Annotated in this window: 55 protein-coding genes and 3 tRNA genes (1 of these 58 only partly in view); 12 read left to right on the top strand and 46 right to left on the bottom strand. The window is 72.0% G+C overall.

Going from position 1 to position 55870, the window contains the following annotated elements:
• From lepB (ACGFMP_RS25680) to proS, 10 genes are all read right to left on the bottom strand, one after another.
• Positions 1 to 456, bottom strand: the 5' portion of a protein-coding gene (gene lepB / locus ACGFMP_RS25680) for a signal peptidase I (RefSeq protein ID WP_393675336.1). The gene continues 441 nt to the left of window position 1, outside the view; 456 of the gene's 897 nt are visible here — the first part of the coding sequence; the start codon lies at positions 454 to 456; its stop codon lies beyond the left edge, outside the window.
• The gene (gene lepB / locus ACGFMP_RS25675; protein ID WP_393675335.1) at positions 386 to 1666 is read right to left on the bottom strand and encodes a signal peptidase I; all 1281 of its coding nucleotides are present in this window, start codon (positions 1664 to 1666) and stop codon (positions 386 to 388) included. Before lepB (ACGFMP_RS25675) ends, lepB (ACGFMP_RS25680) begins: the two co-directional genes overlap by 71 nt.
• Positions 1659 to 2378 carry a signal peptidase I gene (gene lepB / locus ACGFMP_RS25670; protein WP_393675334.1) on the bottom strand — a complete coding sequence of 240 codons (720 nt, stop codon included), beginning with the start codon at positions 2376 to 2378 and terminating at the stop codon, positions 1659 to 1661. The genes lepB (ACGFMP_RS25675) and lepB (ACGFMP_RS25670) overlap by 8 nt, the downstream gene beginning before the upstream one ends.
• A 45-nt stretch (positions 2379 to 2423) precedes the next feature.
• On the bottom strand, positions 2424 to 2774 hold the full coding sequence (gene rplS / locus ACGFMP_RS25665; RefSeq protein WP_393675414.1) for a 50S ribosomal protein L19: 351 nt from the start codon (positions 2772 to 2774) through the stop codon (positions 2424 to 2426).
• Between the two features lie 133 nt (positions 2775 to 2907).
• The gene (gene trmD / locus ACGFMP_RS25660; RefSeq protein ID WP_393675333.1) at positions 2908 to 3729 is read right to left on the bottom strand and encodes a tRNA (guanosine(37)-N1)-methyltransferase TrmD; all 822 of its coding nucleotides are present in this window, start codon (positions 3727 to 3729) and stop codon (positions 2908 to 2910) included.
• 1 nt (position 3730) lies between these two features.
• Positions 3731 to 4366, bottom strand: a complete 636-nt coding sequence (gene rimM / locus ACGFMP_RS25655; RefSeq protein ID WP_393675332.1) for a ribosome maturation factor RimM — start codon at positions 4364 to 4366, stop codon at positions 3731 to 3733.
• Positions 4367 to 4497: 131 nt separating this feature from the next.
• Positions 4498 to 4737: an RNA-binding protein gene (locus ACGFMP_RS25650; RefSeq protein WP_033173065.1), complete on the bottom strand. Its 240-nt coding sequence runs from the start codon at positions 4735 to 4737 to the stop codon at positions 4498 to 4500.
• 2 nt (positions 4738 to 4739) lie between these two features.
• Positions 4740 to 5183 (bottom strand): 30S ribosomal protein S16, encoded by a 444-nt coding sequence (rpsP, locus tag ACGFMP_RS25645; protein ID WP_393675331.1) that lies wholly within the window; start codon positions 5181 to 5183, stop codon positions 4740 to 4742.
• 148 nt (positions 5184 to 5331) lie between these two features.
• Positions 5332 to 5922 carry a hypothetical protein gene (locus tag ACGFMP_RS25640; protein WP_393675330.1) on the bottom strand — a complete coding sequence of 197 codons (591 nt, stop codon included), beginning with the start codon at positions 5920 to 5922 and terminating at the stop codon, positions 5332 to 5334.
• A gap of 220 nt (positions 5923 to 6142) precedes the next feature.
• Positions 6143 to 7555, bottom strand: a complete 1413-nt coding sequence (proS, locus tag ACGFMP_RS25635; protein ID WP_393675329.1) for a proline--tRNA ligase — start codon at positions 7553 to 7555, stop codon at positions 6143 to 6145.
• Positions 7556 to 7750: 195 nt separating this feature from the next.
• Here proS and ACGFMP_RS25630 point away from each other — a divergent pair, with 195 nt between their 5' ends.
• Both ACGFMP_RS25630 and ACGFMP_RS25625 read left to right on the top strand, forming a co-directional pair.
• Positions 7751 to 8593, top strand: coding sequence for an SAM-dependent methyltransferase (locus ACGFMP_RS25630; RefSeq protein ID WP_393675328.1), 843 nt, complete (start codon positions 7751 to 7753; stop codon positions 8591 to 8593).
• A gap of 72 nt (positions 8594 to 8665) precedes the next feature.
• Complete coding sequence (locus ACGFMP_RS25625; RefSeq protein WP_393675327.1) at positions 8666 to 9172, top strand: DUF402 domain-containing protein; 507 nt, start codon at positions 8666 to 8668, stop codon at positions 9170 to 9172.
• Positions 9173 to 9207: 35 nt separating this feature from the next.
• Here ACGFMP_RS25625 and ACGFMP_RS25620 read toward each other — a convergent pair whose 3' ends face one another.
• The 6 genes from ACGFMP_RS25620 to ACGFMP_RS25595 form a co-directional block, all read right to left on the bottom strand.
• Positions 9208 to 9723 (bottom strand): GNAT family N-acetyltransferase, encoded by a 516-nt coding sequence (locus tag ACGFMP_RS25620; RefSeq protein ID WP_393675326.1) that lies wholly within the window; start codon positions 9721 to 9723, stop codon positions 9208 to 9210.
• 45 nt (positions 9724 to 9768) lie between these two features.
• Positions 9769 to 11328, bottom strand: a complete 1560-nt coding sequence (gene ffh / locus ACGFMP_RS25615) for a signal recognition particle protein (RefSeq protein WP_393675325.1) — start codon at positions 11326 to 11328, stop codon at positions 9769 to 9771.
• Between the two features lie 118 nt (positions 11329 to 11446).
• Positions 11447 to 13876 carry a [protein-PII] uridylyltransferase gene (locus ACGFMP_RS25610; protein WP_393675324.1) on the bottom strand — a complete coding sequence of 810 codons (2430 nt, stop codon included), beginning with the start codon at positions 13874 to 13876 and terminating at the stop codon, positions 11447 to 11449.
• A gap of 26 nt (positions 13877 to 13902) precedes the next feature.
• Positions 13903 to 14241 (bottom strand): P-II family nitrogen regulator, encoded by a 339-nt coding sequence (locus tag ACGFMP_RS25605; RefSeq protein ID WP_393675323.1) that lies wholly within the window; start codon positions 14239 to 14241, stop codon positions 13903 to 13905.
• Positions 14238 to 15569, bottom strand: a complete 1332-nt coding sequence (locus tag ACGFMP_RS25600; protein ID WP_393675322.1) for an ammonium transporter — start codon at positions 15567 to 15569, stop codon at positions 14238 to 14240. Before ACGFMP_RS25600 ends, ACGFMP_RS25605 begins: the two co-directional genes overlap by 4 nt.
• A gap of 245 nt (positions 15570 to 15814) precedes the next feature.
• On the bottom strand, positions 15815 to 17269 hold the full coding sequence (locus ACGFMP_RS25595) for a hypothetical protein (protein WP_393675321.1): 1455 nt from the start codon (positions 17267 to 17269) through the stop codon (positions 15815 to 15817).
• Positions 17270 to 17622: 353 nt separating this feature from the next.
• On the opposite strand from ACGFMP_RS25595, the gene ACGFMP_RS25590 reads away from it, so the two are divergent.
• On the top strand, positions 17623 to 18345 hold the full coding sequence (locus tag ACGFMP_RS25590; RefSeq protein WP_393675320.1) for a bifunctional DNA primase/polymerase: 723 nt from the start codon (positions 17623 to 17625) through the stop codon (positions 18343 to 18345).
• A gap of 77 nt (positions 18346 to 18422) precedes the next feature.
• Here ACGFMP_RS25590 and ftsY read toward each other — a convergent pair whose 3' ends face one another.
• The 5 genes from ftsY to ACGFMP_RS25565 form a co-directional block, all read right to left on the bottom strand.
• Entirely contained in the window at positions 18423 to 19634 is a 1212-nt protein-coding gene (gene ftsY / locus ACGFMP_RS25585) for a signal recognition particle-docking protein FtsY (protein ID WP_393675319.1), read from the bottom strand.
• Between the two features lie 78 nt (positions 19635 to 19712).
• Positions 19713 to 21128: a sugar porter family MFS transporter gene (locus ACGFMP_RS25580; protein ID WP_393675318.1), complete on the bottom strand. Its 1416-nt coding sequence runs from the start codon at positions 21126 to 21128 to the stop codon at positions 19713 to 19715.
• Positions 21129 to 21222: 94 nt separating this feature from the next.
• Positions 21223 to 24819, bottom strand: coding sequence for a chromosome segregation protein SMC (gene smc / locus ACGFMP_RS25575; protein WP_393675317.1), 3597 nt, complete (start codon positions 24817 to 24819; stop codon positions 21223 to 21225).
• A gap of 219 nt (positions 24820 to 25038) precedes the next feature.
• Positions 25039 to 25239: a hypothetical protein gene (locus ACGFMP_RS25570; RefSeq protein ID WP_393675316.1), complete on the bottom strand. Its 201-nt coding sequence runs from the start codon at positions 25237 to 25239 to the stop codon at positions 25039 to 25041.
• A 369-nt stretch (positions 25240 to 25608) separates the two neighbouring features.
• The gene (locus ACGFMP_RS25565; RefSeq protein ID WP_393675315.1) at positions 25609 to 25890 is read right to left on the bottom strand and encodes an acylphosphatase; all 282 of its coding nucleotides are present in this window, start codon (positions 25888 to 25890) and stop codon (positions 25609 to 25611) included.
• Positions 25891 to 26027: 137 nt separating this feature from the next.
• Between ACGFMP_RS25565 and ACGFMP_RS25560 the strand changes: the two genes are divergently transcribed.
• Both ACGFMP_RS25560 and ACGFMP_RS25555 read left to right on the top strand, forming a co-directional pair.
• Positions 26028 to 26891 carry a CAP domain-containing protein gene (locus tag ACGFMP_RS25560; RefSeq protein WP_393675314.1) on the top strand — a complete coding sequence of 288 codons (864 nt, stop codon included), beginning with the start codon at positions 26028 to 26030 and terminating at the stop codon, positions 26889 to 26891.
• A gap of 384 nt (positions 26892 to 27275) precedes the next feature.
• Positions 27276 to 27686 carry a winged helix-turn-helix transcriptional regulator gene (locus ACGFMP_RS25555; protein WP_393675313.1) on the top strand — a complete coding sequence of 137 codons (411 nt, stop codon included), beginning with the start codon at positions 27276 to 27278 and terminating at the stop codon, positions 27684 to 27686.
• Here the strand turns inward: ACGFMP_RS25555 and mutM are convergent.
• From mutM to ACGFMP_RS25510, 9 genes are all read right to left on the bottom strand, one after another.
• A complete protein-coding gene (mutM, locus tag ACGFMP_RS25550; RefSeq protein WP_393675312.1) occupies positions 27659 to 28525 on the bottom strand; it encodes a bifunctional DNA-formamidopyrimidine glycosylase/DNA-(apurinic or apyrimidinic site) lyase in 867 nt (288 codons plus the stop codon). The genes ACGFMP_RS25555 and mutM overlap by 28 nt on opposite strands.
• Before the next feature lie 181 nt (positions 28526 to 28706).
• Positions 28707 to 29459, bottom strand: a complete 753-nt coding sequence (rnc, locus tag ACGFMP_RS25545) for a ribonuclease III (RefSeq protein ID WP_393675311.1) — start codon at positions 29457 to 29459, stop codon at positions 28707 to 28709.
• Positions 29460 to 29478: 19 nt separating this feature from the next.
• Positions 29479 to 29652: a 50S ribosomal protein L32 gene (gene rpmF, locus ACGFMP_RS25540; RefSeq protein WP_073500419.1), complete on the bottom strand. Its 174-nt coding sequence runs from the start codon at positions 29650 to 29652 to the stop codon at positions 29479 to 29481.
• 2 nt (positions 29653 to 29654) lie between these two features.
• Positions 29655 to 30278, bottom strand: a complete 624-nt coding sequence (locus ACGFMP_RS25535; RefSeq protein WP_393675413.1) for a YceD family protein — start codon at positions 30276 to 30278, stop codon at positions 29655 to 29657.
• A 137-nt stretch (positions 30279 to 30415) separates the two neighbouring features.
• Positions 30416 to 31621 carry a cell division initiation protein gene (locus ACGFMP_RS25530; RefSeq protein ID WP_393675310.1) on the bottom strand — a complete coding sequence of 402 codons (1206 nt, stop codon included), beginning with the start codon at positions 31619 to 31621 and terminating at the stop codon, positions 30416 to 30418.
• A 10-nt stretch (positions 31622 to 31631) separates the two neighbouring features.
• On the bottom strand, positions 31632 to 32111 hold the full coding sequence (coaD, locus tag ACGFMP_RS25525) for a pantetheine-phosphate adenylyltransferase (protein ID WP_033173086.1): 480 nt from the start codon (positions 32109 to 32111) through the stop codon (positions 31632 to 31634).
• Positions 32112 to 32194: 83 nt separating this feature from the next.
• A complete protein-coding gene (rsmD, locus tag ACGFMP_RS25520) occupies positions 32195 to 32776 on the bottom strand; it encodes a 16S rRNA (guanine(966)-N(2))-methyltransferase RsmD (RefSeq protein WP_393675309.1) in 582 nt (193 codons plus the stop codon).
• Between the two features lie 62 nt (positions 32777 to 32838).
• Entirely contained in the window at positions 32839 to 35034 is a 2196-nt protein-coding gene (recG, locus tag ACGFMP_RS25515) for an ATP-dependent DNA helicase RecG (protein WP_393675308.1), read from the bottom strand.
• 60 nt (positions 35035 to 35094) lie between these two features.
• Positions 35095 to 36825, bottom strand: a complete 1731-nt coding sequence (locus ACGFMP_RS25510) for a DAK2 domain-containing protein (RefSeq protein WP_393675307.1) — start codon at positions 36823 to 36825, stop codon at positions 35095 to 35097.
• Between the two features lie 302 nt (positions 36826 to 37127).
• On the opposite strand from ACGFMP_RS25510, the gene rpmB reads away from it, so the two are divergent.
• Positions 37128 to 37313 (top strand): 50S ribosomal protein L28, encoded by a 186-nt coding sequence (gene rpmB, locus ACGFMP_RS25505; protein ID WP_033173090.1) that lies wholly within the window; start codon positions 37128 to 37130, stop codon positions 37311 to 37313.
• 90 nt (positions 37314 to 37403) lie between these two features.
• On the opposite strand, the gene thiD is transcribed toward rpmB, so the two are convergent.
• Positions 37404 to 38228, bottom strand: coding sequence for a bifunctional hydroxymethylpyrimidine kinase/phosphomethylpyrimidine kinase (gene thiD, locus ACGFMP_RS25500; protein ID WP_393675306.1), 825 nt, complete (start codon positions 38226 to 38228; stop codon positions 37404 to 37406).
• Complete coding sequence (locus tag ACGFMP_RS25495; protein ID WP_393675305.1) at positions 38225 to 39190, bottom strand: thiamine-phosphate kinase; 966 nt, start codon at positions 39188 to 39190, stop codon at positions 38225 to 38227. The genes thiD and ACGFMP_RS25495 overlap by 4 nt, the downstream gene beginning before the upstream one ends.
• Positions 39191 to 39348: 158 nt before the next feature.
• On the opposite strand from ACGFMP_RS25495, the gene ACGFMP_RS25490 reads away from it, so the two are divergent.
• Both ACGFMP_RS25490 and ACGFMP_RS25485 read left to right on the top strand, forming a co-directional pair.
• On the top strand, positions 39349 to 39582 hold the full coding sequence (locus tag ACGFMP_RS25490; RefSeq protein ID WP_033173093.1) for an Lrp/AsnC family transcriptional regulator: 234 nt from the start codon (positions 39349 to 39351) through the stop codon (positions 39580 to 39582).
• Between the two features lie 19 nt (positions 39583 to 39601).
• Positions 39602 to 40084 (top strand): DUF3515 domain-containing protein, encoded by a 483-nt coding sequence (locus ACGFMP_RS25485; protein WP_393675304.1) that lies wholly within the window; start codon positions 39602 to 39604, stop codon positions 40082 to 40084.
• A 33-nt stretch (positions 40085 to 40117) separates the two neighbouring features.
• Here ACGFMP_RS25485 and ACGFMP_RS25480 read toward each other — a convergent pair whose 3' ends face one another.
• From ACGFMP_RS25480 to ACGFMP_RS25470, 3 genes are read right to left on the bottom strand one after another with little or no spacing between them, the layout of a single operon-like run.
• A complete protein-coding gene (locus ACGFMP_RS25480; RefSeq protein WP_393675303.1) occupies positions 40118 to 41305 on the bottom strand; it encodes a D-alanine--D-alanine ligase family protein in 1188 nt (395 codons plus the stop codon).
• Positions 41306 to 41317: 12 nt separating this feature from the next.
• A complete protein-coding gene (locus tag ACGFMP_RS25475; protein ID WP_393675302.1) occupies positions 41318 to 42319 on the bottom strand; it encodes an NAD(P)H-dependent glycerol-3-phosphate dehydrogenase in 1002 nt (333 codons plus the stop codon).
• Positions 42316 to 43038 carry a lysophospholipid acyltransferase family protein gene (locus ACGFMP_RS25470; RefSeq protein WP_393675301.1) on the bottom strand — a complete coding sequence of 241 codons (723 nt, stop codon included), beginning with the start codon at positions 43036 to 43038 and terminating at the stop codon, positions 42316 to 42318. Before ACGFMP_RS25470 ends, ACGFMP_RS25475 begins: the two co-directional genes overlap by 4 nt.
• 128 nt (positions 43039 to 43166) lie before the next feature.
• Here ACGFMP_RS25470 and cofC point away from each other — a divergent pair, with 128 nt between their 5' ends.
• Both cofC and ACGFMP_RS25460 read left to right on the top strand, forming a co-directional pair.
• A complete protein-coding gene (cofC, locus tag ACGFMP_RS25465; RefSeq protein ID WP_393675412.1) occupies positions 43167 to 43793 on the top strand; it encodes a 2-phospho-L-lactate guanylyltransferase in 627 nt (208 codons plus the stop codon).
• 104 nt (positions 43794 to 43897) lie between these two features.
• Positions 43898 to 44116: a hypothetical protein gene (locus ACGFMP_RS25460; protein WP_393675300.1), complete on the top strand. Its 219-nt coding sequence runs from the start codon at positions 43898 to 43900 to the stop codon at positions 44114 to 44116.
• A 104-nt stretch (positions 44117 to 44220) separates the two neighbouring features.
• Here ACGFMP_RS25460 and ACGFMP_RS25455 read toward each other — a convergent pair whose 3' ends face one another.
• The 4 genes from ACGFMP_RS25455 to leuC form a co-directional block, all read right to left on the bottom strand.
• Positions 44221 to 44826, bottom strand: coding sequence for an HU family DNA-binding protein (locus ACGFMP_RS25455; protein ID WP_393675299.1), 606 nt, complete (start codon positions 44824 to 44826; stop codon positions 44221 to 44223).
• A 132-nt stretch (positions 44827 to 44958) separates the two neighbouring features.
• A complete protein-coding gene (locus ACGFMP_RS25450; protein ID WP_393675298.1) occupies positions 44959 to 45183 on the bottom strand; it encodes a hypothetical protein in 225 nt (74 codons plus the stop codon).
• A 178-nt stretch (positions 45184 to 45361) separates the two neighbouring features.
• The gene (leuD, locus tag ACGFMP_RS25445) at positions 45362 to 45955 is read right to left on the bottom strand and encodes a 3-isopropylmalate dehydratase small subunit (protein ID WP_393675297.1); all 594 of its coding nucleotides are present in this window, start codon (positions 45953 to 45955) and stop codon (positions 45362 to 45364) included.
• 5 nt (positions 45956 to 45960) lie between these two features.
• The gene (gene leuC, locus ACGFMP_RS25440) at positions 45961 to 47385 is read right to left on the bottom strand and encodes a 3-isopropylmalate dehydratase large subunit (RefSeq protein WP_393675296.1); all 1425 of its coding nucleotides are present in this window, start codon (positions 47383 to 47385) and stop codon (positions 45961 to 45963) included.
• A 132-nt stretch (positions 47386 to 47517) separates the two neighbouring features.
• On the opposite strand from leuC, the gene ndgR reads away from it, so the two are divergent.
• Positions 47518 to 48234: an IclR family transcriptional regulator NdgR gene (gene ndgR / locus ACGFMP_RS25435; protein WP_393675295.1), complete on the top strand. Its 717-nt coding sequence runs from the start codon at positions 47518 to 47520 to the stop codon at positions 48232 to 48234.
• 177 nt (positions 48235 to 48411) lie between these two features.
• On the opposite strand, the gene ACGFMP_RS25430 is transcribed toward ndgR, so the two are convergent.
• The 7 genes from ACGFMP_RS25430 to ACGFMP_RS25400 all read right to left on the bottom strand — a co-directional run bounded on the left by ACGFMP_RS25430 (position 48412) and on the right by ACGFMP_RS25400 (position 52117).
• A tRNA-Glu gene (locus ACGFMP_RS25430) sits at positions 48412 to 48484 on the bottom strand.
• Positions 48485 to 48551: 67 nt separating this feature from the next.
• Positions 48552 to 48624 (bottom strand) — tRNA-Glu (locus ACGFMP_RS25425).
• Positions 48625 to 48639: 15 nt separating this feature from the next.
• Positions 48640 to 48711, bottom strand: a tRNA-Gln gene (locus ACGFMP_RS25420).
• A gap of 83 nt (positions 48712 to 48794) precedes the next feature.
• Entirely contained in the window at positions 48795 to 49514 is a 720-nt protein-coding gene (locus ACGFMP_RS25415; protein ID WP_393675294.1) for an HAD family hydrolase, read from the bottom strand.
• 41 nt (positions 49515 to 49555) lie between these two features.
• Positions 49556 to 51040, bottom strand: coding sequence for a glutamate--tRNA ligase (gene gltX / locus ACGFMP_RS25410; protein WP_393675293.1), 1485 nt, complete (start codon positions 51038 to 51040; stop codon positions 49556 to 49558).
• Positions 51033 to 51842: a fumarylacetoacetate hydrolase family protein gene (locus ACGFMP_RS25405; RefSeq protein WP_393675292.1), complete on the bottom strand. Its 810-nt coding sequence runs from the start codon at positions 51840 to 51842 to the stop codon at positions 51033 to 51035. The genes gltX and ACGFMP_RS25405 overlap by 8 nt, the downstream gene beginning before the upstream one ends.
• Before the next feature lie 74 nt (positions 51843 to 51916).
• Positions 51917 to 52117: a hypothetical protein gene (locus tag ACGFMP_RS25400; protein ID WP_393675291.1), complete on the bottom strand. Its 201-nt coding sequence runs from the start codon at positions 52115 to 52117 to the stop codon at positions 51917 to 51919.
• Positions 52118 to 52912: 795 nt separating this feature from the next.
• Here ACGFMP_RS25400 and ACGFMP_RS25395 point away from each other — a divergent pair.
• Positions 52913 to 55870, top strand: a 2958-nt coding sequence (locus tag ACGFMP_RS25395) for a nitrate- and nitrite sensing domain-containing protein (RefSeq protein ID WP_393675290.1), incomplete at its 3' end; no start/stop codon positions are given.

Below are 55870 nucleotides of genomic sequence, written 5' to 3'. Positions count from 1 at the left end.
TCCGATCACCCGCTTGATCAGGTCCTTCTCGTCGGCCGACGGCATCAGGCCGATGAAGCTCAGGCCCTTTTGCAGGCCCCTGACCACGACATTGCCGCTGGGCGACGGGTTCTCCGGCAGCCAGCCGCCCGGGTCGTGGAAGACGACGACCTCACCGCGGCTCGGCGTGGAGCCGAACCAGGGGGTGAGCTTGTCGACCAGCACCCGGTCGCCCTTGAGCAGGGTGTTGTTCATCGAGTCCGAGGGGATGGAGAACGCCTGCACCAGGAACGTCTTGATCAGCAGCGCCAGGACCAAGGCGATGCCGATCAGCAGCGGCAGCTCCTTCCAGAACGACCGCGGCCTGCGGTCGCCTGCGTGGGAGTGCCGCCCGGCGTCCTCGCCGTCATCCGGGTCCCGCTCCGGCTCCGCGGGACCGACCGGGCCCACCGGGTCGCCGGGTGCGCCGCCGGCCATCGCCGGGATGCCGGTCCCCGGCAGTGCCGCACCGGGCGCCGCCGAGTCCTCGTCCGCCGGCGTCATGCCCGCGGCACCGTCGTACGACGGTGCGGCCGAGGGCCGTCCGGGGACCGCGGCGTCCGCCGCCGAATCGTCGGCCGGTGGCACCTCGGAATCCCGCTTCTCGGGCTCTCCGGGTCCAGACCGTGCGCCGACCACCAGGTCCCCCACATCCACTCCTCACTCCAGAAGACCGCCGCCCACGCCCCATGAGGCGCAGGCCCGCCACTCCCATAACGAGCGGGAGTTCCGCAGGAACCGGTGGCAGGTTCGTCCTTTGACCGTTGTTGACCGAGCCCACCCTAGTGGTCTCGGCTGTGGCCGCCGTGGCGGCCGACCCCGGGGCGGGCACCGCGCCGAAGGTCGCCGGCTCCTTGAGCCGCTGCCAGTGGCCGATCGGCCAGCCGATCACGAAAGCCCTTCCGACCACCAGGCTCTCCGGGACGGTGCCGCCGCCCTCCTGGTCGGTGTGGAAGCGCGAGTCTGCCGAGTCCGAGCGGTGGTCACCCATCACCCACAGTCGCCCCGGTGGCACGTGGTCGACGAATTTCATCAGGGAGGGTGGGTTGCCCGGGTACAGATAGGGCTCGTCGAGCGGCTTGCCGTTGACGAGCAGCCGCCCCTGGGCGTCGCAGCACTCCACCGTGTCGCCGCCCACCCCGATCACCCGCTTGATCAGGTCCTGCTCACCGGTGGCGGGCAGCAGCCCGATGAAGGTGAAGAACTCCTTCACCTGCTTGACGACCACCGGGTCGGGCTTGGGTGCCGGCTCGCCCCGCAACCAGCCGCCCGGGTCCTTGAAGACGACCACGTCACCGCGGTGCGGCTGGGAGCCGAACCAGGGGGTGAGCTTGTCGACCAGCACCCGGTCGCCGATCTTGATGGTCTGCTCCATCGACCCCGAGGGGATCACGAACGCCTGGAGCAGGAAGGTCTTGAGCACCAGGGCGATCAGCAGCGCCACCATGATCAGCAGCGGCACCTCCCTGGCCAGCGAACGCCGCCGCTTCCTGCGGACCTTCCGGGCGAGCCTGCGCCGCTCGATCCTGGTGTTGCCCGGCAGTCTCGGCGGCTGCGAGGCGTCGTCACCACCGGGCTGCCCGTCCGCGGGGCCGACATCCGAGGGCGTACGGCCGCCGGCCGGACGCGCCCTTCCGCGGTTACCCATGCGCGCCGGCCGGGGCGGGGACACCGGCGAAGGTCGCGGGGCGGCGCAGCCGGGTCCAGTGGCCGACCGGCCAGCCGATCCAGTCGGCGCGGCCGATCACCCGGCCGACCGGGACGGTGCCGCCGCCGGGATCGCCGAGGTGGTCGCGCGAGTCACGCGAGTCGTCGCGATGGTCGCCCATCACCCAGAGTCTTCCGTCCGGTACCACGATGTCGAACGGTACCCGGGATGGCGTGTCCCCCGGGTAAAGGTAGGTCTCGTCCAGCGGATGGCCGTTGACGAGCAGCCGGCCCTGCGCGTCGCAGCAGGTGATCCGGTCGCCGCCGACCCCGATCACCCGTTTCACGAAGTCCGTGCCGCTTTCCTGCGTGAGTGAGCCGTCGCCGTCGAACACGATCACGTCCCCCCGCCGCGGAGTGCCGCCGAAGCGGTACGCCAGCTTGTCCACCAGCACCCGGTCACCGACCCGCAGCGTGCCCTCCATCGAGCCGCTCGGCACCTGGAAGGGCTCCAGTACGAAGGTGCTGACCAGCATCATCGCGGCCACACCGGCCAGCGCGAGCAGGATCGTACGCCGCCACTGCGCCCACCACACCGGCAGCCGCGGCGCGAGCCACCCGCCGAGCACAGCGAAACGCGACCGCTCCCCCGGTTCCGCCTCGTCGGCGGCGGGGGAACGGTCGCGTTCCGGTACGGCTGCTTCGGTGTCCATCGAGGCCAGAGCTTATCCGGCCGCCCCGTGGATCCCGCTACGCGATCAGTTGTCGCGCTTCTCCTTGATCTTCGCGGCCTTGCCGCGCAGCTCACGGAGGTAGTACAGCTTGGCGCGGCGGACGTCGCCGCGGGTGACGACCTCGATCTTCTCGACGATCGGGGTGTGCACGGGGAAGGTGCGCTCGACACCGACGGAGAAGCTGACCTTGCGGACCGTGAAGGTCTCGCTGACGCCCGCGCCCTGGCGGCGGATGACGACGCCCTTGAACTGCTGCACACGGGAGCGGTTGCCCTCGATGACGCGCACGTGGACGTTGACGGTGTCGCCGGGGCGGAAGGCCGGGACGTCGGTGCGCAGCGAGGCGCTGTTGAGGCCCGCGATCAGGTTGGTCATGGTGGTGTCTGCTTCCTCGCCGATGCCACAGGTCATCGGCGGAACATGGTGTCTCGTCATGGGGTGGGCCACCGCTTCCGGCGGACGTCGTTCCCCCTGTGGCAGGGGCGCGCGCCGGACGGGCAGCAGCCGCTCATTCTTCCACGGCGTAGGGGCTCGGCCCAAATCGTCCGTCCGGGCCCTGCTGCCAGCCCAGGATGCTGAGCATCTCCCGGTCCCGCCGGTCGAAGGCGGAGGGGTCGCAACGCCGCACCAGGTCGGGCCGGTTGGCGACGGTGCGCCGCAGTGCCTCGTCGCGCCGCCAGCGGGCGATCCTGCCGTGGTGGCCGCTGAGCAGCACCTCGGGGATGCCGCGGCCGCGCCACTGCGGCGGCTTGGTGAAGACCGGCCCCTCCAGCAGGTCGGCCATCGCGCCGGGGGCGAAGGAGTCGTCGCGGTGGGACTGCGCGTTGCCGAGCACTCCGGGCAGCAGCCGTGCCACCGCCTCGGTGATGACGAGCACCGCGGCCTCGCCGCCGGCCAGCACGTAGTCGCCGATGGAGACCTCGTACACCGGCATCCTGGTGCGGTATTCGGCGGTGACCCGGCTGTCGATGCCCTCGTAGCGGGCGGGCGCGAAGATCAGCCAGGGCTGCGCGGACAGTTCCGCGGCGAGCGACTGGGTGAACGGCCGGCCGCTGGGGGTGGGGACGACCAGCGCGGGGCGGCCGGCTCCCGCCTCGTACCCGGCGGCCAGGGTGTCGTCCAGCGCCTCGCCCCATGGGCCGGTCATCATGACCATGCCGGGGCCGCCGCCGTACGGGGTGTCGTCGACGGTGTTGTGCCGGTCGTGGGCCCAGGACCGCAGGTCGTGCACCCGTACGTCGAGCCGCCCGGCGGCTCGGGCCTTGCCGACCAGCGAGACCTTCAGCGGCTCCAGGTAGTCGGGGAAGATCGTGACGACGTCGATCCGCATGTCAGCCGCCGTCCACCGTGCCGCGGGGAGCGCCCGCCGTGCCCTCGGCAGCCTGTTCTTCGGGGGCCGATCCACCGGAAGCCGGCTCGGCCGCACCGGGATCGTCCGCAGCCGGCTCGTCGGCGGGCGCCTCGTCCAGCAGTCCCGGCGGCGGGTCGATCACCGCGCGCTGCTCCTCCAGGTCGATCTCGGGCACGAACTCGGTGACGAAGGGGATCAGCACCTCGCTGTCGTCCGGGCGCCTGACCACCAGCAGGTCCTGGTAGGGAAGATGGCTGATCTCGGCGATCCTGCCGACCTCGCGGCCGTCGACGGTGACCACGTCCAGGTCGATCAGCTGGTGGTCGTAGAACTCCTCGGGGTCCTCGGGGGTCTCCGCCGGGTCCACCTCGGCGATCAGCAGCGTGTTGCGCAGCGCCTCGGCACCGGTGCGGTCGCTGACGCCCTCGAAGCGCAGCATGAGCCGCCCGCTGTGCACCCGTCCGGTCGCGATGGTCAGCGGCCCGGTGGCGGCGGGGTCCGTGGCCAGGACGGCGCCGGGCGCGAGCCGCAGCTCCGGCTCGTCGGTGCGCACCTCGATGCTCACCTCGCCCTTGATGCCGTGGGCGCGGCCGATCCTGCCGACTACCAGCTGCATGGAGCGCTTCACCTCTCGTACGTCATGCGGTTCGTACACCTCCTGGGAGGGCGTACGTCATACGGCTCGGGCCGGGAGCGGCATTGCCACCCCCGGCCCGAGCCGGTGTTCCGTGCGGTACGGCCGGTGCGTCAGCGCACCTGGTCGACGTCGACCAGGTCGACGCGGATGCCGCGGCCGCCGAGCGCGCCCACCACCGTACGCAGCGCGCGGGCGGTACGGCCGTTGCGGCCGATCACCTTGCCGAGGTCGTCGGGGTGCACCCGGACCTCGAGCACGCTGCCACGGCGCAGGGTGCGCATGTCCACCTGCACATCGTCGGGATTGTCGACGATGCCCTTCACGAGGTGCTCAAGAGCCTCCTCAAGCACGCTCAGGCCTCGGTGGACTCGGCCGCGGCAGGTGCCTCGGCGGTGTCGTCGGCCTTCTTGTCGGCCTTCTTGGCCTTCGGGGTGATCGCCTCACCCTTGGGCTCGTCGGCGCTGTCCTTGGCCGCGGCCTCGAAGAGGGCGCGCTTGTCGGCCTTGGGCTCGGCCACCAGCAGCGGCGCGGGGGCCTCGAGGCCCTTGTGCTTCTGCCAGTCACCGGTGAGCTTGAGGATGGCGAGCACCGGCTCGGTCGGCTGGGCGCCGACGGAGAGCCAGTACTGGGCGCGCTCCGAGTCGACCTCGATGCGCGACGGGTTCTGCACCGGGTGGTACAGGCCGATCTCCTCGATGGCCCGGCCGTCACGGCGGGTACGGGAGTCGGCGACGACGATGCGGTAGTGAGGCGAACGGATCTTGCCCAGACGCTTCAGCTTGATCTTGACTGCCACGGGAGTGGGATCTCCTGGTGTTGACGTGTTTGGGCACGGCGAATTCCCACGTGGGGTTGTGGGAGTCGTGCGCCCGATGGACGCGTCAGCCGAAGGAGAGAGGGTTCCTGCACGGCTGTCGAGTTCTCAGCTGGACATTCTGCCACACTCAGGCGGCACCCACGACCTCCGGGATGCGGAAGGGCTGCCCGCAGGCCCCGCACATGATCGGCGCCTGGGCCAGCACGGACGGTACGACGCGCACATTGCGCCCGCAGTCGCAGACCGCCTTGACCCGCACCCCTCCGCCGGACGAGCCGTGCCTGGCGGCAGGTCCGCGGAAGGAGCTCGCGGTGTCCGCCGTGGTGGCCACGGTGTGGGCCTTGAGGGCGCGCTGGAGCCGGTCGATGGTCACCCGATATCGCTTGCGGGTGTCGGGGCGCATCACCACGAGCGAGAAGCCGCTGCTGGGATGCGGCTCCTCCGCGTGGTCAAGGCCCATCTCGTCGGCAATGGCCAGGAAACGGCGGTTGTGGTAACGGCCGGCGCGTGAGGTGTCACGGATGCCGCGGGCTGCGGCGATCCCGTGCACGGCCTCGTGCAGCAGCCTTTCGAAGGAGAGGGCCGTTCCGCAGGCGGACGACGACTCTCCGATCAGGGACTCGGGGGCGGCCAGATCGGGCAGCTCGGGGTGGTGCCGTTGAATATCGGCCCACGCGACTGCCAGCTCGGCGGCGAGGACAGGTGGTGTCGTGCTCACGCCGTGACAACGAGCCGGGCGCTCCCGGTGTTCCGATTCCGGGCCAGCCCAATTAATTTGCACTGATCGGTCAGTTCCGGATGATGCGCCGTGGATGGGCTTGGATGGGCATGACGCAGGGCGGGTGCGGAGGACAGGGGAGAACCCGCGCACCCGCCCCAACGGCGGACGAACCACGTATTACGTACGGCGGTTTTCGGTCAGCGGACGCCGGCGGGCGTCAGTAGGCCCTGGCGACGATCGCGAGCGTGCCCGGAGCGTCGTCGGAGTCGGGGACCCCGCCGTCCTTGGTGATCAGGCACCGCACGGAGACGCCCTGCTGGGCGAGCTCCTCCTCGCCCGCGGGGCCGAGGTCGGCCCACGGGATGCGCGCCCAGCCGGTGGCCGCGGCCTCGGCCGCCTCCTCGATGGTCGCGACGTCCACAGTGCGGGATTCCCGGCGCTCGCGGGACTCCCGCAGCAGCTGCGCCTGGTCCTCCTCGAGCACGGTCGGCAGCAGCGCGGCGAGGCTGTCGAGCGCGACCGGCGTCTTGCCGCCGGGAATGCGCCGCGCCAGCATCGCGGTGCCGGCCTCCAGGTCGCGCGGGCCGATCTCGATCCGCACCGGCACGCCCTTGAGCTCCCAGTCGACCGCGCGGCGGCCGAACGGGGTGTCGGTGCGGTCGTCCACCACGACCCGCAGCCCGGCGGCGGTCAGCTTCTCGCCGACCTCCCGCACCTTGGCCACGACCTCGTCGTCACCCTTGATCGCCAGCACCACGACCTGGACGTGCGCCAGACGCGGCGGCACCCGGAGCCCGTTGTCGTCGCCGTGCATCATGATCAGCCCGCCGACCATGCGCGTGCTGCTGCCCCACGACGTCTGCCAGACGTGCTCCTGCTCGCCGTCCGCGGACAGGTACTGCGTATGGAAGGCCTTCGCGAAGTTCTGGCCCAGCTCGTGGCTGGTGCCCAGCTGCAGCGCCTTGCCGTCGCCCATCATGCCCTCGAGGGTGAGGGTGTTGATCGCGCCCGCGAAGCGCTCCTTGGCGGTCTTGCGGCCCAGCACCACGTCCATGCCCAGCACCTCGGCCATGAAGTCGGCGTAGACGTCGCGGTGGATCCTCGCCGCGTAATCGCGCGCGTCCTCGTACGTGGCGTGCGCGGTGTGGCCCTCCTGCCAGAGGAATTCGGTGGTGCGCAGGAAGATGCGCGGGCGCATCTCCCACCGCACCACGTTCGCCCACTGGTTGATCAGCAGCGGCAGGTCCCGGTAGCTCTGCACCCACTTCGAGAAGTACTCGTTGATGATCGTCTCGGACGTGGGCCGCACCACGACCGGCTCTTCGAGGTCCTTGCCGCCGCCGTGCGTGACCACCGCCAGCTCCGGCGCGAAGCCCTCGACGTGCTCGGCCTCCCGGGTCAGGAAGGACTGCGGGATGAACAGCGGGAAGTACGCGTTCTGCGCACCGGCCTGCTTGATCCGTACGTCCATCTCCTGCTGCATCCGCTCCCACAGGCCGTAGCCGTACGGTCGGATGACCATGGTGCCGCGGACCGGGCCGTTGTCGGCCAGTTCTGCCTTGTTGATCAGATCCTGGTACCAGCGCGGGAAGTCGTCCGCCTGGGGGGTGAGCACGGGAGCCTTTGCCATGCAGGCGATGGTACGTGGCGAGCCCGCCGCAGTGTGAATCGGTTACGGCCGCGGGACCGGCCGCGGAACGTGTGAAAAACGGCTCCCCCGGACCCTGGACGGCACGCCGAATCAGCAGTTGTCTGGCTCTCGGGGGACGAAAACGGCACACATTCCCACGGGGCACACGGCGAAGCGTGGCTGATTGGGGCTTCGATGGCACCTACCCTCTATCGCGGATCCAGGCCGGAGACGGCGCACCAGGACCGGACACGGGACTGGGCCGAGATCCAGGAACGCATGCTCGTACCGCTCTACGACACCGTCCACGACCGGCTCGACGTCGGCCCCGGCACCCGCCTGCTGGCCCTGAACTGCGGTTCCGGGCTGGCGCTCGTGCTCGCCGCCTCCCGGGGCGCGGCCGTCACCGGATACGACACCGACCCCGGCCGGCTGCGGCTGGCCGCGGAAAGGCTCGCCGAACCCCGGCGGCCCGGCACCCGGCCGCGGGGCGCACGCACTGCGTACGCCGCGGCTTCCCTGCGCACCGGCGCACCCCGACCCGCGGCGCTGCGCGACGGCGGCTTCGGCGTCGTCACCGCCCTCGACCCGGCCGCCCCCGCCGACGAACTGCGGCCCGCACTGGCCGCCGTCGCCGCCACGTCCCGCCCGGGCAGCGCCGTGGTGCTCGCCGGCTGGGGGCCGCCGGAGCGCTGCTCGACGGCCCGGGTGCTGCGGGTCGCCGACCGGCTGGCGGAACCGCGCGGTCCCGCCTCGCCCGCGCCGCGGCTCAGCGGCAGGGACGACCTGGAGGACCTGGCCAGGGGGGCGGGGCTGCGGCCCGACGGCTCGGGCCGTGTGTCCTGCCCGTTCGCCTACCAAAGCCGGCGGAGCGCGGTGCGCGGTCTGCTCTCGACCGGCCTCTTCGACCCGGCCGTGGCCGCCACCGACCAGCAGCAGGTGGAGAAGGAGATCGCCGAGGCCCTGCACCCCTACCGGCGCCCCGACGGCGGGGTCCGGATGGACAACGTCTTCCGCTATCTGATCGCCCGCGTCTGATCCGCTGCGGCCACCGGGCCGCCCGCGGGAAACCCGGTGGCCGCCGGGCGCGGATTCGGTGAGGGTGGGTGCATGCCCACCACACCCCTGCCGCCCGGCGCCCCGGCGTCGGTACGCCTGGTCAAGGCCGGCCGCGAGAAGGTCACTTACCCCGCCACCGTCGTCGCGGACGACGGGATCCGCGTGACCGTGACGGCGCCCTGGTCGCTGCCGGACGTCCGCGACTTCGGCTTCGTGCGCTTCGAGCCGGGCGACGTCTTCACCGAGCACTACTGGCGCGACCGGTGGTACGCGATCAAGGAGGTGCGCGACGCCCGGGGCGTCCGCAAGGGCTGGTACTGCGACATCGCCCGCCCCGTGGTCGTCGCGGGCACCGCGCTGACCTCGGAGGACCTGGACCTCGACCTGTGGGTGTCGGCCGACGGGGCCATGGTGCTGCGGCTGGACGAGGACGAGTTCGCCGCGAGCGGGCTGGCGGCGAGCGACCCGGAGGCGGCGGGGCGGGCGGTACGGGCGCTGGACGAGTTGGAGGCGCTGGCCGGCCGCGACGGCGGGCTGGCACCGCTGCTCGGCGGATAGGCCGGCGGGGGCGCGGGGCGCGGTCCCGTGCCCCGCTACACGCCGGGCCACTCCTCTGCGGTCAGCGCGAAGCGCTCGTGGTCGCGCCAGGCGTCATTGATGAACAGCATCCGCGGCGAGAAGCCCTCGTGCCGGAAGCCGAGCCGCCTGGCCATCGCGGCCGAGCGGACGTTGTCCGGCTGGACGCTGATCTCCAGCCGGTGCAGCCCGAGACCGCCGGGCTCTGCGGCGAAGCAGCGGTCCACCACCAGCCGCAGGCCCTCGGTCATCCGGCCGGTGCCGTTGTAGGGCACGTAACTGTCGTAGCCCAGGGCGGCGTTGCGGAAGCGGGCCATCACGATGTTGGCGACGTTGCACTTGCCGACGATGCCGCCGTCCTCGTCGTTGACGATCAGGAAGGTCCGCAGCCCGGCGCCCTGCCGCCGCAGCAGTTCTGGCAGGCCGTCGGGCTCCACCGGATTCCACGGCGAAAGGTGCTCCACCGACCGCAGCACCGCGTCGCGGTGCGCCTCGGCGTCGCTGGACCTGGGCTCTCTGATCGATACGCGCATGCGCCCATCATCCCGCGACGCCCACCGGCGCCCGCCGTGGCCCCCTCAGCCCATGAACTTCTTGAACTCGTCGGGCAGTTCGAAGTCCTGGCCGCCGCCGGGCAGGCCGAACGGGCTGTCGCCCTGGCCCGGCGCCTGGCCCTGCTGCTCCTCGCGGCGGGCCGCCGCGGCCGCGGCGTCGGCCTTGCGCTTCATCGGGTTGCCGCTCTGCCGCTTGCCCTTGGCCTGCTTCTGCTGCTTCTTCTGCCGGCCCGGGCCGCCGCCCATGCCCGGCATCCCGGGCATGCCCGGCATGCCACCGCCCTGCGCCATCCGCGACATCATCTTGCGCGCCTCGAAGAAGCGCTCCACCAGGCTCTTGACGGCGCTGACCTCGACGCCGGAGCCCTTGGCGATACGGGCCCTGCGGGAGCCGTTGATCAGGTGCGGGTCGGCGCGCTCGCCCGGGGTCATCGACTTGATGATCGCGGCGGTGCGGTCCACGTCCCGCTCGTCGAGGTTGTTGATCTGGTCCTTGATCTGGCCCATGCCCGGCAGCATGCCGAGCAGCTTGGAGATGGAGCCCATCTTGCGGACCTGCTCCATCTGCGCCAGGAAGTCGTCGAGCGTGAACTCCTTGGGGCCCTTCGCCAGCTTGGCCGCCATCTTCTCGGCCTCGGCCTGGCTGAAGGTCTGCTCGGCCTTCTCGATCAGCGACAGCATGTCGCCCATGCCCAGGATGCGGGACGCCATCCGGTCCGGGTGGAACGCGTCGAAGTCGTCCAGCTTCTCGCCGTTCGACGCGAACATGATCTGCTTGCCGGTGACATGGGCGATCGACAGGGCCGCGCCGCCCCGGGCGTCGCCGTCGAGCTTGGAGAGCACCACGCCGTCGAAGCCGACGCCGTCGCGGAAGGCCTCCGCGGTGTTGACCGCGTCCTGGCCGATCATCGCGTCGACGACGAAGAGGATCTCGTCGGGGCGGGTGGCGTCGCGGATGTCCGCGGCCTGCCGCATCAGCTCCTGGTCGACACCGAGCCGGCCCGCGGTGTCGACGATCACGATGTCGTACTGCCGCGAGGTGGCGAACTCGATGGAGTCCTTGGCGACCTTGACCGGGTCGCCGACGCCGTTGCCCGGCTCGGGCGCGTAGACCGCGACGCCGGCGCGCTCGGCGACGACGCTGAGCTGGTTGACGGCGTTCGGCCGCTGGAGGTCGCAGGCGACCAGCAGCGGGGTGTGGCCCTGGCCCTGCAGCCACTTGCCGAGCTTGCCCGCGAGCGTGGTCTTTCCCGCGCCCTGGAGGCCGGCCAGCATGATCACCGTCGGCGGCTGCTTGGCGAACCGCAGCCGGCGGGTCTCGCCGCCGAGGATGGTGATCAGCTCGTCGTTGACGATCTTGATGACCTGCTGCGCGGGATTCAGCGCCTGCGAGACCTCGGCGCCGATGGCGCGCTGCTTGACGTTGGCGATGAACGCCCGCACCGCGGGGAGGGCGACGTCGGCTTCCAGCAGGGCGATCCGGATCTCGCGCGCGGTGGCGTCGATGTCCGCCTCGGAAAGACGGCCTTTGCCCCGGAGGTTTTTGAAGGTTGCTGCAAGGCGGTCTGAGAGCGTATCGAACACGGTGGCTGCAGATCCTCGGGTCGGGGGGCGGACACAATCGCCTTCCAGAGTATCCGGCTCCGGAGGCGAAGCGCCCTCGCCCGCCGGATCAGGGCGGGCGGGGGCGCCTCCTCGCGCACTACCGCAGTGCCGCCTCCACCTGTCGGGCCACGTCCGCCGCCCTCGGCGGGGACAGCGCCTTGCCGTCCTTGCCGACGACATAGAAGGCGTCGACCGCGTTGGAGCCCAGCGTGGAGATGCGGGCGGAGCGCACGGTGACACCGGTCGCCGTCAGGGCCAGGCCGATGCGGTGCAGCAGGCCGGGGGCGTCGTGCGCGCGGACCTCGATCACCGTGGCCGTCTGCGAGGTGTGGCCGGGGGCGACGGTGACCCGGGGCGGCGGCGGGGTGATGCCGCGCCGCCGCGGGTAGGCGGCCTCCCGCTCGGCGAGCCTGGCCTCGATGTCGAGGGTGCCCTCGAAGGCCCGTGCCAGGTCGGCCCGCAGCCTCGCGGTCTCCGGCAGGGCGCCGTACTCCGCCGAGACCCGCCAGCTGAGCAGGGCGACCTGGCCCTCGCCGATCGGGTCGACCGCCCGCAGGTCGGCGGCCCTGACGCCGAGCCGGTGCAGCGCCAGCACACCGGCCGCCTGGGCCAGCAGCGCCGGGCGGTCGGGGACGGCGAGCAGGAGTTCCACGCCGAGGGCCTCGTCCAGGGCCTCGCCCTCGCCGTCGGGCTCGGCGTGGGCGTGCAGGGCCAGCACCGGGCCGCCGGTGCGTGCGGCCTCGATGGCCAGGCGTTCCTCCTCCGCGGTGGAGTCCCGGTCGGCGGCCTCGGGCAGCGCGCCGGTGTCCAGCGCCCCCGCGACCCGGTCGACCAGCTCGGCCAGCAGCGAGGCCCGCCAGGTGCTCCAGGCGGCGGGGCCGGTGGCCAGGGCGTCCGCCTCGGTGAGCGCGGCCAGCAGCTCCAGCGTGGAGGTGTCCCGTACGGTGCCGGCGACCGCGCGTACGGTCTCCGGATCGTCCAGGTCGCGCCGGGTCGCGGTGTCGATCAGCAGCAGGTGGTGGCGGACGAGCAGCGCGAGGGTGTCGGCGTCCGCGCTGTTGAAGCCGATCCTGGTGGCGACGTCGCGGGCGATGACCTCGCCGGCCTCGCTGTGGTCGCCGGGCCAGCCCTTGCCGATGTCGTGCAGCAGGGCCGCGGTCAGCAGCAGGTCGGGGCGGCCCACCCGGCGGGTGAGGCCCGCGGCCTGCACGGCGGTCTCGACCAGGTGCCGGTCGACGGTGAAGCGGTGCACCGCGTTGCGCTGCGGGCGGCAGCGGACCCGCTCCCAGTCCGGCAGCAGCCGGGTGACCAGGCCCTCGGCCTCCAGGGCCTCCCACACCTGGACCGTGGACTCGCCCGCGCCGAGCAGCGTGACCAGCTGCTCGCGGGCCTCCGCGGGCCAGGGCACGGGCAGCGGGCGCGCGGCGGCGGCCAGCCGCCGCACGGCGTGCAGCGACAGCGGCAGGCCCGCCTGGGCGGCCGCGGCGGCGGCCCGCAGCGGCAGGACCGGGTCGCGCTCTGGCTTCGCGGCCAGCGCGAGCACCGCCTCGCCGTCCTGCTCCACGACGCCCTCCGCCAGCGGTACGCGCTCGGGCGCGATGCCGGTGGGGGCGCCCCTGCCCCGGCCGAGCAGCCGTCGGCGCGGCCGGGAGTCGCGGGCGCGCAGCACCCGGCCGACCTCGCGCCAGGTGACGTCGGAGGCGTAGGAGATCCGCCGGGCGGCCTCGTAGACCTGGCGCAGCAGGGTGTCGGCGTCGAGCAGGCCGAGGGCGGCGGCGACCTGGTCCTGCTCCTGGAGCGCCAGCCGGTCGGTGGCCCGCCCGGTGACCAGGTGGAGGGCGTCGCGGGCGTCGAGCAGCCGGGTGCGGGCCTCCTCCAGGCCCTCGCGGGGCGCGTCGGCCAGCCAGGAGGCGGCGACGGCCCGCAGCGCGGTGGCGTCGCGCAGGCCGCCGCGGGCCTCCTTGAGGTCGGGTTCGAGGAGGTAGGACAGCTCGCCCTGGCGTTCCGCCCGCTCCTGGCAGAGTTCCAGCAGCGCAGGCAGCCGCTTGGGCGCCTGGTTGCGCCAGTCGGCCAGGACCGATGTGCGCAGGGCGGAGCTGAGCGAGGGGTCGCCCGCGAGGTGCCGGGCGTCGAGCAGGCCGAGCTGGACCTTGAGGTCGTCGGCGGCGGCCTTGCGGGCCTCGTCGGGGGTGCGGACGGAGTGGTCGAGGGCCAGTCCGAGGTCCCACACCGGATACCAGAGCCGGTCGGCGAGCGCGCCGACGGACTTCTCCGAGTCGTGCAGCAGCACCAGGTCCAGGTCGCTGCGCGGGGACAGCTCGCCGCGGCCGTAGCCGCCGACGGCGAGCAGGGCCCAGCCGCCGGTGCCGGTGTCCTGCGCGGCCGCGGTGGCCATGCCGCTGAGCCATCGGTCGGTGAGTGCGGCGAGTGCCGCGCGGCGCGGCGGCCCGGACCGCGCCTCCTGGTCGAGGAGGCGCAGCCGGGCCGCCGCGTAACTGTCGTCCTGCGCTTCGACGCTGTCGGTCACTCGTTCTCCAGCGCTGGGTTCGGGGGTCAGAGCGCGTCGGGTCCGCGCTCGCCGGTGCGGACCCGCACGGCCGTGTCGACCGGCAGGCTCCAGACCTTGCCGTCTCCGATTTTGCCGGTTCTGGCCGCTTTCACCACGACATCGATGAGCTGGTCGGCGTCGGAGTCCTCGACGAGGACCTCGATCCGGACCTTGGGCACCAGGTCGACGGTGTACTCGGCGCCACGGTAGACCTCGGTGTGTCCCCGCTGTCTGCCGTACCCGCTGGCCTCGGTCACGGTCAGGCCGTGCACTCCGAAGGCCTGGAGTGCTTCCTTGATCTCGTCCAGGCGGTGTGGCTTCACGACCGCGGTGATGAGCTTCACGCGTCCACCTTCTTGCTCGCCGCGGTGCCGACACCGGCCGGTGCCGCCGCGTGTCCTGTGCTGCCGATGCCGGAGAAGTCGTACGCGGTCTCCGCGTGCTCGGCCTGGTCGATGCCGCTGACCTCGATCTCCTCGGGGACCCTGAAGCCCATCACCAGGTCGATGGCCTTGGCGAGGATCGCCGCCACCACCAGGGAGTAGCCGAGGACGGAGAAGACACCGATGGCCTGGATGCCGAACTGGTGCCAGCCGCCGCCGTAGAAGAGGCCCTTGACCTTCAGGCCGTAGCCGCCGGTGGCCAGCAGGCCGATCATCAGCGAGCCGACGATGCCGCCGATCATGTGCACGCCGACCACGTCGAGCGAGTCGTCGTAGTTGAAGCGGTACTTCAGGCCCACCGCGGCGGCGCAGATCACACCGGCGACGACACCCACCGCGATGGCGCCCAGCGGGCTCACCGAGGCGCAGGAGGGGGTGATCGCGACCAGGCCCGCGACGGCTCCGGACGCGGCGCCGAGGGTGGTGAAGGAGCCGTGCCTGATCCGCTCGTAGAGCAGCCAGCCGATCATGGCCGCGGCGGTGGCGATCTGGGTGTTGATGAAGACCGTGGAGGCGACGCCGTCTGCGGTGATCTCGGAGCCCGCGTTGAAGCCGAACCAGCCGAACCACAGCAGGCCGGCGCCGAGCATGACCCACGGCATGCTGTGCGGGCGCATCGGGTCGCGCTTGAAGCCGACCCGCTTGCCGATCACCAGGATCACGCCCAGGGCGGCCGCGCCGGCGTTGATGTGGACCGCGGTACCGCCGGCGAAGTCGATGACGCCCTTCTTCATCAGCCATCCGCCGCCCCACACCCAGTGGGCGACGGGGAAGTAGACCAGGGTGGCCCACAGGGCGATGAAGACCGACCAGGAGACGAACTTGACGCGGTCGGCGAGGGCGCCGCTGATCAGCGCGGGAGTGATGATCGCGAACATCAGCTGGAAGGCGGCGAAGGCGAATATCGGCGTCCCGGTGGCCCCCCACAGGTCATCGGGAGCGATGTCGCGCAGGCCGAGCCAGTCGGTGCCGCCGATGAATCCGCCGTGATCGCCGTCGAAGGCGAAGCTGAATCCGTAGCCGGTCCACAGCAGTGTGATGATCCCCAGGCTGATGAAGCTCATCATCAGCATGTTCAGGGCGCTTTTCACCCGGACCATACCGCCGTAGAAGAACGCCAGCCCCGGTGTCATCAGCATCACCAGCGCGGAGCTCAGAAGCAGAAACGCGGTATTGCCGGAGTCGAGCTTGGGCGCATCTGCGGCCAGTGTGAAGATGGCTGGTGCCATCGGCGTCTCCTCGTCATCCGAACGGCCCGAGCGGGCGAAGCAGGGGTGGGCCGGTTTTCGCCATGAGATTGACTGAGCCGGGTTTCCGCCGATGCCGCAGGGTGTTTCGCCGCCGTGACGAAGAAGTCGTGTGTGTTACGTGGAGATGAACCGTCCCCCGGTTCGGTGAAAGATGTATACGGGTGGGGAAAGAGATCGCCGGGTGCCGCGGCCAGGACGGCCCGCGGCACGGTCCTGCACAGGGCCTAAGCGGTCTCGGCGACCTCGGGCAGTTCGACCGAGAGCCGCTCCGCGAGCCTGACGACCGCGGGGACGTCGCCGAAGTCGCGGACCGCGGTACCGGTGGTTTTCCGGATACGGGTGTTCACCCGTTCCGACCTGACCCGCTTGGCGACCGTCATGGCCTCTTCGGTGAAATGCGCGGCCTGCTCGGGTTCCCGCTGGAGCAGGTGGACGGTGGCCAGGCCGACCAGGTTGAGCGCGTAGGCCCGCTGGTGGATGTTGTCGCTGCTGAAACCCTCGACGGCCTTCTCCATCACCGGGTGGGCGAGCGAGGCGTAGGCGGGGCTGCGGCCGGCGACATAGGCCAGGTCCCGGTAGGAGTGGGCGTTCTCCGCGTGCAGCTCGGCCTCGTTGAAGAAGCTGATCCAGCCGGGGTCCTCGGCCGGGCGGGACTCGGTGAAGGTGTCCTCTGCCGCCCGGACGGCACGGTGGCACTTGTTGACCTGGCCCATGTTGGCGTAGGCCCTGGCTTCGAGGGCGTGCAGCATGGCCTGGGTGGTGGCGCTCGCGGTGTCGCGGCTGCCGTACTGCGCGAGGTGGATGAGCTCCAGGGCGTCGTCGGGCCGGTCGAGGTGGATCATCTGGCGGCTCATCGACGACAGGATGAAGGCGCCGAGCGGACGGTCGCCCGCCTCCTTGGCCGCGTGCAGCGCCAGCACCAGGTACTTCTGGGCGGTGGGCTGGAGCCCCACGTCGTAGCTCATCCAGCCGGCCAGCGCGGCGAGGTCCGCGGTGACGCGGTAGAGGCGGCGGGCGACGGGCTCGGGGTGGGCCTCCTGGAGCAGGTCGGTCACCTCGTGCAGCTGGCCGACCACCGCCTTGCGGCGCAGGCCGCCGCCGCACTGGTTGTCCCACTCGCGGAACATCGTGGTGGTGGACTCCAGCAGCTGGAGCTCCTGCTCGGACAGCCGGGACGGCCGGCTGCCGCCGCGGGGCGCCGCGGGCGGGGCGGTGAAGCCGGCCGGGGAGGTCGGCACCAGCCAGCGCTGCATGGGCTCGATCAGCGCCGGCCCCGCGGACAGGGCCAGGGAGGTGCCGAGGAAGCCGCGGCGGCCGAGCATCAGGTCGCTGCGGGAGAACTCGCTGATCATCTCGACGGTCTGCGGGCCCGCCCACGGCAGGTCCACGTCACCGCCGGCCGGCGTCTGGTGCGCGGAGCGCAGGCCCAGGTCCTCGACGGGGACGACGCAGCCGAACCGCTCGGAGAACAGCTCCGACAGGATGCGTGGTATCGGTTCGCGCGGCTGCTCGCCGTCCAGCCAGCGGCGCACCCGCGAGGTGTCCGTGCTGACGTGGTGTGCGCCGAGCTGGCGCGCCCTGCGGTTGACCTGGCGGGCCAACTCGCCCTTGGACCAGCCGCTGCGCACGAACCACGAGTTCAGCTGCGCGTTGGGCTGCTTGTCTGCTGTGCCGCCCACGGTCAAGCCCCCATCCGGTCTTGCTCGACCCCGACAACCCAGTGACTACCAGGCTTCGTCGGGTCCTGTCCGCCGGTTGCCGAAAGTGTCGGCGGCCGGGCCGGTGGCCACGCACCGCACAGAGGTGCCTGCGGCACATGCGCAGGGGTGCGAACGGCTCACCGCCATGAAATCACGAACTGAAAGTAGTCCTACCCTCACTCATCCGGCGACCCGCCGTCGGGAAACGCCACCATTCGCCACCCCTTCGGGGGAACTCGGTTGCGACTCCAGGCGATTCACTTGACACATGCCGGTCGCACGAGGTCGGACGGGCGCGTAACCATCGGCGGCGGCGATCCGTTGGAGGTGTCATGGTGTTCACGATCGGCAGCATGCGGGAATCGCGGCAGCAGCGGAACGGCGCACGGGAGGTCCCCGGCATGGGGACGCGCTCCGGAGCGCGTACCGGCGTGCGCCGACGGACGCACGCCGGTACGTGCACCACGGTCGGCGAATACGCCGGACGCTGCGGATGGGCGGTGGTGCCGGGGGCGCGGGTCGCCCGCGGCGGCGGGCCCTGCTCGTGCGGGGACACCGGGTGCGAGCAACCGGGGGCGCATCCGCTGCCCTTCGCCGACGAGATCCCCGCGGGCGCGGCGCCCGCCGGCGCCGCCGAGGCGTGGGCACGGGTGCCGGGAGCCGCGGTGCTGCTGCCCGCCGGGCGGACCTTCGACGTGATCGAGGTGGCCGAGGCACCGGGCAGGCGGGCGCTGGTGCGGCTGGAGCGGATGGGGCTGCGGCTCGGACCGGTCCTGCTGACCCCCGCGGGGCGCGCGCAGTTCTTCGTCGCGCCTGGCGCCGCCGCGGAGCTGCCGCATCTGCTGTACCGGATGGGCTGGGACGACGCGGACCTCGACCTGCGCTGCCTCGGCCCCGGCGACCATGTCACGGCTCCCCCGTCGGACCTCGGCGGCCTCGGGCCGGTCCGCTGGCTGCGCGAGCCGCTGCCCGGCGCCGCCCCGCAGCCCCCTGAGGCCCGGCTGCTGCTCGGCACCCTCGCCTTCGTCTGCCACCGCGACCGGGCGTACGCCTGACGGCGCAGGAAGGCCCGTCGCGTGCGTGAGGGGCACCCGCCGGGCGGGTGCCCCTCACGCACGCGACAGTCGGTGGCCTACTCGCCGATCAGCGCGTCCACGAAGGCCTCGGGCTCGAACGGGGCCAGGTCGTCGGCGCCCTCGCCGAGTCCGACCAGCTTGACCGGCACGCCCAGCTCGCGCTGGACGGCGACCACGATGCCGCCCTTTGCGGTGCCGTCGAGCTTGGTCAGCACGATGCCGGTGATGTCCACCACCTCGGCGAAGACCCGCGCCTGGACCAGGCCGTTCTGGCCGGTGGTGGCGTCGAGGACGAGCAGCACCTCGTCGACCGGGCCGTGCTTCTCGACCACCCGCTTGACCTTGCCCAGCTCGTCCATCAGGCCGGTCTTGGTGTGCAGCCGTCCGGCGGTGTCGATCAGGACGGTGTCGGCGCCCTCGGCGATGCCCTCCTTGACGGCGTCGAAGGCGATCGACGCCGGGTCGCCGCCCTCCGGGCCGCGTACCGTACGCGCGCCGACCCGCTCGCCCCAGGTCTGCAGCTGGTCGGCGGCGGCGGCGCGGAAGGTGTCGGCGGCGCCGAGCACGACGCTGCGGCCGTCGGCGACCAGCACCCGGGCGAGCTTGCCGGTGGTGGTGGTCTTGCCGGTGCCGTTGACGCCGACGACCAGGATGACCGCAGGGGACTCCTCGTGGCTCTCGGTGCGCAGGACCCGGTCGAGCTCCGGGTCGACCAGGGTGAGCAGCTCCTCGCGCAGCAGCGCGCGCAGCTCGGCGGGAGTCCTGGTGCCGAGCACCCGCACCCGGGTGCGCAGCCGCTCGACGAGCTCCTGGGTCGGGGCGACGCCGACGTCGGCGGTGATGAGGATGTCCTCGACCTCCTCCCAGGTGTCGTCGTCCAGGCGCTCCCTGGACAGCAGCGTCAGCAGGCCCTTGCCCAGGGTGTTCTGGGAGCGGGACAGCCGCGAGCGCAGCCGGACCAGCCGGCCGGCCGTCGGCTCCGGCTGCTCGATGGGCGGCGCCGGCGGGAGCTGCACCTCCTCCAGTGCCTCGGGCGCGGCGGTCGCCCCCGGCAGGGGGACCTCTTCGATGGTCCTGCGGGGTTCCTCCCGCGGGGCCTCGGCCTCGTCCCCGACATGGGGTTCCGCGGGGGGCGCGGTGATCTTCGGGCTGCTCGGCGGTGCGGTGGGCGGCAGCTGCTTCTTCCTCCGGCGGCTGCCCACCACCAGCCCGCCGGCCCCGAGGATCACGACCAGGGCGATGACTACGACAAGGATGACGATTTCCATAACCCCCCCAGTATCGGGTACGCGGGCCGCACGACCGGCCCGATACCCCGATGACGTCTCCTGCGGCCCTTCGCGGCGCTAACCCATTTCCTCCAGCGTCTTGCCCTTCGTCTCCTTGACGAAGATCAATACGAACGGGATCGAGAGCACCGCGAAGCAGGTGTAGATCACGTAGGTGCCCGACAGATTCCAGTCCGCGAGGGTCGGGAAGCTCGCGGTGATCGCCCAGTTCGCGATCCATTGGGCGGAGGCCGCGACGCCGAGGGCGGCGGCGCGGATCTTGTTCGGGAACATCTCACCGAGGAAGACCCACACCACGACACCCCAGGACAGCGCGAAGAACAGCACGAAGACATGCGCTGCCACCAGGGCGACGGTTCCCTCGGTGTTGGGCAGGGTGTCCCCGCTCTTGGAGGAGAAGGCCCACGCCTCGAGGGCCAGGGCGACGGCCATGCCGGTGGAGCCGATCAGGGCGAGCGGGCGGCGGCCGATCCGGTCGACGAAGATCATCGCGATCGCCGTGCCGATGATGTTCACGATGGAGGTGGTGAAGGAGTAGAAGAAGGAGCTGGACGGGTCGATGCCGACGGACTGCCACAGCGTCGAGGAGTAGTAGAAGGCGACGTTGATGCCGACGAGCTGCTGGAAGACCGACAGGCCGATGCCGATCCAGACGATGGGCAGGAAGTTCACCCGCGACGTGAGCAGGTCGGAGAAGACCGACTTGTGTTCGCGGCGCATCGCGGTCTGGATCTCGGTGACGCGCGCGTCCAGGTCGACCTCCTTGCCCTCCACCTGGGCGAGCACGCCCCTGGCGTCGGAGTCCCGGCCCACCGAGAGCAGGAAGCGCGGCGACTCGGGGATGGTGAAGGACAGCAGCCCGTAGATCACCGCGGGGATGACCATCACCCCGAGCATGACCTGCCAGGCCTCGAGCCCGATGATCTTCCCGCGCTGGTCGCCGTTCGCGCCCTGCAGGATGCCGTAGTTCACCAGCTGCGAGATCGCGATGCCGAGGACGATCGCGGCCTGCTGGAAGGAGGCGAGCCGGCCACGGATGGCGGGCGGCGAGACCTCGGCGATGTAGGCGGGGCCGATGACCGACGCCATACCGATGGCGAAGCCGCCGATGATCCGCCAGAAGGCCAGCTCCCACAGGGCGAAGGGCAGCGCGGACCCGACGGCGCTGATGGTGAAGAGCACCGCGGCGATCCGCATGCACAGGATGCGGCCGATACGGTCGGCGATCCGGCCCGCGGTGGCGGCACCGATGGCGGCACCGATCAGGGCGATCGCGATGACCTGGGCAAGGGTGCCTGAACCGATGTTGTACTTGTCGCGGATCGCCTCGACGGCTCCGTTGATGACGGAGCTGTCATAGCCGAAAAGGAAGCCGCCCATGGCTGCGGCGGCGGTGATGAAGATGACGTGGCCCAGATGGCCCGACGTCGATTTGCGGTCGCCCGCCTGGGGGGCTGGTTCGGTGCTGGTCACATCGGCTCCTCGCGCCCGGCGGTGAGCCCTCGCATGAGGACTGGATCTTCAAGTCTCGGCCGACCGGGGGCCGGCCACCACTTGGAGTGGGCCGTCAGGCTGTGTGTCGCTTTCCGTTCCGCAGCCGCTGACTGATCACCTTGGACACGCCGTCGCCCTGCATGGATACGCCGTACAGGGCGTCGGCCACCTCCATCGTCCGCTTCTGATGGGTGATGACGATGAGCTGGGAGCTCTCCTGAAGCTCCTCCATGATCCGGATCAGTCGCTGCAGATTGGTGTCGTCCAACGCGGCCTCGACCTCGTCCATCACGTAGAAGGGACTCGGCCGTGCCTTGAAGATCGACACCAGCATCGCCACCGCGGTCAGCGAGCGCTCACCACCCGACAGCAGCGACAACCGCTTCACCTTCTTCCCGGGCGGTCTGGCCTCAACCTCGACACCTGTGGTCAGCATGTTGTCCGGATCGGTGAGCAGCAGCCGCCCCTCGCCGCCGGGGAAGAGCCGGGAGAAAACGCCCTCGAACTCCCGGGCGGTGTCGTGGAAGGCGGCGGTGAAGACCTGCTCGACCCGCTCGTCCACGTCCTTGATCACCTGGAGCAGGTCGGCCCTGGTCCTGCGCAGGTCCTCCAGCTGCTCGGTGAGGAATTTGTGCCGCTCCTCCAGGGCCGCGAACTCCTCGAGGGCCAGCGGGTTGACCTTGCCGAGCTGGGCGTACGCCTTCTCGGCCGCCTTGAGCCGCTTCTCCTGCTGGGGGCGCAGGTAGGGGCGCGGCAGGTTGCGCGGGTCCTGCGGGTCCTCGGGCAGGACCTCGCCCTCGGCCGGCAGGGACGGCGGCACGAGCTGGTCGGGGCCGTACTCGGCGACCAGGCCCGCCGGCTCCATGCCGTGCTCCTCCAGCGCCTTCGTCTCCAACTGCTCGATCCGCAGCCGCTTCTCCGCGCCCAGCACCTCGCCCTTGTGGACGTCGCCGGTGAGCCGGTCCAGTTCGCTCTTCAGCTCCCGGCCGCGGCGGCGCTCCTGGCCCAGCTCCGCCTCGCGCTCGGCCCTGGCCTGCTCGGCGGCCGCCCGTTCCGCCTCCGCGCGGGCCAGCGACACCTGCACGCAGTCCAGCAGGCCGCGGGCCCCGTCGCGTACCGCGGCGGCCACCGACGCCTCGTACGCCAGCCGGAGCCTGCGCCGTTCGGCCCTTGCCCTGGTCTCGCGCTCGGCGCGGGCGGCGCGGTCCAGCCCGTCGGCTCGGCCCGCCAGGCCCTTGACCCGCTCCTCGTGGGTACGCAGCTGGAGCCGCGCCTCCATCTCGGTCTGCCGGGCGTTGGCACCGTCCGCGGCGAGCCGGTCGCGCACCGAGGTGTCCGGCTCCTCCTCGCCCGGCTCCTCCTGAGCTTCGCTCAGCCGGTAGGACAGCTCCTCGAACTCCTCGCGGGCCGCGGCGAGCGACTCCTCGCTGCGGCCGACTGCGGTGGCCGCGCGGTCCGCCTCGCCCGCCGCGGCGCGCGCCTGGCCGCCGAGCCGCCCCAGCTGCTGGGCGACCGACGACTTGGCCTTCTCCGCCGCCCTGCGCCGCTGCCCCAGCTCGTCGACCGCCCCGGCCGCGGCCGACCGCCGCTCCTTGGCCTGCTGCTGGCGGTCCGCCAGCAGCGCACACTCCTCCTCGAGCCGGGCCAGCTCTGCGGTGGCCTCGTCCACCTGCGCCTGCACCTCCAGCAGGCTGGGCGCCTTCGCGCTGCCGCCGACCGCGGTGTGCGCGGCCAGCAGGTCGCCCTCCGCGGTCACCGCGGTCAGCCCGGGGTGCGCGGTGACGACGGCCTCGGCGTCCTCCAGCGAGTCCACGACCACGACCGCCCGCAGCAGCAGCGCGACAGCGGGCGCCAGCTCGTCGGGGGCGGTCACCAGGTCCACGGCGTAGCGGCCGCCGGCCGGCAGTGCCGCCGCGGCGGGCCGCGGCTGCGCGTCGGGCGCTCCGCCGAGCAGCAGCGCCGCGCGCCCCGAGTCCTCCTTGCGCAGCAGCCGCAGCGCCTCGGCGGCCGCGGACAGCCCGCTGACGGCGACCGCGTCGGCGGCGGCGCCGAGGGCCGCGGCGACCTGGACCTCGTAGCCCTGGGCGACCCGCAGCAGACCGGCGGCCGGGCCGAGCACCCCGGCGATCGGGCCGCCCGCGCCCTGCGCGCCGGCCAGCAGCGCCCCGCTGCCGTCCTTGCGGCGCAGGGCGGGGGCCAGCGCGTCGCGGCGGGCCGCGACGGCGGCCCTGCGGCGCTCCGCGGCGGTGGCGGCCTCGCGGGCGGCGGTGAAGTCCTCGTCCGCCGCGGCCTGGTCGGCGCGGGCCGCCTCGAAGCGGGCTTCGAGCTCGGAGTCGTCGGCATCCAGGCCCTCGACCTGGGCACGCAGCTCCTCGTACTCGGCCTGCGCGGACTCCGCCCGGTCCCTGGCCTCGTCGCGGGCGGCGGTGAGCCGGCCGATCTCGGCCTCGGCGGACGTGGCCCTGGAGCGGGCCGCGTTGACCTGCCCGTTGAGCCGGGCCAGGCCCTCGCGGCGGTCGGCGATGGCGCGGGCGGCGCTGCGCAGCCTGCCCTCCTCCTCGGCGAGCCGGTGCTCCAGCTCGGCACGGTGGCCGACGGTGTCGTCGAGGGCGCGCTGTGCGGCGTCCAGCGCCTCGGTCAGCTCCGCCTCCTGCTCGCGGATGCGGGCGGCCTCGCGCTCCATGTCCTCGGGGTCGCGGCCGCGCCGCTCCTCCGCGGGCTGGCCGGTGGCGTGCCGGTGCCGCTGCTCGGCCAGGCCTACGGTGCCGCGGACCCTCTCGGTGAGCTGCGACAGCGCGTACCAGGTGGCCTGTGCCTCGTTGAGACGCGGGGTCAGGGCCCGGACCTGCTCCTCCAGCCGGGCCTCGCGGCGGACGGCGTCGGCGAGTTCCGCCTCGACGGCGTCCCTGCGCTCCTTGAGGGCGGCCTCGTCCGCGACCTCCGAGCGCAGCGCCTCGCGCAGGGTGACCAGGTCGTCTGCCAGCAGCCGCAGCCTGGCGTCGCGCAGGTCTGCCTGGATGACGGCGGCCCTGCGCGCGACCTGGGCCTGCCGGCCGAGCGGCTTGAGCTGGCGGCGCAGCTCGCCGGTGAGGTCGGTGACCCGGGCGAGGTTGGCCTGCATCGCGTCCAGCTTCCGCAGCGCCTTCTCCTTGCGCTTGCGGTGCTTCAGTACGCCTGCCGCCTCCTCGATGAAGGCGCGGCGGCCCATCGGGTCGGCGTGCAGCACCGAGTCCAGCTGGCCCTGGCCGACGATGACGTGCATCTCGCGGCCGATGCCGGAGTCGGACAGCAGTTCCTGGATGTCCAGCAGGCGGCAGGTGTCGCCGTTGATCTGGTACTCGCTGCCGCCGTTGCGGAACATGATCCGCGTGATGGTGACCTCGGCGTACTCGATGGGCAGTACGCCGTCGCTGTTGTCGATGGTCAGCGACACCTCGGCGCGGCCCAGCGGGGGGCGGCCGGTGGTGCCGGCGAAGATGACATCCTCCATCTTGCCGCCGCGCAGCGACTTGGCCCCCTGCTCGCCCATGACCCACGACAGCGCGTCCACCACATTGGACTTGCCGGACCCGTTGGGGCCGACGACGCAGGTGATTCCGGGTTCGAAGCGCAGCGTCGTCGCCGAGGCGAAGGACTTGAAGCCGCGCAGCGTGAGGCTCTTGAGATGCACGCCCGCCGACTCTACTAGCCGCCTGCGGTTTCACCAGGGAATGTGCAGGGCACATCAGACGGTAAGGAGCGGCGAGGGGCCGGTCTTCAGGGGGAGGGTGCCACGACGAAGGGACGCCGAAGCGTCCCTTGCGGTTTTCACGGTTCTCACGGTGTCAGCCTGTGAGGTGCTGCACAATCCCAGGGGAGACCTGGTCACCGGATCCGGCGAGGCGCCGGATCAGGCGAGTACGGGCTCCGCGTGGGTGACGTCGATGCCGAGCAGCGACTCTTCGTGCGACGCCACAGTCAGCGCATCGTTCTGGGCCTGCATCCGAACGAGCTCGGATTCCAGGTCCTGGACGCGCTGCTGAAGCCTTCGCATCTCGGCGAGGAGTCGCGGGTCGGGACCGCCGACGTAACCGAGAAGCGCCTTTGCCATGATGAGTGGTCCTCCACGCTGAGTGACCGACCGGGGAGCGGTTTGGTCGTGGGTGAGGGGTACGTGCCCGCGCAGGACATATGTCGTGACCGCCGTTGGGCAATCCTTGGAGTCACGATGCGCTGGGCTTCCAGCGTCTCACCAAATAAGAGGGCGGTCAACACGATCACAGCCCAGTCGTCGGGTCCGCCTCAGAAAACACGGCGCTGAATGTGTTGTGGGCTGCCCGCTCGGCGTCGAGATCATTCTCGATGGGGGCAGCCTGACACGACATCCGCCATATGGCAACCGGTCGTGCCCACCGGATCGCAAAACCTCGGCCACCCGGGCGACGGCTTCCCGTGGCCGCCGCGCGACCCGGTGTCCGGGTCAGCGGATCTCGAAACCGTCGTATCCGCCCCGCGGTTCCGACCAGATTTCGGTGACACCGTCGACACGGCCGGGCGTGTCGCCGCCGCGCAGCCGGTCGAGAAGCTGTCGACACCGGTCACGGGCGCCTTCTGCGACGACCTGTACCCGGCCGTCATCCAGATTGCCCGCATAGCCGGACAGGCCGCCGACCTCCAGTGCGGCGGCCCTCGTCCACCACCGGAATCCCACGCCCTGCACCCGGCCCCGCACCCATGCGGTGAGCCGGACATTTTCGTTCATGCGGGCACGTTATCCGGTCGGCCGCGTACTGGTTGCCATCGGATCACCGCACCGGCGGGCGTGATTCGCTACAGTCGCCCCGCAGCAGGCTTCACTCGAACGGGTGAGGCACCGTGAAGCATTGAGGAGCGCACTCGATGGGCCGACACAGCCGTCAGGCGCAGCCGGCCGCGCCGCAGGCCGGCCCCCGCGGGCACCGCGGGCGCCGCAAGCACCACCCGGTGCGCACCGGGCTGCTGGCCACGTCCGCCGCCATGGCGGTCGGAGCGGTGGCCGCGTCGTCCGGGCTGCTGTCCGGGATGGCCGGCGGGCTGACCTACGACGGCGGCGACAACGGCAGCACCCAGGCCGACGGCCCGACGCGGCCCGCCACCGGCAGCGACCAGCCGTCGCCGCAGAGCGGCACGTCGTCCGCCATTCCCGACGCCGGCACCGCCTCGCCCTCGTCAGCGCCCTCGCCGTCCGCGACCAAGCCCTCGGCGCGACCCGGGTCCGCGACCCCGACGGCCACCAAGCCGCCCGCCGCGACCGTGTCGCCGACCCGCACCCTCACCGCGCCCACCACGCCGGTGCGGACCACGCCTGCCACCAAGGCGCCGTCCGCCACGCCGACCAGCTCCACGCTCGCCGCCACCAGGGCGGCCATCCTGTCGCTGGTGAACAAGGAGCGGGCGACGGCGGGCTGCAAGGCGCTGACCGCCAGCTCCTCCCTCGACGGGCTGGCCCAGGCGTTCAGCGACGACATGGCGGCCCGCGGCTTCTTCGACCACACCGACCCGGACGGCGACGACCCCTGGGACCGGGCCAAGGCCCGCGGCATAACCAACCTGGGCGGCGAGAACATAGCCCGCGGCCAGGCGGACGCGGAGGCCGTGATGACCGCCTGGATGAACAGCCCGGGGCACCGGGCGAACATTCTCAACTGCGACTACACGACGCTCGGCGTCGGCATCCACTTCGGCACCGGCGGCCCGTGGTGGACCCAGGACTTCGGCTTCTGACATCGCCGCGGCACGGCGGTCCGGGTGGGCCTTCCGGGCAGCCCCGAGCCACGGGGGAACCGGCCTGGATCTCGCGATCGTCGGTGACGAGATCAGCCTGTCCGTGCCGTACCGGCTTGCCGGGAAGAATGCCGCCGGGTCTTCCGGATCGCCTCGGCGATCGTCGAACGGGAGACGGGTCTGATCGCCTTCGGCCCCCAGACGGAGGCCCCGGTTCACGGCCTCGACCGCCGAGCCGGTCATGTCGGCCGAGGCGGAGGACCTCACAAGCCGCTACGGGGGCTGACGCCAGGGCCGCCCCCCAGGCCCCGGGTTCCGCGTCGGGCGCTCACCGGAGGAAAGCGCGGCCTGAGGGTGAGCGCTGTGGCGGGGTACGCTCACGGCATGGCCGAGACGATCGGGCGGGGTGTGGACGCAGGCGGCGGCGAGGCGGCTTTCGACGTCTTCGCGCGGGACTGCCCTTCGCGTTCCACCCTTGAGCATGTGACCGGGCGCTGGGGAAGTCTCACGCTCGGGGCGCTGCGCGACGGCACGCTGCGCTTCAACGAGCTGCGGCGGCGGGTCCAGGGGGTCAGCGAGAAGATGCTCTCCCAGACCCTGCACGCGCTGGAGCGGGACGGGCTGGTCCACCGGGACGCCCGCCCGACGAACCCGCCGCACGTCGAATACCGCCTCACCCCGCTGGGAGCGGAGACCGCGCAGCGGCTGCTCTCCCTGATCGAGCTGGTCGAGGGCCGGATGCCGGAGGTGCTCGCCGCCCGGCGGGCCTACGACGGGACGCGCGGCACCGGCTGACAGTGCGGGCAGAAGTAGCTCGACCTGTTCATCCAGGCCCGGCGCCGGATCGGCGTGCCGCAGCGGCGGCAGGGCTGGTCCTCCCGGCCGTAGGCGTCCAGCGAGCGGTCGAAGTAGCCGGACTCGCCGTTCACGTTGACGTACATCGCGTCGAAGCTGGTGCCGCCCGCGGCCAGCGCGTCACCCATCACCTCGCGGATGTGCCGGACCAGCTCCGCGGTACGGGGGCGGGTCAGGCCGGCGGTCGGGCGCTCGTAGTGCAGCTTGGTGCGCCACAGCGCCTCGTCGGCGTAGATGTTGCCGACCCCGCTGATCAGGCTCTGGTCGAGCAGCGCCCGCTTGACGGTGGTGCGCTTGCGGCGAAGGGCCGCGTGGAAGGCGTCCTCGTCGAACTCCGGGTCCAGCGGGTCGCGTGCGATGTGGGCGAGTGCCTGCGGCAGGCTGTCCCGGTCGCCGGGGACGGTGTCCTGGACGGACAGGCCGCCGAAGGTGCGCTGGTCGACGAACCGCAGGTCCGTGCCGTCGCTGTCGGCGAAGGTGAAGCGGACCCGCAGGTGCGTCTCCGGCGGGGCCGTGGCGGGGCGGATCAGGAACTGCCCGCTCATGCCCAGGTGGGCGAGCAGGGACGCGTCCGGCGTGAGCGGCAGCCACAGGTACTTGCCCCTGCGGTGCGGCACCCCGAGTTCGCTGCCGCGCAGCCTCGCCGCGAAGTCCTCGGCGCCCGCGGTGTGCCGCCGCACGGCGCGCGGGTGCAGGACGCTCACCGCCTCCACGGTCCGCCCCGCCGCCCAGCGTTCGAGCCCCCGCCGCACCACTTCCACTTCAGGCAGCTCCGGCATGCCCTTCCCTTCACGCGAGACGGCGCCCTCGAAGGGCTTGGGGACCAGCGCGCGCGACCCCGCGCAGGAGGCACCCCCGCGCTCGCCACCGTGGCCCGCAGAAAAAGCACCCCCTGCGCGAGGGCGCCGCACCGGCCGTGGCGGCCCGCGGAGAAGCCCCCTGCGCAAGGGGTGGGTGCCGTCAGCTCGCGGCGGCGGCGGAGGTCTTGCGGATGGAGCGCCAGGCGGCCTCTGCCGCCTGCTGCTCCGCTTCCTTCTTGCTGCGGCCGGTGCCGGTGCCGTACTCGACACCACCGACGCGAGCGGCAGCCGTGAAGGTCTTCTCGTGGTCGGGGCCCGACTCGGAGACGACGTATTCGGGTACGCCGAGGCTCTCGCTCGCGGTGAGCTCCTGGAGGCTGGTCTTCCAGTCCAGGCCCGCGCCCAGGTTGGAGGACTCCTCGATGAGCGGGTCGAAGAGCCGGTGGACCAGCTCGGAGGCCGCGTCGAGGCCCTGGTCGAGATAGACGGCACCGATCACCGCTTCGAGGGTGTCCGCGAGGATCGACGCCTTGTCCCGCCCGCCGGTGCCCTCTTCACCGCGGCCCAGACGGATGAACGCGCCGAGGTCGAGACCTCGGCTGACGCCCGCGAGTGCCCGGGAGTTGACCACCGCGGCCCGCAGCTTGGCCAGTTGGCCCTCGGGCAGGTCGGGGTGGGTGCGGTAGAGGGTGTCGGTGACCACCAGGCCGAGCACGGAGTCCCCCAGGAACTCCAGCCGCTCGTTGGTGGGCAGCCCGCCGTTCTCGTACGCGTACGAGCGGTGGGTGAGCGCACGCACCAGAAGGGCGGGCTCAAGGTGATACCCGAGCCGCCCTTCCAGAAGCGTGTGGGACGAGGCTGTTTCCGTCGCGGCGTCCGTAGCGGCCTGCTTCGGCGCTGAGGCGTCTGACATGGAGCCTGTCACCTGCCGATCAGACGTCGAGGACCTGACGGCGGTTGTAGGTGCCGCAGTTGGGGCACGCGATGTGCTGCAGCTTCGGCTCGTGGCAACGCTCGCACGCCACCAGGCTCACGGGCGCAGCCTTCCACTGCGAACGGCGGTGGCGCGTGTTGCTGCGCGACATCTTCCGCTTGGGAACAGCCACGGCTACTTCTCCTGATCGTCGTCGGAGCCGTTTCCGGCACCGTTCTGCTGGGTCGTCGGATCCACGGTGAGATCCTCCAGGGCCGCCCACCGGATGTCGGTGACCGCGTGGTGGTGGTCCGGGTCGTCGGCGAGCCGGGCTCCACAGGTGGAGCACAGGCCCGCGCAGTCCTCCCGGCACACCGGCTGCATCGGCAGTGCGAGCACCACCGCGTCTCGCAGCACGGGTTCGAGGTCGAACAGGTCGTCCTCGATTTCGAGCGTGTCCTCGTCCTCGGCGTCGTCACCGGCTTCGTCCCTGCGGGCGGTCCGGGTGTCGGCGTCGGGGTAGGAGAACATCTCCTGGAACTCCGCGTCGAGCTCACGCTCGACGGGCTCCAGACACCTTACGCACTCCCCCGTGACCGGTGCATGGGCGGTGCCGGTGACCAGCACACCCTCCATGACCGACTCCAGGCGGAGGTCCAGCTCGACGGTGGCGCCCTTGGGCACCCCGATGACGTCGGCGATGCCGAGGTCGTCGGGGGCCGACACCGAGCGGGAGACCTTCTTCATCGCACCCGGACGCCTGCCCAGCTCGTGCGTGTCGAACACGAGGGGGTTGCGGTGGTCAAGGCGGGTGTTCAGGGCTCCTGCTTTCCTCGGTCACGGCCTGCCCCGTCCCTTGCGGGCGGGCAGGCAGAAGCGCCGGCGATTCACACGGCTGGAAGTGACAGGATACTGGACGCGCAGCCCCCGCCCAAACGGAGCAGTACGGGGCCGGGTCAGCGGCCCTGTTCCAGCTCCCGCAGCCGGTTGAGGTCGATCATCCCGGTGTCGAAGAAGCTGGTCTCGTCGAGCGCGGCGGCCGGCTGCGCATACCCCTGGCCCTGCTGCTGGTAGGGGATCTGCGGCGGGTACTGCTGCTGGTCGTAGCCGGGCTGCTGCTCGTAGCCCTGCCCGCCGTAGTCGTAGCCGGGCTCCTGGCCGTAGCCGGGCTGCGGGGCGTACGGGTCCGTGTAGCCGGCCTGCTGGGCGTACTCCTGCTGCTGGTAGCCGTCGCCCGGCTCCTGCTGCCGGTCGTAGCCGGGCTGCTGCTCGTAGCCGTCGCCCGGCTGCGGCTCGTAGCCCTGCTGCTGGTAGCCCTCCTGCTGCGGCTGGTAGCCGTAGCCGGCGTCCTGCAGGGGCTCCGCCGCGGGCTGCTGCGGCTCGTAGCCGTACTGCGACAGGTCGGCCTGCTCGGGCGCGGGCGCCGCGAGGCCCGCCATGTAGTCGGCGTCGGACTGGCGGTGATGGTGCTGCGGGTCGCCGTCCGTGCCGTCGGCCGCGGCGATCTGGGCGGCCAGGTCGTCGATGGGGTTGTGCCCGGTGAGCTTGAGCCGGCCGCGGCCGACCGCCTCCAGGGTCTTGCTGAGCACCGCCTCGAAGGCGCCGAGCTTGGTGTCGACGTACTCGTCGGCGCGGCGGCGCAGCGTCTCGGGGTCGGTGCTGCGCTCGGGGGCGTCCGGGTCGTCCTCCACCGGGAAGCCCTGCTCGTCGAAGTCGGGGTGGCGGCCGAGCAGCTTCTCGCGGCCGCGGTCGACCGAGCCGATGGTCTTGGTGAGGACCACCTCGAAGTTGGCGAGCTTGCTGTCGACGTAGTCGTCGGCCTCGGCACGGATCTCGTCGGCCTCGCGGCGGGCCTCGGCGACGATGCGCTCGGCCTCGTCCTTGGACTGGCGCGCGACATGGGTGTCGGAGACCAGCGAGCCGCGTTCTGCGTGCGCGGACTCGACGATCCGCCGGGCCTCCGCCCTGGCCTGCTCCACCATCTGCTCGCGGTCGCCGAGCAGGTCCTCGGCCTGGGCCAGGGAGTCGGGCAGCGCGGCGGACACCTCGTCGAGCATGGCGAGCAGCTCAGCCCGGTTCACCACGCAGGAGGCCGACATCGGCATCGACCGGGCGTTCGCCACGGTGGCCGCGATCTCATCGAGCTTCTTCTGGACGTCCACGCGGAAGACTCTAGCGCTGCCGCAGCTTGGTGTTCAGCGCCTCGAGAACCGGGGCAGGCACCAAGTGCGAGATGTCCCCGCCCCATTGGGCGACTTCCTTGACCAAGCTGGAGGACAGGAAGCTGTAGGCGGGGTTGGTGGGCACGAACAGCGTCTCGACACCGGACAGGCCGATGTTCATCTGGGCCATCTGCAGCTCGTAGTCGAAGTCGCTGACCGCCCGCAGGCCCTTGACGATGGCCGGGATGTCGCGCTGCTTGCAGAAGTCCACCAGCAGGCCGTGGAAGGACTCCACCTGCACGTTCCCGAGGTCGGCTGTGACCTCCTCGATGAGCGCGATCCGCTCGTCGATGCCGAACAGGCCCTGCTTGGACTGGTTGATCATCACCGCGACGTGCACGACGTCGTAGAGCCGGGAGGCGCGGGCGATGATGTCGAGGTGTCCGTTGGTGACCGGGTCGAAGGACCCGGGACAGACTGCGCGGCGCATTGCTGGCTCCTCGCTCTGCGAACGGGCGTTACCGGTGGGACGGGTGCCGGGGCCTGCGGCGGGCGTCCGGCTGCTCCGGGGGCTCATGACCCGTCGGTAACCTGGGCGGCGCGACCGTACCAAAGAGTCGCCTCGCCATACCGCCGGGAGCGCAGTCCCTCGAAGCCCGCCGGCCAGTCGAAGTCTCCGCCCCGGGTCCTGCGTTCCACGGTGACCAGTGTGTCGGCCGCGAGCCAGCCGCCGGCCAGGAGTGTGAGCAGGATCTCCCGCAGCGCGCCGTCGGCGACGTCGTAGGGCGGGTCGAGGAAGACGACGTCGTACGGCTCGGCGGGCGGCGGTCCCGCCACCACCTTCTCGGCCTTGCCCGCCCGCACCTCGGCGCCCGGCAGGCCGATCGCCGCGGCGTTCTCCCTGATCGTCCTGGCGGCCCGCGGGTCGTCGTCGGCCAGCAGCACGTGGGCGGCGCCGCGCGAGAGCGCCTCGAGCCCGACCGCGCCCGAACCCCCGTAGAGGTCCATGACCCTGGCTCCCGCGAGGGTGCCGCGCAGCGACTGCAGGGTGGAGAACAGGCCTTCCTTGGCCCGGTCGGAGGTCGGCCGGGTGCCGGTGCCCGCGGGCACGGCGAGCCGCCGGCCGCCGGCCGCTCCGGCGATCACGCGCGTCATGTGCTGTCCACCCTTCGCGCCGCCCTTCGCGTCACCTTCGCACCCTATCCGGCCGCGGCAGGTCAGCCCTTGTCGAGATACTGCTCGCGGTCCGCGTCCAGCAGGCTGTCCAGCGCGCTGCGCAGATCGGGGTGGCCGGTCAGCTCGGGGTCGGCGGCGACCACCGCGACCGCCTCCTGCCGCGCCTGCTCGATCACCTCGCGGTCGTCGATCACCGTGAGCATCCGCAGCGACGACCTGCTGCCGGACTGCGCCTGGCCCAGCACATCGCCCTCGCGGCGCTGCTGGAGGTCGATCTCGGACAGCTCGAAGCCGTCCAGGGTGCCGGCCACCGCGTCGAGCCTGCCGCGCGCCGGGCTCGCCTCCGGCGCCTCGGAGACCAGCAGGCACAGCCCGGCGGCCGACCCGCGGCCGACCCGGCCGCGCAGCTGGTGCAGCTGCGAGACGCCGAACCGGTCGGCGTCCATGATCACCATGGCGGTGGCGTTGGGCACGTTCACCCCGACCTCGATCACCGTGGTCGCCACCAGCACGTCCACCTCGCCGGCCGCGAACCGCCGCATCACGTCGTCCTTGGCGTCCGGCGCCATCCGCCCGTGCAGCACCTCGACCCGCAGGCCCCGCAGCGGTCCCGCGGCGATCTGCTCGGCGATCTCCAGCACCGCCAGCGGCGGCCTGCGCTCTGCGTCGTCGGCCTTCTTCGCGGCCTTGCCGTCCTCGTCGTCGCCGATCCGCGGGCACACCACATACGCCTGGTGCCCCTTCTCGACCTCCTCCCGGACCCGCTCCCAGGCCCGGCTGAGGAAGTGCGGCTTCTCCGCGGCCGGTACGACATGGGTCGCGATCGGCGAGCGGCCGGCGGGCAGCTGGTCGAGCACCGAGGTCTCCAGGTCGCCGAAGACGGTCATGGCCACCGTCCGCGGGATCGGGGTGGCCGTCATCACCAGCAGGTGCGGCGGCTGCGGCGCCTTCGCCCGCAGCGCGTCGCGCTGCTCCACCCCGAAGCGGTGCTGCTCGTCCACCACCACGAGCCCCAGGTCGTGGAATTTGACCTTGTCCTCGATCAGCGCGTGGGTGCCCACCACGATCCCGGCCTCGCCGGTCACCAGGTCGAGCAGCGCCTGCCGGCGGGCGGGGGTGCCCATGGAACCGGTCAGCAGCACCACCTTGGTGCCCAGCTCGGACCCGCCGAGCATGCCGGCGGACTCCGCCAGGTCGCCCATCATCTCGGTGATCGACCGGTGGTGCTGCTGGGCCAGCACCTCGGTGGGCGCCAGCATCGCCGCCTGCCCGCCCGCGTCGACCACCCCGAGCATCGCCCGCAGCGCCACCAGCGTCTTGCCCGAGCCGACCTCGCCCTGGAGCAGCCGGTGCATCGGGTGGTCGGTGGCCAGGTCCGCGAAGACCTCGGCCGAGACCGTGCGCTGGCCCTCGGTGAGGGTGAAGGGCAGTTTCGCGTCGAAGGCCGCGAGCAGCCCGTCGGCGGACGGCCGGCGCGGCACCGCGGGCAGCGCGGACTCCGCGGCCCGCCGCCGCGCCAGCGCCACCTGGAGCACGAAGGCCTCGTCCCAGCGCAGCCGGTCCCTGGCCGCGCCGATGTCGGCCTTCGTACGCGGCCGGTGGACCTTCTCCAGCGCCTCGGGCAGCGGGGCGAGCCCGCGGGTCTCCCGCAACTGCGCGGGCAGCGGTTCGCCGACGCCCTCCCAGCCGGTGGCGGCAAGCGAGTTGAGCGCGGTCTCGACGGCCTGGGCGATCTTCCACGAGGTGATCTGCTTGCACGCCGGATACAGCGGGATCAGCCGGTTGGCGAAGGCGTCGACCTCGGCCTCGCCCTCGTCGGCGTCCAGCAGCTGGTAGTCGGGGTGTGCGAGCTGCCGGGTCCTGTTGAAGACCGACACCTTCCCCGAGAACATCCCGCGGCGACCCGGGATCAGCCGGTGCGCGTGCGCGTGGGCGGCACGGCTGAAGAACACCAGGGTCAGCGAGCCGCTGCCGTCGCTGACCACGACCTCGAGCCGTACACCGGACCCGCCGCCGTACGTCCGCTTGTCGGCCTTGGAGATCTGCGCGACCACGGTCACGTACTCGTCCACGGGCAGGTCGGCGAGCCGGGTCAGCTCCCCGCGCTCGGCGTACCGGCGCGGATAGTGGTGCAGCAGGTCACCGGTGGTGTGCAGGTCGAGATGCTCGCCGAGCACCTTGGCGGTGCGGTCGCCGACGAGCTTGCGCAGCGGTTCGTCCAACGGGTTGCCAGTCATCGCCCTCCATCTTGGCGCAACCCGCTGACAAACCGGCGGTCCCCCGGTGCCCGCGCGGCCTCACTCCACGCCGATCAGCAGCGGGCACACCGCCTGGCCGCCGTCGTACGTCACGGTGTCCACCGCCAGGTGGCTTTCTCGCACGTGGGACTCCAGCCGGTCGGCGAGCCCGGGGGGCGCGGTGGCGCCCAGCACGAGGGTGACCATCTCGCCGCCCGCGGCGAGCATCCGGTCGAGCACCCGGACCGCGGTGTCCGCGACATCGGCACCGATCACCGCGACGTCGCCGTCGATCAGGCCGAGGACGTCGCCTGCCTGGCAGACGCCCGCCATGGTCCAGGACTCGCGCTCGGCGACGGCGACCTCCGCGGAGCGGGTGGCGCCCGCGGCCGACGTCATGGCGACGACGTCCTCGTCGAAGCGGCGGGAGGGCTCGTGGACGGCGAGCGCGGCGATGCCCTGGACCGCGGAGCGGGTGGGGATCAACGCGACCCGCACACCGTCGGTGCGGGCCTGCTCGGCGGCGGCGCCGGCCGCGGGGCGCAGCTCGGTGTCGTTCGGCAGCAGTATCACCTCGCGGGCGTTCGCCCGCCGGATGGCCGCGGCGATCTCGCCGCTCGCGGGCCGCTCGCCGGGGCGTACCGCGACCACGGTGGCGCCGGCCCTGGCGCACAGCTCGGCCATGCCGTCGCCGCGCACCAGTGCCACGACGGCCCGCTCGTGGCGGTCCGCGGTGCGGCGTACCTGCTCGCCGAAGTGCGTGACGCGGATGCGGTAGGGGCGTCCGGCCTCGATGCCGGCCTCGACGGCGGCGCCCACGTCGTCGACGTGCACGTGCACGTTCCACAGGCCGTCGCCGCCGACCACGACGAGGGAGTCGCCCAGCGCGTCGAGCCTGGCGCGCAGCGGGGCGATCGCCTCGGGCGCCGATTCCAGCAGGTAGATCACCTCGAACGCGGGGCCGCCCTCCGAACGGCAGTCCCCCGGCCCGCCGCCCTCGGTGCCTGCCGCGTCCGCGCCGGGGGTGGCGTCCGTCACCCCGGACGTCATCCCGGACGTCGTCGCGGCGGCCGCTCCCCGGTCGGGTGACGCTCCCGCGGCGGCGGTGGTGCGGAAGGAGGTGCCCGCGCCCGCCGCCGTGCCGGTACCCGTCGGGGCGTCGCCGGTCACCGCGTCGGACAGCGCGCCCAGCACGGCGACCAGGCCGAGGCCGCCGGCGTCCACGACGCCCGCGCTGCGCAGCACGCCGAGCTGGCCCGGGGTCGCCGCCAGGGCGGCGCGGGCACCGGCGTGGGCGGCGCGTACGACCTCGGCGACACCGCCGTCGGCGGCTTCCGCCGCGGCCGCGGCGGCGCTCGCCACGGTCAGCATCGTGCCCTCCACCGGGTGCGCGACGGCCTCGTACGCCGAGTCGGCGGCCGCCCGCAGCGAGCGGCGCAGCGTGCCGGCGGCGGGCCCGCCGGCGGCGAGCGGCTCGTTCATGCCGCGCAGCAGCTGGGCCAGGATCGTGCCGGAATTGCCGCGGGCGCCGATGAGGGCGCCGTGGGACATGGCCCGGAACGCCTCGGGCAGCGTGGGTGCCGCGACCGGGTCCGCGGCGGCGTGGGCGTCGAAGACGGCTTCCACGGACTGCGCGGCGGACTCCAGCGTCAGGTAGAGGTTGGTGCCGGTGTCGCCGTCGGCGACGGGGTAGACGTTGATCGCGTCGATCTCTTCGCGGGCGCGGCCCAGGGCGGCGAGGGCGAGCCGGCACCAAGTCCGCACCGTGGGTGCGTCGAGCGAGGGCGGCACGAATCCTCCTGCGGAGTGCGTTTTCTCCGGGCGAGCGTAGTCGTCTCCCGGCTGCCCCCGGTCCTGCGCCTTCAGGCGTGCTTCCGCCGCGGCGGCGGGCGGGCTCCCGGGGACCTGAGGGGGGCACGCGGGCGACCCGCCACCGGGGAAGGGTCACCGCGGGGGCGGGAAGGGCCGGGCGGGGAGCTGCCCGGGACATGGTATTTTCGTGGTCTGGGAGCAGTCGTTGTATGCTGCTCCGGTTGCCTGGGGCTCTCCCGGGCTTTTCCTCGTAAATGCATCTGAAGTCTTTGGAGTATCCCGTGGCTGCCAACTGCGACGTCTGCGGCAAGGGGCCGGGCTTCGGCAACAGCATTTCCCACTCGCACCGCCGTACCCCGCGTCGTTGGAACCCCAACATCCAGCGGGTGCGCGCAGTCGTGGGGAAGACGCCGAAGCGGCTCAATGTCTGCACCTCGTGCATCAAGGCCGGCAAGGTCTCGCGCTAGCGAGTGACCCCCGCGCTGACGCGTCACATCGCAGCGGCGCAGCCTTCCGGCTCCCCGAAACGCCGGTCCACCCCAGGGTGGGCCGGCTTTTCAGCGTGCCCTGGTGCGCCAGCCGTGGTCGACCGGGCCGATGCCCGCGCCCAGCGGGAAGCCGGCGGCGATCGCACCGGTGACGTAGGTCTTCGCCAGGCCGACCGCGGCCGGCACCCCGTGGCCGAGCGCCAGGTATGAGGCCAGCGCGGCGGCCAGGGTGCAGCCGGTGCCGTGGGTGTGGCGGTTGGGGTGCCGCGGGGCGCTGAACCACTGCTCGGTACGGCCGTCGGAGAGCAGGTCGGTGCTCTGCGCGCCGCGGCCGGCGGCGGGCAGGTGGCCGCCCTTGATCAGCACCCAGCGCGGGCCGCAGGCCAGCACGGCCTCGGCGGCGGCGCGCATGCCCTCCCGGTCGGCGACGACGATCCCGGTGAGCCGGGTGACCTCGTCCAGGTTGGGCGTGGCGACGGTGGCAAGTGGCAGCAGCCGGCTGCGGACGACGTCGGGTGCGGCGCCACGCAGCAGGCTGTCGCCGTGCTTGGAGACGCCGACCGGGTCGACGACGACGGGCACGTCGAGGCCGGTGAGCAGATCGGCGACGGTGCCGGCCACTTCCGCCGAGGCGAGCATGCCGGTCTTGACGGCCTGCACCCCGATGTCGCCGGTGACGGCCGTGAACTGGGCGATCACCGCCTCCCGCGGCATGTCCCAGCAGCCCTGCACGCCGAGCGAGTTCTGCGCGGTCACCGCGGTGACCACGCTCATGCCGTGCACGCCGAGGGCGAGCATCGTCTTGAGGTCGGCCTGGATGCCCGCGCCGCCGCCGGAGTCGGACCCGGCGACAGTGAGCACCCGGGCGGGCGCGGTGCCGGGCGGCGCGGTCACGCGTCGTCGCCGAAGTGGTCCCAGCCGCCCGCCTTCTCCCACGGCGCACCGTCCACGGTGACCTGCGGGGTGCGGCCTGCCGGCGCGGTGACCGAGCCGATGACCCGCCAGCGGGCGGGCAGTTTCACGTCGGGCGGGAAGGCGGCGACGATGGCGTGGTCCTCGCCGCCGGTGAGCACCCAGTGCAGCGGGTCGACCCCGACGGCCTGACCGATGTCGGTCATCTGCGCGGGTACGTCGATGTCGGCGGACCTCAGGTCGATGTCGGCGCCGCTCGCTGTGGCGACGTGGCCGAGGTCGGCGACCAGGCCGTCGCTGACGTCGGTCATGGCGGTGGCGCCGAGTTCGGCCGCCGCGGGGCCCGCGTGGTACGGCGGTTCGGGCCGGCGGTGGGCCTCGACGAAGGCGCGCGGCGAGCGGAAGCCGCGGGACAGGACGGCGAGTCCCGCGGCTGACCAGCCGAGCCAGCCGGTGACGGCGATGACGTCGCCGGGGCGGGCTCCCGATCGGGTGACGGCGGCCCGGTTGCGCAGGTCGCCCAGGGCGGTGATGGCGACGGTGATGGTGTCGCCGCGTACGACGTCGCCGCCGACCACGGCCGCGCCTGCGACGTGGCACTCGTCGCGGATGCCGTCCATCAGCTCGATCGGCCAGGTGGCCGGGAGTTCCGCGGGCACCACGAGGCCGAGCAGTACCGCGGTGGGGACGGCGCCCATGGCGGCGATGTCCGCGAGGTTCTGGGCGGCGGCCTTGCGGCCGACGTCGTAGGCGGTGGACCAGTCGCGGCGGAAGTGCCGGCCTTCGATCAGGATGTCGGTGGTGGCCACCACCCGCCGGTCGGGCGCGGTGACGACGGCCGCGTCGTCACCGGGGCCGATTTTCACGGCCGGGGTCGAGGTGAGACGGGAGGTCAGTTCCCTGATGAGCCCGAACTCCCCCAACTCGCCCACAGTCCCCTTCATCTCATCGTCCCCTTAGGTCTCGGCATTCGCCGGTTCTGCTGCGTGTTTCCCGTCAATACGGGGGTCAGGTACCGCGCGGGTCTCCCCGCTGTGCGCGACGACGCGATAACGTGGCGTCCCCCTTCCCACATGATCCTCGTAGCCGCCCTGGAGGTTCCGTGGTACAGGCCTACATCCTGATCCAGACCGAGGTGGGCAAGGCCTCGGCAGTAGCGGAGGTGATCTCCAAGATCGACGGCGTCATCCAGGCCGAGGACGTCACGGGCCCTTACGACGTCATCGTCAGAGCCCAGGCGGACACGGTCGACGAACTCGGCCGCATGGTGGTTGCCAAGGTCCAGCAGGTGGACGGCATCACCCGGACCCTCACCTGTCCCGTCGTCCATATATAGCCCCCGATATGCTCGCCCGGTGGCGCTGTATCACCGGGTCGTCCTCATCAACGTGTCCGCCGTCGCGTGCCTCGCCGCGGCGGCGGCCTACGCTTTCGCCGTGTCCGGTAAGGGTGACGGTCCCGTCTCCGTACCGGTTCCTGACGCGCGCACGGCAGGCTACTGCCGAGCGCTGGACCAGGCGCTGCCGCAGCGGGTCGCGGGGCTCTCCCGGCATGATCTCAAGCCGCGGTCGGAACTGATCACCGGGTGGGGGGACCCGGCGATCGTAATGCGCTGCGGGGTGCCGCGGCCGGTGGTGGACGACGACCCCGACGCCGACGCCGTGGAGGTGGACGGGGTGGGCTGGTCCATCGAGCGGGGGTCCGGCGGGTCGTTCCGGCTGACCACGACGCTGCGCCAGGCGTACGTCGAGGTGACGCTGCCGAAGAAGTACGCCGGCGACCTCGGCCCGCTGACCGATGTCGCCGGCGCCGTGAAGCGGACGGTCCCCGAGCTGTGACCCCCTGCCGGCCGCCGGGCCGGCAGGGACGTTTCAGCGCAGGCCGGTGGAGCGGCGCAGCGCCGCCTGGATGAGCCGGTCGACCAGTTCCGGGTAGTCGACGCCGCTCTCCTGCCACATCCGCGGGTACATCGAGATCGGGGTGAAGCCCGGCATCGTGTTGATCTCGTTGATCACGAACTCGCCGCTGTCCAGCAGGAAGAAGTCCGCCCTGACCAGGCCCTCGCAGGAGGCGGCCTCGAAGGCGGCGACGGCCAGCCGCTGCACCTCGGCGGTCTGCTCCGGCGTGAGCGGGGCCGGCACGATGCCTTCGGCCGAGTCGATGTACTTGGCCTCGAAGTCGTAGAAGGCGTGGGTGGTGACCGGCGGGATCTCGGCGGGCACCGACGCGCGCGGCCCGTCCTCGAACTCCAGGACACCGCACTCGATCTCGCGGCCGCGCAGCAGCGCCTCGACCACGAGCTTCGGGTCGTGCCTGTGGGCCTCGGCGATGGCCGCGTCCAGGCCTTCGGGCCCTTCCACCTTGCTGATGCCGAAGGAGGAGCCGCCGCGGGCGGGCTTCACGAACAGCGGCCAGCCGTGCTCGGCGGCGAAGCCGGTGAGGCGGTCGCGGACGGCGCCGGGGTCCTGCTCCCACTCCCGCGGGCGGACCACGGTGTAGGGGCCGACGGCCAGCCCGAAGGAGGTGAAGATCCGCTTCATGTACTCCTTGTCCATGCCGACGGCGGAGGCGAGCACGCCCGCACCGACGTAGGGGACACCGGAGAGTTCCAGCAGGCCCTGGAGGGTGCCGTCCTCCCCGTAGGGGCCGTGCAGCAGCGGGAAGACGACGTCCACCTCGCCGAGCGCCTTCGGGACGGCGCCGGTCTCGGTGTAGACGACCTCGCGGTTGGCCGGGTCGACCGGGAGGATCACGGCGCCCTCCTGGTCGGTGACCTGCTCCACGGTGGGCATCGTGCGGTCGGCGATGGCCATCCGGTCCGGGGCGTCCGCGGTCAGCGCCCAGCGGCCCTCGGTGGTGATGCCGATGGGCAGGACGTCGTATTTGGTGCGGTCGATGGCCCGCAGCAGGCTTGCCGCGGTCACCACCGAGACGCCGTGCTCGGAGCTGCGGCCGCCGAAGACGACGGCGACCCGCGGCTTGCGGGGGTAACCGGACGGCGCCGGACGGGCGGCGGGCTCGTCGGGTCCCGGGCTTGGGGAAGAAGGCAGGTTGCTCATGTCGCGTTGACCTTACCTTTCGGACTTCGCGGAGCGTGACATCAACTCCCGCACGGCCACGACCGGCGGTTTTCCGTTGTGCACGATATCCACGACCGTCTCGGTGATGGGCATGTCCACGCCGTGGCGGCGGGCGAGATCGGCAACCGATTCGCAGGACTTGACGCCCTCGGCGGTCCGCCTGGTGACGGCGATCGTCTCGGCCAGGCTCATGCCGCGGCCCAGGTTGGTGCCGAAGGTGTGGTTGCGGGACAGCGGCGAGGAGCAGGTCGCGACCAGGTCGCCCATGCCGGCCAGGCCCGCGAAGGTGTGCGCGTCCGCGCCCATCGCCAGGCCGAGCCTGGTGGTCTCGGCCAGGCCGCGGGTGATCAGCGACGCCTTGGTGTTGTCGCCGAGACCCATGCCGTCGGCGATGCCCACCGCGAGCCCGATGACGTTCTTGACCGCGCCCCCCAGTTCGCAGCCCACCACATCGGTGTTGGTGTACGGGCGGAAGTACGAGGTGTGGCAGGCGGCCTGGATGCGGCGCGCGACGGCGTCGTCCCGGCAGGCGACGACGGAGGCCGCGGGCTGCCGCTCGGCGATCTCGGGCGCCAGGTTGGGCCCGGACAGCACGGCGACCCGGTCCGGCCCGGTCTTGGCGACCTCCTCGATGACCTCGCTCATCCGCTTGGCGGTGCCGAGCTCGACGCCCTTCATCAGGCTGACCAGCACCGCGTCGCCGCGCAGCAGCGGCGCCCAGTCCGCGAGGTTGCCGCGCAGCGTCTGCGAGGGGACGGTGAGGAAGACCAGTTCCGCGTCCCTGGCGGCCTCCGCGGGGTCCGCGGTGGCGGTGACTGCGGCGGGCAGTTCGAGTGCGGGGAAGTACTCGGGGTTGTGCCGGGTGGTGTTGATGGCGTCGACGAGGGCGGGCCTTCTGCCCCACAGCGACACCTGGCATCCGGCGTCGGCGAGCACCATGGCGAAGGCCGTGCCCCACGAACCGGTGCCGTAGACCGCGCAGCGCGCCGTCACTTGGCCTCCCGTGCCTTGCGGGGGTCGTACAGTCCGTCGGGGGCGGCTTCGCCGCGCAGTTCCGCGAGGAGTTCGGTGACGCTGCGCATGATCGTCTCGGTGACCGCGCGCAGCGTCTCGGCGGTGGGCTCGAGGCCGTGGTAGGCGTCGAGGTCGACGGGCGGTCCCGCCAGCACGCGCAGCGTCTTGCGGGGGAAGAAGCGGAACTTCTTCTCCTTGGCGTACGGCGGCATGGCCTCGTTGGCGCCCCACTGGGCGACCGGGATGACCGGTGCCTTGGTGAGCAGTGCGACCCGGGCGATGCCGGTCTTGGAGACCATCGGCCACATCTCGGGATCGCGGGTGAGGGTGCCTTCCGGATAGAAGGCGACGCACTCGCCGTTCTCGATCGCTTCGACCGCCGCGCGGAAGGCGTTGGCGGCGTCGGTGGTCTCGCGGAACACCGGGATCTGGCCGGTGCCGCGCAGCATGGTGCCGACGAAGAACGGCTTGAAGAGCGCGGCCTTGGCCAGGAAGCGGGGTACCCGGCCGGTGTTGTACTGGAAATGCGCGTACGACAGCGGGTCGAGGTACGAGTTGTGGTTCACCGCCGTGATGAATCCCTCGTCGGCCGGAATGTGCTCCATTCCGCGCCAATCACGCTTGAACAGCACAATGAGCGGCGGTTTCGCGATGACAGCCGCCAGGCGGTACCAGAAACCGATTCTGCGGCGGGACACCCGGACTCCTCTTCGTTGCGATGGCGCTGCCGCTCAGCATCGCGGCAACCAGAGACTAACGCCAGGTCTCGGGGCGCCGAGGGGCACCTCTGGCACTCGGTGACAATGGTGGGGTGGATGTGACGGGGATGTGGTCGCTCGTGGTGCCGCTCAAACCGCTCGCGGTGGCCAAGAGCAGGCTGTCGGGCGCGGCAGGAGCGGTACGACCCGCGCTGGCGCTGGCTTTCGCGCTCGACACGGTGGGCGCCGCGCTCGCCTGCGCGGAGGTGGCGGATCTCACCGTGGTCACCGACGATCCTGCGGCGGGCGCCGAAGTGGCACGGCTCGGGGCCTTCGTGGTGGCCGACGTGCCGGCGGCGGGCCTGAACGCGGCGCTGCGGTACGGCGCCGACCGGGTACGGCAGCGCCGCCCCGGGGCGGCCGTCGGAGCGCTGAACGGCGATCTCCCGGCCTTGCGGCCCGCAGAACTGGCCGAGGTACTGCGGGAGGCCGCACGGCTGCCCGGACGGGCTTTCCTGGCCGACACGGCGGGTCCGGGAACAACCTTGCTCACCGCCTCCCCCGGGGTCGCGCTCTCGCCGGGCTTCGGCGGCGCCTCGCGTGACCGCCACCTCGCCTCAGGCGCCCGCGAGATCGCGCTGACCGCGGTGCCGTCGGTGCGGCAGGACGTGGACACCGCGGCGGATCTCGCCGCCGCCCGCGTCCTGGGCCTGGGCCCGCACACCGCGCTGCTCCTGCCGGCCCGCACCGCCTGACACGCCGTGCCGTGCGGCGGCCCCCGGGGCGTGTCCGCAAGGCGGCGTCGCCCGCCCTTCGGCACGCCCGCGGGGGATCACGGGACAGCCCTTAGGCTGGCGGCATGCAAGCGACGGCGTTCACCTTTGACCCCGGCACCCGGGCGGGCAGTGTGCTGCTGGACGACGGGACGCCGGTGGCGTTCGACGCCGCGGCCTTCGACGCGGGGGGCCTGCGGCTGCTGCGGGCCGGCCAGCGGGTGCGGATCCGCACCGAGGGCGAGGGGGACGCGCGGCGGGTGGTCTTCGTGACGCTCCAGACCTATCCGGACCCGGGCGCGTAGGGCGCCGCGCGAGCGGGCAGGCAGTCAGCGGGAGAACGGCGCGGGCCGGGCCACCCCTTGCGGGGTGCCCGGCCCGTCGCGGTCGTCCGGCGCCGCCGGAGGGACTACCTCGATGCGGCCCGCTTGGACGTGGTCTTGCGCGCGGCGGTCTTCTTGCCCGGGGTCTTCTTGGCGGTGGCCTTCTTGGCCGGGGCCTTCTTGGCCGCGGTCTTCTTCGCGGTCGCCTTCTTGGTCGCGGTCTTCTTGGCCGCGGTGGTCTTCTTCGCCACGGTCTTCTTCGCCGCGGTGGTCTTCTTGGCGGCGGTCTTGCGGGCGCTGCCGGCCTTCTTGGCCGCGGCCTTCTTCGTGGTGGTCCGCGCGGTGGTGGAAGCACCACCGCTCAGGCTGCCCTTGGGGGCCTTCTTGACCGCGACCTCGCCGCCGCGCGGGAGCTTCTTGGCCCCGCTGACCAGGTCCTTGAAGCCCTGTCCCGCGCGGAACCGCGGCACGGAGGTCTTCTTGACCCTGACCCGCTCCCCGGTCTGGGGGTTGCGGGCGTAGCGGGCCGGGCGTTCGACCTTCTCGAACGAACCGAATCCGGTGACCGAGACACGGTCCCCGGAGACCACCGCACGGACCATCGCGTCGAGAACCGCGTCAACCGCGTCCGCGGCGGCCTGCCGGCCGCCTACCTTGTCGGCAATCGCTTCTACGAGCTGCGCCTTGTTCACGTCTTCCCCTTCGGAAACTTGCCCGGCGAATGAGTGCGGGCCTTTTCGCACGCTAGGCGGATATATACCGCAAATCAAATACGAAACGGGCGAATCACCCTTGTGCCGCAACGAACTCGGGGGGCTGCGTGATCAGCGATCGGGGATTCCGAGGTCGTCCAACAAGGCCGTCAACACGTCCAGACGCCGTGCCGCGTCGGCGAGATCATGCTTCGCCGCGGCGGTCACCGCGAGCAGCCTGCGAGTCAACTCCCGCCTGGTCTCATCAGGGACTTCGGGGTTGGCCACCCGCGCGTGCGCCTGCTTCAGACGCGCGGCGAGAACCCCGTAGAGCTGGAGTTGGCCGTCGCGTTCCATGCGTCGATTGTGCCATCTGCGGCGAGTTGTCGGCGGTGACAGGGCCAACCGGGTGCTCCGCGGCCCTTCGGCCGGACTTTTGGACGACCGGGACGGCTTCGCGCGGGATCGGCCGCGGACAAGCGGAAGCGCCCCCCGCGAGTTCGCGGGGGGCGCTTTCTTGACGGTCCTGGCGGGGTCAGGCCCTGACGGTGCTGGGCTTCCAGGACGGCCGGCCGCTCTCGTACGCGGCGATGTCCGGCTCGTTGGCCAGCGTCAGGCTGATGTCGTCGAGCCCTTCGAGCAGCCGCCAGCGGGCGTTGTCGTCCAGTTCGAAGGACGCGGTCACGCCCTCGGCGCGGACCTCGCGGGCCACCAGGTCCACGGTGATCTCGGCGGTCGGGTCCTTCTCGGTCAGCTCCCAGAGGCGGTCGATGACCTCCTGCGGCAGCACCACCGTGAGCAGGCCGTTCTTGAGCGAGTTGCCGCGGAAGATGTCCGCGAAGCGGGACGAGAGCACGGTTTTGAAGCCGTAGTTCTGCAGGGCCCACACCGCGTGCTCGCGCGACGAACCGGTACCGAAGTCGGGTCCCGTGACCAGGACGGTGGCGCCCTTGCGCTCGGGGGCGTTGAGGATGAAGGTCTCGTCCTTGCGCCAGGCCTCGAACAGACCGTCCTCGAACCCGTTGCGGGTGACCTTCTTCAGCCAGTGCGCGGGGATGATCTGGTCGGTGTCGACATTGCCGCGGCGCAGCGGCACGGCCCGGCCGGTGTGGGTGGTGAAGGCTTCCATCGGGCTCAGACCTCCGTCAGGACAGGGGCGTCGGACAGGTCGGCGGGCGAGGCGAGGTGGCCGAGCACCGCGGTGGCGGCGGCCACCTGGGGCGAGACCAGGTGCGTACGGCCGCCCTTGCCCTGCCGTCCTTCGAAGTTGCGGTTCGAGGTGGACGCGGAACGCTCACCGGGCGCCAGTTGGTCGGGGTTCATACCCAGGCACATCGAGCAACCCGCGTGCCGCCATTCGGCGCCGGCCTCGGTGAACACCTTGTCCAGACCCTCGTGCACGGCCTGCAGCGCGACCCGTACCGAGCCCGGTACGACCAGCATGCGGACACTGTCGGCGATCTTGCGGCCCTGTACGACGGAGGCGGCGGCCCGCAGGTCCTCGATCCGGCCGTTGGTGCAGGAGCCGACGAAGACGGTGTCCACGGCGACCTCGCGCAGCGGCTGCCCCGCGGTCAGGCCCATGTACTCCAGCGCCTTCTCCGCCGACAGCCGGTCGCCGGGGTCGGCGAAGGACGCCGGATCCGGTACCGACGCGCTCAGCGGCGCGCCCTGGCCGGGGTTGGTGCCCCAGGTGACGAACGGCGCGAGCGTGGCGGCGTCGATCCGCACCTCGTGGTCGAAGACGGCGTCCTCGTCGGTGCGCAGCGTCTTCCAGTACGCGACCGCCGCGTCCCAGTCCTCGCCCTTGGGGGCGTGGTCGCGCCCTTCCAGGTAGTCGAAGGTGGTCTGGTCGGGGGCGATCATGCCGGCCCGCGCGCCCGCCTCGATCGACATGTTGCACACGGTCATGCGGGACTCCATCGACAGCTTCTCGATGGCGGAGCCGCGGTATTCGATGACGTAGCCCTGACCGCCACCGGTGCCGATCTGGGTGATCACGGCCAGGATCAGGTCCTTGGCGGTGACGCCGTCGGGGAGTTCGCCGTCGACGGTGACGGCCATGGTCCTGAAGGGGGCGAGCGGCAGCGTCTGGGTGGCCAGCACGTGCTCGACCTGCGAGGTGCCGATGCCGAACGCCAGCGCGCCGAAGGCACCGTGGGTGGAGGTGTGGCTGTCGCCGCAGACCACGGTGGTGCCCGGCTGGGTCAGGCCCAGCTGCGGTCCCACCACGTGGACGACGCCCTGCTCGACATCGCCCAGCGGGTGCAGCCGCACCCCGAACTCGGCGCAGTTCTTGCGCAGCGTCTCCAGCTGCGTGCGCGAGACCGGGTCGGCGATCGGCTTGTCGATGTCGAGGGTCGGGGTGTTGTGATCCTCGGTGGCGATGGTCAGGTCGGTGCGGCGGACCGGCCGGCCGTTCATCCGCAGCCCGTCGAACGCCTGGGGGCTGGTCACCTCATGGAGCAGGTGAAGATCGATGAAGAGCAGATCGGGCTCGCCTTCGGCGCGGCGGACGACATGGTCGTCCCAGACTTTTTCCGCGAGTGTCCTACCCATCGCTGTCCCTCCGACCCGGGTCGTCTTCGCCCCGGGCCAACTCGGTGTGTGTTCTGCGCTGTGCTCCCAGCCTGACGGCTTCCCGGGAAAATTGAACTTGCGTTTCACAGTGTGAGACGCGAGTATCGTTGCATGGACAACTCTAGCGGCGTCGGCGTTCTCGACAAGGCTGCTCTGGTGCTCAGCGCACTGGAGTCAGGACCGGCCACCCTGGCCGGGCTTGTCGGCGCCACGGGCCTCGCCCGCCCCACCGCGCACCGGCTGGCGGTCGCGCTCGAACACCATCGCATGGTGGCCCGCGACATGCAGGGCCGCTTCATCCTCGGGCCGCGGCTGTCCGAACTGGCCGCCGCCGCGGGTGAGGACCGGCTGCTCGCCACGGCCGGCCCGGTGCTCACGCATCTGCGCGACGTGACCGGCGAGAGTGCCCAGCTCTACCGGCGGCAGGGCGACATGCGGATCTGCGTGGCCGCAGCGGAGCGGCTCTCAGGACTGCGGGACACCGTGCCGGTGGGCTCGACGCTGCCGATGAAGGCGGGCTCCGCCGCGCAGGTGCTGATGGCCTGGGAGGAGCCCGAGCGGCTGCACCGCGGCCTGCAGGGCGCGCGTTTCACCGCCACCGCGCTGTCCGGCGTACGGCGCAGGGGCTGGGCGCAGTCGATCGGCGAGCGAGAGCCGGGCGTGGCGTCGGTCTCGGCGCCCGTGCGCGGGCCGTCCAACCGCGTGGTGGCCGCGGTCTCCGTGTCGGGGCCGATCGAGCGCCTGACCCGCCACCCGGGCCGTATGCACGCCCAGGGCGTGGTGGACGCCGCCGCCAGGCTCTCCGAGGCGCTGCGCCGCTCCGGCTGACCACCGCGCCAGGGCCGACCGTCGGCCCGCCGTCCCGGCCCGCGCCGTCCCCGCGGGCCGGGACGGCGGGCGCTGTACGCCCGTGGGCGCGGGGAGACCGCTCACGCGGCCCGCACGGCCCGGGAAACACGGAAGCCCGTCGCGGATGCGACGGGCTTCACACGTTCTGGTGCTGCGTACCCCCGACCGGATTCGAACCGGCGCTACCGCCTTGAGAGGGCGGCGTGCTAGGCCGCTACACAACGGGGGCGAGCTTTGGCGATCCTCGCGTCGTCCCCTCCGGGTGCGACCCGAAGGGAACGGAATGAAAGGATCTGTACCCCCGACCGGATTCGAACCGGCGCTACTGCCGTGAGAGGGCAGCGTGCTAGGCCGCTACACAACGGGGGCTTGCATACACATGCGCTGGGGTACCAGGACTCGAACCTAGAACAACTGAACCAGAATCAGCCGTGTTGCCAATTACACCATACCCCACCAAAACGCAACCCCTGCGGGTCTTGTTCGGCTTACGCTCCCGGCCGGGCCTTTCGGCCCTCTCGGGCGGCGCAGGAAGAACATTACCCGATCAGGGACACCGCTCCAAAACGGGTATCGCCGCACAGCACTCCGGGCAGCTCGCCGAGTCCGGTGATCCGCACCAGATCCGGCCGTCCGCCCACCCCGTTCCGGTCCAGCCAGATGCCGAGCAGCCCCGCGTCGGCCGCGCCGCGGGCGTCGATGTCCGGCTCGTTGCCGACGTAGGCGACCTCCTGCGGCGGCAGCCCGAGCGCCTGGCAGGCGGCGTGAAAGGCCGCCGCCTCGGGCTTGGACACGCCCAGCTCCACCGCGCACAGCAGCACCTCGAAGCGGTCCCTGACGCCGAGCGCCCGCAGTTTGCGGTCCTGGTGGGCGAAGGCGGAGTTGGACAGCACCGCGTGCCGGTAGCCGGCCGCGAGGCCGTCGAGCGCGGGCACGGTGTCGGGGAAGAGCGCCCAGGCGGCCTCGTAGTGCGTCCGGTGCCCGTCGAACCACGCCTCGGCCTCGTCGTCGGACAGCGGCAGCCCGAGGAAGTCCCGCACCCGGTTCCTGCGCTGCCCGGCGAAGTCGCACTCGCCCGCGGCGAACCGCCGCCAGTGCTCGACGGTCAGGTCCCGCCAACGGTCGAGGGCCCGCTCGACGCTGTCGCAGCCGTCGGGCAGGCCCTCCTGCTCCAGGTAACTCCGCATGCCGACGCGCTCGGCGCCGTCGTAGTCGAAGATCGTGTCGTCGATGTCCCAGAGCACCGCTCGGATCGCCATACGGCCAATCTAACCGGCGCCCGCGGCCCCGGCAGCGGGGCTCAGCCGGCCAGCCTGGCCAGCGCCGCGTCCACCCTGGCCAGGGCGCGGTCCCGGCCGAGGACCTGCAGGGACTCGAAGAGCGGCAGGCCGACCGTACGGCCGGTGACCGCGACACGGACCGGGGCCTGGGCCTTGCCGAGCTTGAGGCCGTGCGCCTCTCCCGCGGCCAGCACGGCCTCCTTGAGCGCCTCAGGACTCGACCAGTCCGCGGCCGCCAGCTTCTCCCTGGCGGTGCGCAGCAGCGCGTCCGAGCCCTCCTTCATCGCCTTCGCCCAGGACGCCTCGTCGGCGACGGGCTCGGGCAGGAAGAGGAAGTCGACGTTGGCGGTGATGTCGGACAGCACGGTGAGGCGGGTCTGCGCGTAGGGCGCGATGGCCTGCCAGGCCGCCTCGTCGAAGTCCTCAGGCGCCCAGGGCGCGTGCGGGGCCCGCAGCCACGGGGTGCAGGCCTCGGCGAACGCCTCGGGGGTGAGCAGCCGGATGTGGTCGGCGTTGATCGCCTCGGCCTTCTTCAGGTCGAAGCGCGCCGGGTTGGCGTTGACGTCGCCGATGTCGAACTTCGCGACCATCTCGGCCGGCGAGAAGACGTCCTGGTCGGCGGAGTAGGACCAGCCGAGCAGCGAGAGGTAGTTCAGCAGCCCCTCGGGGAGGAAGCCGCGCTCCCGGTAGAGGTTGAGCGAGGACTCGGGGTCGCGCTTGGACAGCTTCTTGTTGCCCTCGCCCATGACGTACGGCAGGTGCCCGAACTCCGGGATCTGCTTGGCGACGCCGAGGCCGATCAGGGCCTCGTAGAGGGCGATCTGCCGCGGGGTGGAGGACAGCAGGTCCTCGCCGCGCAGCACGTGGGTGATGCCCATCAGGGCGTCGTCGACCGGGTTGACCAGCGTGTACAACGGGGCGCCGTTGGCCCGGACGATGCCGTAGTCCGGCACGTTCTCCGGGGTGAAGGTCAGTTCGCCGCGCACCAGGTCGGTGAAGGTGATCGCATGGTCGGGCATCCGGAACCGCACGATCGCGCTGCGGCCCTCGGCCAGGTAGGCCGCGGTCTGCTCGGCGGTCAGGTGCCGGCAGTGGCCGTCGTAGCCGGAGGGGCGGCCGGCCGCACGGGCGGCCGCACGGCGGTCCTCGAGCTCCTCGGCGCTGCAGTAGCAGTCGTAGGCGTGCCCGGCCTCCTTCAGCCGGCGGGCGACGTCGGCGTAGACGTCCATCCGCTGGGACTGCCGGTAGGGCGCGTGCGGGCCGCCGACCTCGGGGCCCTCGTCCCAGTCGAGGCCGAGCCAGCGCAGCGAGTCCAGCAGCTGCCGGTAGGACTCCTCGGAGTCGCGGGCGGCGTCGGTGTCCTCGATCCGCAGCACCAGGGTGCCCTGGTGATGGCGGGCGAAGGCCCAGTTGAACAGTGCGGTGCGGACCAGGCCCACGTGCGGGTTGCCGGTCGGCGAGGGGCAGAAGCGGACGCGTACGTCCGTGGAGGGTGCGCTAGCCACGCGAGATCACCTTGTTGGTGAGAGTGCCGATGCCTTCGATGGTGACGGCGACCTCGTCGCCGGGGTGCAGCGGGCCGACCCCGGCCGGGGTGCCGGTGAGGATCACGTCGCCGGGCAGCAGGGTCATCGCCTCGGTGATGTTGACGATCAGGTCCTCGATGGAGTGGATCATCTGTCCGGTGCGGCCGGCCTGGCGCAGTTCGCCGTTGACGGTCGCGGTGATCGCCAGGTCGGCGGCGCCCGCGAGGTCGATGCCGGTCTCGATCCAGGGGCCGAGCGGGCAGGAGGAGTCGAAGCCCTTCGCCCTGGCCCACTGCTTCTCGGTCTGCTGGGTGTCGCGGGCCGTGACGTCGTTGGCGCAGGTGTAGCCCAGGATGACGTCGGCGACCCGCTCGCGCGGCACCTCGCGGCACAGCCGGCTGATGACGACCGCCAGCTCCGCCTCGTGGTGGACCTCGCGGGAGAACGACGGGTAGACGATGTTGTCGCCCGGCCCGATCACCGAGGTGGACGGCTTGAAGAAGGCCCAGGGCGCGGTCGGTACCTCGTTGCCCAGCTCCGCCGCGTGGGCGGCGTAGTTGCGGCCGATGGCGACGACCTTGTTGGGCAGCACCGGCGGCAGCAGGCGGACCTTGTCCAGCGGCACCTTCGTGCCCGACAGTTCGAAGTCGGCGAAGGGGATGCCCTTGATGATGTCGAGGACGAGCCCGTCGTGGCTGCCGGAGCCGGCCGTGGCGGTCGGGTCGCCCTCGACCGCGCCGAAGGCGACATTCCCGTCGATGGAGAACCTGGCGATGCGCATGGGCTCAGCTTAGTAGTCCGGCACCGCTCCGCCCGCCGCCGCGTCGCCGCAGGTCAGGCGGCCGTCGGGGGTGCTCAGGGGATGACGGGGGCCTTGGGCAGCTCGTTGAGGACCGTGCGGCGCGGGTTGGCGGTGTGCTGCGGCAGCTCACGGGGCGCGGCGTCGGCGGCCGGCTCGGCCGGGGCGACCCCGAGTTCGGTCGCGTCCTTCAGATGAGCCAGAGTGGTACGCCGCGGGTTGGCGATCATCTGGCGGAACATCAGGGTGGTCTTCATCGGCCGTCGAAACCTCGGGGACTCGGCGGGCCGCACAGGGCGGACCGTGGTTGACAGAAGTGCGCTTCGTGTAAACCACCACGCTAGCCGCGGCCATTCCCCAGCGCCGCGCGGCCCATCCATCTGACGGGTTGTGATTTTGCTCACCAAGTGAGTGGCAATTCCGTCATTGCGGACACTCCCCCGCGTTCCACTAATCGGGCATCGGGCACCGATCACCACGAAACGCCCATCGGTGGTCCACCCTGAGTGATGCATACGACCTATGCAAACTTGACTCCAAGGTCCGTAATCGACCGATTTCGGGGAATCGGGGGTCGACGGAACGTACGGACCGCTGGACAGTCAGTCACGGAATCCAACAGGTCGGCTACGGGCCTTGTTGGGAGATCCAGCACTGTGCTGGAATTCCCCGGACCGCCGCGTCACATCGAGCCGGCGCGCAGGGGGCGCGTACGAGCACCGAGCGGCGGTGACGGGCTTCAACGGTCTCCTCGCAATCCGGGGCGGCCCCGGCCCCCATGACTCGACACCGTCCTGTCCGCTTCACCGCGGGGGACGCCTGGTCCAGAGGTTGCGACGCTAGTGCAGGGACGTTTCAAGAGGGACAGCGCCGCGGCGGGCGACCCGGAGCAGCAGCCCGGCGGGACCGGCAACGGTCCTGCCCAGGCGACAGCCGACTCCGGAGGCGCCACGCCGGGAACGGCCGCGGCCACCGGACGGACGAGCACGCCCAGCGGCATCGAGGCGGGCCGGATCACCGGCCTGGACGCCAAACCGGGCTCCCGAATAATGATGCGCAACTGGCGCATCAGCACCAGGCTGGTGTCACTGCTGGCCCTGCCGGTGGTCACCGCCGGTGCGCTCGGCGGGCTGCGCATCCAGAACTCGTTCCAGAACATCCACCAGTTGCAGCGGCTCAACTCGCTGACCGACATCGCCGAGCACGCGACCGACCTGGCAGACGCCCTGGCCGAGGAACGCGACAGCTCCGCCGGTCCGATCAGCGCCGGAAGCCCCACCGACGCGGTGGCCGCGACCCGGCAGACGACCGACCGCGAGAACAAGCTCTACCGCAACGCCAGCGACAACATCTCCACGGACGACTCGCTGTTCAGCGGCGTCCGTTCCAGCCTGATCGCGATCGACACCCAGCTGACCCAGCTCAGCCGGCTGCGGGACGAGGCCTTCACCAGCCAGTCCTCGATCGCCACCACCGTCTCCTCGTACGACAGCATCATCCAGTCCCTGCTGGGTCTGTCCGTCGACATGGCGCAGGCCACCCAGAACTCGGAGATGGTGACCAACACCCGTGCGCTGGCGGCGTTCTCGTCCGCCAAGGAGTACGAGTCGATCCAGCGCGCGGTGATCAGCGCCGCGCTGGCCAAGGGCGACGTCCTCGACCCGAGCGACTACCAGTCGGTCAAGTGGGGCGCGGCCAACGAGGACATCAACCTCACCCGTTTCCAGACCCTCTACGGCTCCAAGAGCGCAGAACTGCTCAAGCCGATCGAGGGCGGCAACGACACGATCACCGCGCACGACATGATGCGTGAGCGGATCGCCGGCTCCGCGGACGCCATCAAGGGCGTCCACACCTCGTACCTGGACTGGGACGACGCCGCCAAGGCGAAGATCGACGCGATGAACCGCATCGAGCGTTCACTGCTGAACGAGATGCGGCAGAAGTCGCTCGAACTGCAGAGCGAGGCCAAGCAGGACGCGCTGCTCTCCGGCGCGATCATGCTGCTGGTCCTCGGCATCGCCGTCGTCGGCGCCTTCGTGGTCGCCCGCTCCATGATCCGCTCGCTGCGCAGGCTCCAGCAGACCGCGCAGGACGTCGCCCAGAAGCGGCTGCCCGAGCTGGTCAAGCAGCTGTCGGAATCCGACCCGCAGGACGTCGACACCTCGGTCGAGTCGATCGGCATCAACAGCCGCGACGAGATCGGCCAGGTCGCCCGCGCCTTCGACGAGGTCCACAGCGAGGCGGTCCGGCTGGCCGCCGAGCAGGCGCTGCTGCGAGGCAACGTCAACGCGATGTTCACCAACCTCTCGCGCCGCAGCCAGGGCCTCATCCAGCGCCAGCTGTCGCTGATCTCGGAGCTCGAGTCCCGCGAGGCCGACCCGGACCAGCTGTCCTCGCTGTTCAAGCTGGACCACCTCGCCACCCGTATGCGCCGCAACGGTGAGAACCTGCTGGTCCTCGCCGGTGAGGAGCCGGGCCGCCGGTGGACCCGCCCGGTCCCGCTGGTCGACGTGCTGCGCGCCGCGGCGTCCGAGGTGGAGCAGTACGAGCGGATCGAGCTGACCTCGGTCCCGTCCGCCGAGGTCACCGGCCGTATCGTCAACGACCTCGTCCACCTGCTCGCCGAGCTGCTGGAGAACGCCACGTCGTTCTCCTCGCCGCAGACCAAGGTGCGGGTCACCGGTCACGCGCTGCCCGACGGGCGGGTGCTGATCGAGATCCACGACACCGGCATCGGCCTGTCCCCGGAGGACCTGGCCGACATCAACGAGCGGCTGGCCAACCCGCCGACCGTCGACGTCGCGGTGTCCCGCCGCATGGGCCTGTTCGTGGTCGGCCGGCTGTCCCTGCGGCACGGCATCCGCATCCAGCTCCGCCCGTCCGACTCCGGCGGCACGACCGCGCTGGTCATGCTGCCCGTGGACGTGACGCAGGGCGGTGCGAACGCCAAGGCCAACGCCATGGGCGGGGCGCGCCCCGGTGCCACTCCCCCGGCGGCTCCCGCCGCGAACTCCGGCGTGGCCGGCGCCTTCGGCAACGCGCCGAACGCTTCGCAGGTCGGCAGGCCGCCGCAGCGCGGCCAGGTCGGTGGCGGCGCGCAGCGCCCGGCGCTGGCCCCGGGCGCGGGACGCCCGGGCGGCGGCGCACCGCAGCAGCCCGGAACACCCCGCTGGGCGGCGCAGGACGGCTCGCAGGGCTTCCCCGCCGACGACCGGGGGCTCCAGGACACCCCGCGCGGCCACGAGGACGTCGAGGCGGCTCCCGCGTTCGACGCCTTCGACGGCAGCGGCCCCGGCCAGCAGCAGGACACCGGCGCCAGGGCGGACTTCCGCCAGGGCGGCAACGACGACCAGTTCGGCGGCCAGCAGGGCAACCGCGGCGGCCAGTTCCCGCCCCCGCAGCAGCAGGGCACCGGGCCGAGCGGCTTCCGCTCCGACGTCTTCGGCGGCCGTTCAGGACCGCGTCAGGGCGGCGGCAACGACCAGCAGCGCCCGCAGGGCGGCCAGGGGGGTCCGGGCGACACCGCTCAGTTCCCGCAGGTGCCCGCGACCCGCGACGACTTCCCGCAGGGCAACACGGGCCAGTTCCCGGCCCACCGCGGCAACGACGCGGGCCAGGACTTCGGCCGGCCGCCCCGCACCCCGCAGGAGACCTACGGCACCGGGCAGTTCCCGGCGCAGGGCGGCCCGGGTGACACCGGCCAGTTCGCGCGCCCCGGCCAGGGACGCAACGACGGCACCGGCCAGTTCCCCGTCCAGCAGCAGCCAGGACAGGGCGCCCCCGGCGGCACCGGCCAGTACCCGGTGCAGCAGGGGCAGGGCGGTCCCGGCGACACCGGCCAGTTCGCGCGCCCCGGCCAGGGACGCAACGACGGCACCGGGCAGTTCCCGGTGCAGGGCGGCCCCGGCGAGACCGGCCAGTTCGCGCGCCCCGGCCAGGGACGCAACGACGGCACCGGCCAGTTCCCCGTCCAGCAGCAGCCAGGACAGGGCGCCCCCGGCGGCACC

The sequence above is a fragment of the Streptomyces sp. NPDC049040 genome (assembly GCF_043197715.1).
GTDB lineage: Bacteria > Actinomycetota > Actinomycetes > Streptomycetales > Streptomycetaceae > Actinacidiphila.
This window is presented reverse-complemented; position numbering and strand designations above follow the sequence as displayed.

Coding starts and splice junctions, on each gene's coding strand:
- rsmD (WP_393675309.1), bottom strand. CDS start 32,776: ATGACGCGCGTGATCGCCGGAGCGGCCGGCGGCCGGCGGCTCGCCGTG.
- ACGFMP_RS25450 (WP_393675298.1), bottom strand. CDS start 45,183: ATGGAACGCGACGGCCAACTCCAGCTCTACGGGGTTCTCGCCGCGCGT.
- ACGFMP_RS25555 (WP_393675313.1), top strand. CDS start 27,276: ATGGCCGAGACGATCGGGCGGGGTGTGGACGCAGGCGGCGGCGAGGCG.
- ACGFMP_RS25630 (WP_393675328.1), top strand. CDS start 7,751: ATGGCACCTACCCTCTATCGCGGATCCAGGCCGGAGACGGCGCACCAG.
- rimM (WP_393675332.1), bottom strand. CDS start 4,366: ATGCAGCTGGTAGTCGGCAGGATCGGCCGCGCCCACGGCATCAAGGGC.
- leuD (WP_393675297.1), bottom strand. CDS start 45,955: ATGGAAGCCTTCACCACCCACACCGGCCGGGCCGTGCCGCTGCGCCGC.
- ACGFMP_RS25495 (WP_393675305.1), bottom strand. CDS start 39,190: ATGAAGGGGACTGTGGGCGAGTTGGGGGAGTTCGGGCTCATCAGGGAA.
- ACGFMP_RS25600 (WP_393675322.1), bottom strand. CDS start 15,569: ATGGCACCAGCCATCTTCACACTGGCCGCAGATGCGCCCAAGCTCGAC.
- mutM (WP_393675312.1), bottom strand. CDS start 28,525: ATGCCGGAGCTGCCTGAAGTGGAAGTGGTGCGGCGGGGGCTCGAACGC.
- leuC (WP_393675296.1), bottom strand. CDS start 47,385: ATGGGTAGGACACTCGCGGAAAAAGTCTGGGACGACCATGTCGTCCGC.
- recG (WP_393675308.1), bottom strand. CDS start 35,034: ATGACTGGCAACCCGTTGGACGAACCGCTGCGCAAGCTCGTCGGCGAC.
- lepB (WP_393675335.1), bottom strand. CDS start 1,666: ATGGGTAACCGCGGAAGGGCGCGTCCGGCCGGCGGCCGTACGCCCTCG.
- trmD (WP_393675333.1), bottom strand. CDS start 3,729: ATGCGGATCGACGTCGTCACGATCTTCCCCGACTACCTGGAGCCGCTG.
- ACGFMP_RS25560 (WP_393675314.1), top strand. CDS start 26,028: ATGGGCCGACACAGCCGTCAGGCGCAGCCGGCCGCGCCGCAGGCCGGC.
- ACGFMP_RS25565 (WP_393675315.1), bottom strand. CDS start 25,890: ATGAACGAAAATGTCCGGCTCACCGCATGGGTGCGGGGCCGGGTGCAG.
- ACGFMP_RS25480 (WP_393675303.1), bottom strand. CDS start 41,305: ATGAGCAACCTGCCTTCTTCCCCAAGCCCGGGACCCGACGAGCCCGCC.
- ACGFMP_RS25620 (WP_393675326.1), bottom strand. CDS start 9,723: ATGCGCGTATCGATCAGAGAGCCCAGGTCCAGCGACGCCGAGGCGCAC.
- proS (WP_393675329.1), bottom strand. CDS start 7,555: ATGGCAAAGGCTCCCGTGCTCACCCCCCAGGCGGACGACTTCCCGCGC.
- ACGFMP_RS25590 (WP_393675320.1), top strand. CDS start 17,623: ATGGTGTTCACGATCGGCAGCATGCGGGAATCGCGGCAGCAGCGGAAC.
- ACGFMP_RS25400 (WP_393675291.1), bottom strand. CDS start 52,117: ATGAAGACCACCCTGATGTTCCGCCAGATGATCGCCAACCCGCGGCGT.
- ndgR (WP_393675295.1), top strand. CDS start 47,518: ATGGACAACTCTAGCGGCGTCGGCGTTCTCGACAAGGCTGCTCTGGTG.
- ACGFMP_RS25460 (WP_393675300.1), top strand. CDS start 43,898: ATGCAAGCGACGGCGTTCACCTTTGACCCCGGCACCCGGGCGGGCAGT.
- lepB (WP_393675334.1), bottom strand. CDS start 2,378: ATGGACACCGAAGCAGCCGTACCGGAACGCGACCGTTCCCCCGCCGCC.
- ACGFMP_RS25405 (WP_393675292.1), bottom strand. CDS start 51,842: ATGCGCATCGCCAGGTTCTCCATCGACGGGAATGTCGCCTTCGGCGCG.
- ACGFMP_RS25625 (WP_393675327.1), top strand. CDS start 8,666: ATGCCCACCACACCCCTGCCGCCCGGCGCCCCGGCGTCGGTACGCCTG.
- cofC (WP_393675412.1), top strand. CDS start 43,167: ATGTGGTCGCTCGTGGTGCCGCTCAAACCGCTCGCGGTGGCCAAGAGC.
- rnc (WP_393675311.1), bottom strand. CDS start 29,459: ATGTCAGACGCCTCAGCGCCGAAGCAGGCCGCTACGGACGCCGCGACG.
- ACGFMP_RS25570 (WP_393675316.1), bottom strand. CDS start 25,239: ATGGCAAAGGCGCTTCTCGGTTACGTCGGCGGTCCCGACCCGCGACTC.
- ftsY (WP_393675319.1), bottom strand. CDS start 19,634: ATGGAAATCGTCATCCTTGTCGTAGTCATCGCCCTGGTCGTGATCCTC.
- ACGFMP_RS25415 (WP_393675294.1), bottom strand. CDS start 49,514: ATGGCGATCCGAGCGGTGCTCTGGGACATCGACGACACGATCTTCGAC.
- coaD (WP_033173086.1), bottom strand. CDS start 32,111: ATGCGCCGCGCAGTCTGTCCCGGGTCCTTCGACCCGGTCACCAACGGA.
- rplS (WP_393675414.1), bottom strand. CDS start 2,774: ATGACCAACCTGATCGCGGGCCTCAACAGCGCCTCGCTGCGCACCGAC.